The sequence below is a fragment of the Bradyrhizobium sp. MOS001 genome, from assembly GCF_004634465.1.
GTDB classification, from domain to species: Bacteria; Pseudomonadota; Alphaproteobacteria; order Rhizobiales; family Xanthobacteraceae; genus Bradyrhizobium; species Bradyrhizobium barranii.
On the sequence record NZ_SPVJ01000007.1, the window covers coordinates 170,166 to 225,078 of the forward strand.

The following is a 54,913-nucleotide window of genomic DNA, read 5'->3' on the forward strand; positions in this document are numbered from 1 at the left end:
CAGACCTCGATGTCGACGATGAAGCTCTTCTCGGTCTTGCGGACCGTGATGTGCCTGTTCAGCGCGTCGAGCGCCGCGAGCTGCACTTCCTTCGTCTCCGCGGCGGAGGGCGCGCGGGGCTGAAGGCCGATCAGGCCGAGCAGCGACGACAGCAGGCTCCTGGCATCACCGCCGCCGCCGAATTCGGGATCCTTGTCCAGATTGGCCTGCTGGATCACCTGGAGCAGCACGCTGTTCGAGGTAATCAGGCGCGCCTGGCTCTCCACCACCATGGCCATGCCGGAGACGTCCTGGGCACGCGGCGTGAGCTCGCGATCGACGAGCTGAAGCTCGCGCGGGTCGACATAGAGCTGGGCGGTGGCGGTGTAGCGGGGCGTCACGCTCTTGCCCGCGGTGACGGCAAGCGTCGCGCCGAGGAGCGCGGCAGCGGCAATCGCGATCTTCCGCCGCCAGAGCAGATTGACGAGCTCCAGCACGTTGAAGCCGGCTTGAGACCTCTGCTGCGGGGCCTCCGGTCCGGCCCGATCTATCGGCTGGTTGTAGTCAAGCATAGTCCCCAGCTTTCATTCCAACGACCGCGGGCTGAGGGGTTACTCTTCGCTTTACGCCACGCACCCGGGATATAGGTGCCCAATCAACGCAACAGGGAAAATTAACCATACTCATTGAGGGACTATTCACCGAAATGGCAAACAAAGCGTTTAAGCGCATGCCACTCTTCGACGCGTCGCGGTGACGCTGAGGTCCCCAAGGAATTAACGGTTCGTTACCGCGCGCAGCGAGGCCGCCAGGCTTCGCTCGTCCTGCGATGGACCGCGCGCGTGTCATGATTGTCAGCGCTTCCGTAGGATGACGTGGTAATCGCCGCGGCGAACGTCGATCCTGTCCGGCAGCACGGCGTTCATCACGGCGGCGCCGGCATCGACCAGAGCGGCGAACAGCGGCTTGCGCCGGCGCATCTCGGGATAGCGCGGACTCTCGACCTCGCGGCGGTAGATCGTCTCGAGGCCGTTGGCCGCGGCGAATGCTTCGAGCCGCGGCAGCGTCACCAGCGGATGGAAGAAGGTCGGGAACGGCGGCTCGCCGGGCAGGCCGGCATCCTTGATGCCGCGGATATTCCGGTAGAACCAGACATGAAACCAGTGCGGCGAGTATTTGGTGACGACGCCCGACAGCGAGCGCGGATTGGGTGCGCCGATCAGGATCATTCCGCCGGGCTTGAGCGCGTCGCGGAAATTCAGGAGCGCGGCATCGACATGGGGCAGATGCTCGATCACGTTGTAGCAGATCACCAGATCGAAGGTTTCGCGTCCAAAGCTGTAAGTCTGCACGTCGCCGAGGATCGCCTCGTCCGCGTAGGTGTTGTTGCGGACCTGGTCCTCGTCGATGTCGACGACGGTGACCTTGCTGCGGTTGAGCAGTTCCGGTGGCAGGACGCTGCACGAGCCGCCGCCGGCCTCGTAGGTGGCGAGCTGGCCCTGCGGCAGCTCGCGGCGTAGCACGTCGTGGACGGCGAGCAGGCTGTCGCGGGCTTCGCCGGGGACCAGATCGTGCAGCGCCTGGGTGCGTGCACCGGCCGCTGGGATTTGAATCGCCGTGGCTGTCGCGAAATCGATCGAGGCTGGCTTGTTCATTTTTTCTGACCGCGCTTGTTCGACTCAAATTTACAGGAAAAATCTCGCATGCCCGAAGAGCAAATCCGATGCCGCGCCGCTTCACCGGTCGCGGTGCTTACGGTCGGGTTAATGCGGGCAGGCGTTAACTACGGCATTGTCCATGTTGCGCTGTCGTGCGCGTGATGGACTGCGAATTGCACTATCACGTATGCGGGGACTTGCAGGAGAAACGCGCAAAAGCGGTTAAGCGTATGAAGGGCGGGAGATCCGCGGCGTTGCGCCGTCGCGAGCCTCGGGCCCGCCGTTCATTTTGGGACTGATCTGTCCCGCGGCGATGTGCCGTCGCAGGACAGCGCCGATTACTGCGTGATTGACGCAGGGCTTTTTCAATACATATCGGACATCTAGGATGCCATGACGCTGATCCCGACAGACCTTTCCGCCAGCCGGATCTCGGATGCCGTGCGCGATCCCAACCGGGAGATCGCGGCGAGCTCCCGCGTCATCGACCTGTCGGTCGGCATCGTCGTCTGCATTCCCTGCTTCCGCCGCCCGCACCATCTGCGGCTGACACTGGACTCGCTCGTGAGCCAGCGCACCCCGCGCTCCTTCGCGGTGGTCATGGTCGAGAACGACGCGGCGGGGCGCGAAAGCGCGCCGGTTGCCGCGGAGTATCTGGCCGACGGCCGGCTCCAGGGCGTTTGCCTGGTCGAGAAGCGGCAGGGCAATTGCCAGGCGATCAACGCCGCCTTCGAGACGGCGCAGGCGCTGTTTCCCGCCGCGACCCGCTTCCTGATGATCGACGACGACGAGATCGCTTCGCCCGACTGGCTCGAGCTGATGGTTCGCACCGCGGAGGCGACCGGCGCCGACGTGGTCGGCGGGCCGGTGCTGCCGGTCTTCGACGACGACAGCAAGCCCTGGCTCGCACATCATCCCGCCTTCTGCCCCGCCTATGATTACAGCGGCGCGGTGCCGCTGATCTATGGCTGTGGCAACTGCCTGATCACGCGTGCGGCGTTCGAGCGGTTCGATCGTCCCGCGTTCGACCTGCGCTTCAATTTCCTCGGCGGCGGCGATTGCGATTTCTTCGTGCGGTGCCGCGATGCCGGCATGATCTTCCACTGGACGGCTGAGGCGGTCATCACCGAGACCGTGCCGCAAAGCCGCACCAGCCTCGGCTGGATCGCCAAGCGCGGCCTGCGTATTGGCGCTATCAATTATCGCGTGCAGTACAAGGCCGCACAGGGCGCGGGCGCGCGGGCGCGAGTGTTCGCGCAGATGCTCGGACGGCTGCCGCTGTCGCTGGCGCGTTCCGCTCGTCTTCTCGCGACATCGAAGGCCGTCGTCGCCATGCATCCCGCGCTGGTCGCGCTTGGCTCCATGCTCGCAGCATTCGGCTTCGCACCGAAGCCCTACGAAGCGTCGAAAATCGTATCTTGACGCGGGTTAGATGCCCAAACGGGCGAGGGCGACCCTGACCGCGGCGCGGGGCAGCGATTTGAGCGAGCGCCGGCCGACCATCCCGAGATAAGCCAAGGCGTCGCGATATCTGCCGAAGCGGACGGCCTGCATCGCCGAATAGGTGACGAGATGGACCTCGGCGGCCTGGCGCAGCCCGGCCGCCGTACCCTCGGGCAGTCTCGCCAGGATCAGCCCATCGTCGAACACCCGCGCGATCGCAGGGAAGAAGTCCTTCGGCGTCCGCACGGCCGCATTCATGGTGTTGGCGGTGTGCAGGCGATAGTCGAGCAGAAGCTTTGGTGCGAACTCGAACTCGCCGATGGCGGCGAGGCGGCACCAGCAATGCCAGTCCTCGCAATATCTGAGGGAAGGGTCGAAGCCGCCGATGGCGCGGAAGGCCTCCGCACGTGCGAGCGCGATGCCGCCATTGACGATGAAATTGCCGGCCGCGAGCCGCGCCAGCACGTCGCCGGACGGCTTGCGGCGTCCCTTCAGCAGGCCCCGCCGGCCGATCTGCCGTCCCTCGCTGTCGATCGTGTTGTAGTCGCCGTAGACGAGAACCGCGCGCGGAGCATTGCGGGCCGCCGCCAGCAGCGCCGCGACCGCACCGGGGCGCAGGCGGTCGTCGGCATCGAGGAAGAGCAGCCATTCGCCGCTCGCATATCGTGCGCCGAGATTGCGCGCGGCGGATACGCCGGCGGATTCGTTGGTCATCAGGCGCAGCCGCGGGTCACGAATGGCGCGGACGATGGCCGTGGTGGTGTCGCTCGAGCCGTCGTCGACGACGATCACTTCGGTGATCTCGCCTTGCGCCAGCGCGCTGGTGAGGGTTTCGCCGATATAGGCCGCAACGTTCTTGGCGGGAATGACGACGGACACCGATGTGGTTGAGCCGGCCGGCAGCGGGAGACGCGGCGCCGGAACGACGCGCGAGGTAGCCGGTAAATCGAGAACATCTTCGGCGGTGATCAGAGCCACGGCTCGCCTTTAGGGGTCTGTTAACCAGGGCGCATCTGCCGACTGGCATTGCGATCAATCGCAACATTGGCCCGCCGCGAATGATACTCGCATTACGGCCAAATCGTTGTCGCGAAGGCCTGCGTGTTTCTGGTTTCGTAGATTAGCGTTAAGCCGCGGGCATTAAGCCTGTCGCAAATTTGGAAGAGTGCGACAGCCGGTCCCATGCGAGAATGCCGACCTGTTTGCCGCGGATGGATCTAGTGCCCGCAAAGACGTTCGAACACGACCCCGATGCCATCGTCCTCAACCTCTTCTACGAGGACAAGGACGATCGCTGGTTTCCCGGCGACCGGCATCTGCGGCGCATGGCGCGCCGGATGCTGCTCGGTGAGCCGCGCATGAGCGGGCAGCTTCGCGTGTTCCTCAATCTCTGCGCAGGGCTCGACCGGCTCGGTATCCGCTACCGCGTCAACGATTACGGTTACATCGCGCAGCATCCCGACGAACTCGCCTGCATCATCGGCCGCACCTTCCTGCTCGACAAGTTCGCGTGGAAGAATCCGATCCTGCTCGGCGTTGCCGCCCACAATCATCCGCTGGACGATCCTGATCTGTTCAAGCGGCTGCCGGTGAAGAAGGTCGTGGTGCCCGGCCCTTGGTACGTCGACATGTACCGGCCGTACTGGCCCGACACGGAGGCCTGGCCGATCGGCATCGACACGGATCTCTGGGCGCCATCGGCGCCGTCGCAAAAGACCGTCGACGTCCTGATCTACGACAAGGTCCATTGGGACCGCGAGCGCTACGCGCCGGAGCTGATCGAGCCCGTCCGCGCCCGCCTCCTCAAGGAGGGCCGCTCGTTCACGGAATTGCGCTACGGCAGCTACAAGGAAGAAGACTATCAGGCCGCGCTGGCGCGCTCGCGCGCGATGATCTTCCTGTGCCAGAACGAGAGCCAGGGCATCGCCTATCAGCAGGCTCTGTCCTGCGGCGTGCCGGTGTTCGCCTGGGACCCCGGCGGCCCGTGGCGCGACCCGGATTATTATCCGCACCGCGTCCAGTTCGCGCCGGTGTCGTCGGTGCCGTATTGGGATGACCGCTGCGGCGCCAAGTTCATCGACATCGCGGGGTTCGAGGCGGGCTGGGATTGTTTCTGGGCCGGGTGCACCGCTGATGCGTTCGATCCGCGCGGCTTCGTGCTCGACAATCTCACGCTGGAGCAGCGGGCGCTGCAATATTACGAGATCGCGCGCAGCATCGTGGGGCCGCAGACGGCGTCGCGGGCCTCGGGCGTGCTGGTTGACGGATGCTTAACAGGGACGGGCTAACACTTCGAGTTTCCCCGGCTTCACCATTTGCCTCGAGCCATGGATCGCAGCGTCGCTGACATGACCGACGTGGAGACCCGAACGCTGGGCCACGTCCTGCACGATGGGCTCGCGGGGCTGAATGCCGCGCAGGCGGCGCGCTGTCTCGTCGCGGTTGCGGCGCTGCTGCTGGTGCTGATCACGCTCGATCCGTTTCCTGACCTTCGCAACGAGGATGTGACCACGGTCGTCGGCGGGCGCATGGCGCTCACCTATATCTCCTGGGGTCTGCTGGCTGCGGTCGCGATGCTGTTCGTCGCCGGCACCGATGCGCCTGCGCTGAAGAGCCTGGTGACGCCACTGCATCTTTGCCTGGTCGGCTGGCTGTTGATCAACATCGTCTTCTCCGAGAGTCGCGGCGTTTCGATCCAGCGCTTCGTGCTGGCGGTCAGCGTGACGTCGCTCGCCATGCTGTTGCCATTGCTGCCGCCGACACAGCGGACTTTCAACCTGTGCCTAGGCGGCGCCGCGCTCGTGCTGCTGGTGCTGTGCTATCTCGGCGTCTTCCTCGCGCCGCAATATTCGATGCACACCGCGCTCGATCTCACCGAGCCGCAGCTTGCCGGCGACTGGCGCGGCAGCTTCGGCCACAAGAACATCGCTTCGCCGGTGATGACCATCCTGGTCTATGTCGGTATTTATCTCTGCGGCGTCGGCTCGTTCGTGATGGGGCCCGCGATCGCCGCGCTTGCCGGCATCTTCCTGATCTTCACCGGCGGCAAGACATCGACGGTGCTGTGCCTTGCGATCTACGCGCTCGCCTCGCTGGTCTATGTCACGCCAGGCCTGTGGCTGAAGCGGCTCATCTGCTTCGTGCCGCTGATCGTGATGAACCTGCTGACGGTCGGCAGCGTCTTGAGCCCGGCACTCGGGGCGCTGACGCGGCTGCTTCCGCTCGATCCCACCTTCACCGGCCGTTCCGCGATCTGGGAATTCGCGCTCGCGGCCGTCGCCGAGAAGCCGATCATCGGTCACGGCTATGCGGCGTTCTGGGACGACGTGACCGCGCGGCAGACTGCCCAGGGGTCCGAATGGGCGACGTCCGCCGCGCACAGCCACAACAGCTATCTCGACCTCGCGGTCACCATCGGCTTGCCGGGGCTGTTGCTGGTGATTCTCGTCTTCGTGCTCGCACCGCTCGGCAATTTCCAGTCGGCCCAGGCTCACAACCATAGTCGCGCGCTGGCAAAATTGTTCCTCACCGTATGGCTGTTTGGCCTGTATTACGGCGCCACCGAGACCTTCCTGCTCGAACGGCAGAATCCGATCTGGTTCATGTTCGCGCTTGCAGTGGCTGGCCTGCATTTCCTCGCCAGGTTCCAATGCGTTGAACAGACGGAACCGGAGCGCTGACAGCTTGTCGCAGCCGAAGCGATAGTGATGTTGGCTTAACGATAAGCCGTTACGTCACTTGTGGTCTGCGACAAACATAATCTATCTGGAAACATTCAGTAATCGCATGTCCCGCGGATGACGTTTCTCAGCGTCGAGCAATCAGATGGTCTTGCGTCCAGCACGTCGGGAATCGCTGTCGATTTCGTGCGTGACTGGCGGCAGGCCGCATCGCGCCTGAGCGCGGGGCAGCGCACCGCATTCCAGCACGGTTACTGGCTCGGCGCATGGTACGAGGCGTTTCACGACTTTGCACCGCTGATCGCATTGATCTCCGATGCCGCGACCGGCAAGGACATCGCGGTGGTGCCGATGATCAGCCACATCAGGCGCGGCATCCGCATCGTCGAATTCGCCGATCTCGGCGTCTCCGACAACAACGCGCCGATCCTGGCGCTCGATGCCGCGTTGGACGCTGCGGCGACGGATGCGATCGGCAAGGCGCTGATCGACGCGGTGCGCGCCTTGCCCGACCGCTTCGATCTGCTGCGGCTGAAGAAGATGCCGGCCCATGTCGGTGGCAAGCCGAACCCACTGGTGTCGCTCGGACGGATCGGATCCTGCTCGCTCAACGGCAATCTCGTGCTGACGGGCGACGACTATGAGGCCTACCGGGCCTCGATCAAGCGCATGCAGATGCCGCGCTGCTGGCGGGTCTTCAGCCGTCATGCCGGCGCGCGGCTCGAGATCGCGGCGGATGTCGCGCGTGCGCGCGAGCTGCTGGACGTGATGGATGTCCAGCAGCAGGCCCGCATGCGAAAGCTCGGCTCGCGCTTCGTCCTCAACGACGACGCTCATGCCCGATTCTATCGCGAGGTCGCCCGTCAGGGTATCGCGGAGGGCTATGCCGTCATCTCGGCGCTGGTCTGCGACGAGGCCGTCGTCGCCACCACGTTCGGCGTCAGGTCTGGTGCGAGCTATTTCCTCCTGCGCATCAGCCACGCCGGCGATTCATGGTCGAACTGCTCGCCGGGGCTGCTCGTCACCGAACGGACCATGGCGGCGCTGCATGCAGAGGGCGTGCGCCGTTTCGATCTCAGCATCGGCAACCAGGACTACAAGCGCCGCTTCGGCGCCGCGAAGGTCGCATTGACCGATGTCAGCATCGCACTGTCCTGGCGCGGCGCTCCCTATGCATGGCGCGACCATACCGCGCAGAACCTGCGTCGCTATCCCAGGCTCGCCGCCTTCGCCAGCCGGGCGATACGCAAGATGCGGTGACGGAGGCCGCCCGCACCCGCGTCATCTCGAAAGGCCGGCACTGAAGGCGTCCAGCAGCGCGCGACCCTGCGGCCAGTCGCCGAGCCCGCTCGACGCATTGATGTGGCCAAGGGCGCCCAGCACGATCAGACCGGACTTCCAGGCACGCGCCCGCTGCTGCGTCTTATCGAGCCTGCCAAAGGGATCGTCGGTGCTGGCGATGATGAGCGAGGGGAAGCGCAGCGTACGGTCCGGTACCGGCTTGAACGCAGCCGCCTCCGCGGGAAAATTGGCGCCATCGGGATCGGGCACCGCGACCAGAAAAGCACCCGCGATCGTGGATGGGAAGCGCGTGGCCCAGTGCGCCACCAGCAGGCAAGCGAGGCTGTGTGCGACCAGCACCGGCGGCTTCGCGCAGCGCCCGACCACCTGTTCCAGGGATTGCTCCCAATCGGCGAGCTCCGGCCGGTCCCAGCTCGCCGGCTGAAACCGCGTGAAACGTGTATCGTTGCGCTCCCGGAGTGTCTGCCAATGAGTCTCTGCGGAGCCGCCGAGGCCGGGCAAGGTGATGATGTCGTGCATGATCGTCCCGTGATATCTGAGATGCACGTGCAGTGTGGCCGGTCTTGGTGCTGCGTCACATGGCAAGTCATCGGCGAAGGAGATCATCTGCCGATGATCTCAAGGTGGAATGGAGAATTGTCTTGGATCGCTTCGGAAGCATTGACACCAAGGATCTGAAGATCCTGGAGGCATTGCAGGCCAATGCGCGCGTGCCGCTGTCCGAGCTCGGCCGTTCCGTCGGGCTGTCTCAGCCGGCCATCTCCGAGCGCGTGAAGCGGCTCGAGGAAGCCGGGATTATCGAAGGCTACGGCGCCCGCATCAATCCGCGCGCGCTAGGGCTCGGCCTGATGGCGCTGGTCCGCCTGCGCACCTCGCATGAGCACATCAAGACCTGCCTCAAACGGTTCAGCGAGATTCCGCACATCGTCGAAGTCCATCGCGTGACCGGCGATGATTGCTTCGTGCTCAAGGTGCTGGTTCCGGCGCCGGAAGATCTGGAGACGATCGTGGATCGTATCGCCGGCTTCGGCGCTGTGACGACCTCGCTCGTGCTGCGGAGCGAGCCGGCGCGACCGATCGGTAAAGACCTCATCAGGAAGAAGACCGAACGCGGTTGAGGCGTGGCCCGCGCGATCGACATGTCACCGGGCTGTCACAAAGCCTTCGATTGCGCCGAGCTTCGATGATCGCGCGCTTTGTGCTATCGTCGCCTCCGCTTTCCGGAGGCGACATGGAAGATCGTTCGGCAAAATATCGCGCATTCTATGCGCAGTTGATCTGCGCCGCAGCCAAGACGACGGATCCCCGTATCGAACAGGCCTTTCGCACGGTCAGGCGCGAACCCTTCGTTGGGCCCGGACCGTGGTCGATCTCCGTCGGTGGTCATCCCTATGTCGTGACGCCCGACGATGACCCCGCCTTCCTCTATCAAAACACGCTTCTGGCGCTGGATCCGGCGCGCGGCCTCAATATCGGAATGCCGGGCGCGCACGCCTATTGGCTCAGCGGCTGCGGCGTGCGGGAAGGCGAGACGGTGATCCAGATCGGTGCCGGCAGCGGCTACTACACGGCCATTCTGGCCGAGCTCACGGGACCTTCGGGCCGTGTCCATGCCTATGAGATCGACGAACGCCTGGCGGCACTCGCGCGCGAAAATCTGAAGCACATCCCGCATGTCGAGCTGGAAGATCGCTCGGGCATCGCGTCCGATTTACCGGGAGCGGATGTGATCTACGTCTGTGCGGGCGCGGCGCAGCCGGCCACGGAATGGCTCGATGCGCTGCGGCCCGGCGGCCGGCTGGTGTTTCCGTTGGCGCCGGAGGGCATGCTCGGTGGCATGTTGATGATCACGCGCCCGGACGAGGGCGCGGTCTGGCCGGCGAAATTCCTGAGTCGAGCCCAGTTCATCGGCTGCGCGGGACTGCAGGACGCAGATGCCGGCCGGCGATTGGCCGAGGCGTTCGCCAAAGGATGGGAGAGCGTGCAGTCGCTGCGCAGAGAGGGCGCTCCGGACGAGATGTGCTGGTTTGCCGGTGAGGGCTGGTGGCTTTCGACGGCTGCGGCACCCGTCCAGACGAATTCAATCAAGCCGCACGCCGACCTCACGCAGGCGTGACTGATCGCTCGCGCCTTACGATTTCGCGCACCCGGCGCAATGCAGCCGGCCGCGCGAGGCGCGGAACAGGCTGCGGCAATACCAGCGCCGCGCCAATGCTTGCGCAGGCCTGCGGATCATCTGCGCGATCAACAAGAGTTCGAAAGCCATTCGTATCGCTTTTGGTCAAATATCCCGACCACGTAGATGGGGCGGCATTCCCGAATGAGAACGCCGCCCCCGTCGCATCAGCCATGCGGTCGTTCGCCAAGCCTAACTGCGAGGCTCAGCCGTGAAGTTTCCTGGCGGTCTCCGCGATCTGGCGGCCCTGATAGCGCGCGCCGGCGAGCTCGTTGGCGCTGGGCTGGCGGCTGCCGTCGCCGCCGGTGATCGTGGTGGCGCCGTAGGGGGCGCCACCGGTGACCTCGTCGAGCTTCATCTGGCCGGCGAAGCCGTAGTTCAGACCGACCACGACCATGCCGAAATGCAGCAAATTGGTGATGATCGAGAACAGCGTCGTCTCCTGGCCGCCATGCTGGGTCGCGCTCGCGGTGAAGGCGCCGCCGACCTTGCCGTGCAGCGCGCCCTTGGCCCAGAGCCCGCCGGCCTGGTCCAAAAAGTTCGCCATCTGCGAGGCCATGCGGCCGAAGCGGGTGCCGGTGCCGACGATGATTGCGTCGTAATTGACGAGGTCCTCAATCTTGGCGACGGGTGCTGCCTGATCGACCTTGTAATAGGACGCCTTGGCGACTTCGGCCGGCACCAGCTCGGGCACGCGCTTGATGTCGACGGTGGCGCCGGCCTCGCGCGCGCCTTCGGCAACAGCGTTGGCCATCGCTTCGATGTGGCCATAGGCGGAATAATAGAGGACGAGAACTTTGGTCATGGTGGTCTCCGTTGGGATCGATGTTGACTGTTTGTGGGGGACGTCATGCCCGGGCAGAAGCGCGAAGCGCGTCTTCGCGCTAGATGTCCCGGGCATCCACGTTCTTGTGCGCCCATGGTGGGGCGTGGATGGCCGGGACAAGCCCGGCCATGACGAAGCGCGTTGTTAAGCCGCGTCGACGAGCACGAGCTCGGAGTCTTCGAGCGCCGTGATCTTCAGCTTGTCCTCGTCGCGGATCGCGGCGCCGTCGCGGGCGTTGACGCGCACGCCGTTGATTTCGACCGCGCCTGCCGCCGGCACGAGATAGAGATGCCGCGACCTCTCGGGCTCATACTCCGCGCTCTCGCCGGCCTTCAGCGTGGTGGCGAGCACCCGTGCATCGGCGCGGATCGGCAGCGCATCGGTGTCACCTTCGATCCCGCTGGCGATGGTGACGAGCTTGCCGGTGCGGTCCGCCTTCGGAAACGGCTTCGAGCCCCAGGTCGGCTGGCCGCCACGCGCGGTCGGTTCGATCCAGATCTGGAAGATCCGGGTCTTGGTCGGCTCGAGATTGTATTCGGAGTGGCGAACACCGCTGCCGGCGCTCATCACCTGCACGTCGCCCGCTTCGGTGCGGCCCTCGTTGCCGAGGCTGTCCTGATGGGTGATCGCGCCCTCGCGCACATAGGTGATGATTTCCATGTTGGCGTGAGGATGGGCGGGAAAGCCGGTGTTCGGCGCGATCTCGTCGTCGTTCCACACCCGCAAGGCGCCGTGGCCCATGTTGTTCGGATCGTAGTGGCTGGCGAAGGAGAAATGGTGCTTGGCCTTGAGCCAGCCGTGATCGGCGCCGCCGAGCTTTGCGAAAGGTCTGAGTTCGATCATCTGCGTAATTCCTTTGTGTGATCCTTTGGGTTGAACGGCTGCCGCCTTGATCAGGCGCCGAACCCGCCGTCGACGTTGAGCACCGTGCCGGTGACGAAGGAGGCTTCCGGGCTTGCGAGGAACACGACGCCGGCGGCGACTTCCTCGGGGCGGCCGAAGCGCTGCAGCGCGTGCTGCTTGCGCTGCGTCTCGGCGAACTCGCCGCCGTCCTTCGGGTTCATGTCGGTGTCGATCGAGCCGGGCTGCACCACGTTGACGGTGATGCCGCGCGGGCCGAGGTCGCGTGCCGCGCCCTTGGTGTAGCCGACGACGGCCGCCTTGGTGGCGACGTAGTCGGCAAGCCCCGGGAACGAGGCGCGGTCGGCGAGCATGGAGCCGACGGTGACGATGCGGCCGCCTTCGCCCATCAATTGCGAAGCAGCGCGGATCGCCGCGATCACGCCGTGTACGTTGATGGAATCCTGCCGTTCAAGCGCGGCCGTGTCAGCCTTCGCATCGTCGATCGCGCCGCCGGCGGCAACGCCGGCATTGTTGACGAGGATGTCGAGATGGCCGAATTCCCTGGCGACGTCATTGACGAGCTGCGTCACGTCCTTGGCCGAGGCCTGATCGGCCTTGAAAGCGCGGGCCTTGACGCCGCGGGCCTTGAGCTCGGTAACGACCGCCTCGGCCTTTTCGGGCGAGGCGACATAGCTGATGGCGACATCCGCACCTTCATCGGCGAGAGCGCGGGCCGAGGCCGCGCCGATGCCGCGCGAGCCGCCGGTGACGAGGGCAACCTTGCCTGAGAGCTTCTTGGTCATTGGATTTCTCCATTTCCTGAATGTCTGATGCCCCTTGGATAAGCCTCCGCCTGTGGTATAGAAATAGAAACTGTTGAAACGCATTGTTTCCCAGAATACCCCAATTGGACCGGCGCACATGGCAAAACTTCCCGATTTCGAGGCGCTCGCGATTTTCGCAAAAGTCGTGGAATTACGGTCGTTTGCAGGGGCCGCGAGCGAGCTCGCGATGTCCAAGGCAACGGTGTCCAAGGCGGTCACGCGACTGGAGGAACGGCTCGGTGCCCGGCTGTTCAACCGCACCTCGCGGCGGCTGGCGCTGACCGATGCCGGGCACAAGCTCGCCGAACGCGCCACGCGTCTGCTCGTCGACGGCGAGGCGGCCGAGAACGAGGCGCTGGCGCAATCGGTGGCGCCGCGCGGCCTGGTCCGGCTCGCCGTGCCCATGACGTTCGGGATCAAGGCGGTGGCGCCGCTGCTGCCGGAGTTCTTCGAAACCTATCCGGAGGTCTCGGTCGATCTGCATCTGAGCGATGCGACCATCGATCTGATCGGCGAGGGTTTTGACATGGCGGTGCGGATCGCGCGGCTGCCGGACTCCTCGCTGATCGCGCGGCGGCTTTTCACCATGCCGCGCTTCACGGTGGCCGCGCCGTCCTATCTGAAGCGCCATGGACGGCCCACGCATCCGATGCATCTCGCCGAACACAAATGCTTCAGCTACGCCTATCTCTCGACGCCCAATGTCTGGAACTACACCAATTCGGCAGGCGAGCAGGCGAGCGTCCGTCCGGGCGGACAGCTTCGCGTCAACAACGGTGAAGCCGTGATGCCGGCGCTGATCGCCGGTCTCGGCATCGCCGAGCTGCCCGAGTTCATCGTCGGCGAGGCGATTTCGTCCGGCGAGGTTGAGGTGATCCTGAAAGACTGGAAGCAGGCCGAAGGCGCCGTGCATCTGGTGACGCCACCCGGCGGCCCGCGCCCCGCACGCGTCGAGGCGCTCGGCGATTTTCTCGCGGCGAAGCTGCCAGGCACGTGCAAGCGGCGGCCGAAGAAGGGTGTCAACAAAGCGGGGTAGATCCCTTGGTGGGCACGGCGCGTTGCGCCTTTGCCCACCCTACGTGATCTCGCTAGTCTATCCTGCAAACGGCTATCGTAGGGTGGGCAAAGCGAAGCGTGCCCACGCCTTTGCCTGATGGGATCGCAGATGTCTCGATATCGGCGCACACAAGGCAGCACATTCTTCTTTACGGTCGTGCTCGCCGATCGTTCAAGCACTCTGCTCGCGGATCATGTTGATCGCCTAAGACGAATTTACCAAACCGTTCAGCAGCGCCGACCGTTCGAGACCGTCGCGATCTGTATCCTGCCCGACCATCTCCATGCCATTTGGTCGCTCCCGGAGAATGATTCCGACTTTTCGTCGCGTTGGAATTTGATCAAGGGCGGTTTCTCGCGAGGATTGGAAGCGCAGGAGCGCTCGGCAAGCAAGTCACTCAAGCGCGAGAAGGGAATTTGGCAGCGCCGCTACTGGGAGCACGCGATTCGAGACGACGCGGACTTGGAGCGCCACGTCGATTACATCCACTTCAATCCAGTGAAGCATGGCCTCGTCACGCGTGTGCGCGATTGGTCGCTCAGCAGCTTCCATCGCTACGTCGACCAAGGCACTCTCCCCGTGGATTGGGGAGGGGATATGCGGGATATCGCGGGGCAGTTCGGAGAATGATGGTGGGCACGGCGCGCGAAGAGCGCGCCTTTGCCCACCCTACGAGATCTCGCTCGTCGATCCTCCGCACAACTATCGTAGGGTGGGCAAAGCGAAGCGTGCCCACCATTTCAGATTACGACTTCCGATCACGACACCTTCACGCCGTCGATTGCGACAATGCGCAAGGCTGGCTTCAGCGTCCCTTCCAGCTGCGTCTTCAATTCGTGCACACGTGGGTCGTTCGAGCGTGCCGCGCAGGCGGCGTATTGATGGACCGATTGCGCCAGCGCGCGCCGCGCTTCCGGCGTTCGCGTCAATTCGGGCTTTGAAAGCCGCAAGACGATCGCTGCGAGATTCACCAGCATCTCGTCCAGGGCGACGTCGATGGTCGCAAGATTCCGCATCACCCACTCCCTCAAGAGGGCAACAGCGGGTTCAGGGAAGCGTTCCGGGCCGGGCCGAACATGGTCAATACTTCGTAAACGCCTTGTTCTTGCCGCTCGGCCGGTTAGGCTGCCAGCGAAACAAAGAAAATCGGGGGCGAGGGGACTATGATGGATCGACGCGATCTCTTGCGCGCGGCTGCGGCATTGCCGTTGTTGCGGGCTGCTTTACCTGACAAGGCCTTCGCGCAAGCCTATCCGGTGCGCAACATCACCATGATCGTGCCGTTTCCGGCGGGCGGTCAGGCCGATCTTGCCGCGCGTCCGGTCGCGATGGCGCTGGAGCGGGTCCTCGGCAAGCCCGTCATTGTCGACAACCGCGCCGGTGGCGGCGGCGGATCGGTCGGCAATGCTGCGGCGGCGCGCGCGGAGCCCGACGGCTACACGCTGCTGATGACGCTGTCCTCGCTCGCGGTGCTCCCCGAGGCCGATCGCCTGTTCGACCGACCCGTTGCGTACGAAGTCTCGCAGTTCATGCCGATCGCGCGCGTCCTCGCCGATCCCACGCTGCTCGCGGTGCCGGCCTCGGCGCCGTGGAAGACGGCGCAGGATTTTGTCGAGGATGCGAAGAAGCGGCCGGGCCAAATCACTTACGGCTCGTCCGGTCCTTACGGGACGCTGCATGTCGCGATGGAGATGTTCGCGAGCAGCGCCGAGATCAAGTTGCTGCATGTTCCGTTCCGCGGCGCGGGCCCGGCGCTGACCGCGCTGCTCAGCGGCACCGTGCAGGCGATAGCAGCCGCGCCCGGCACCCTGAAGCCGCAGGTCGACGACGGCAAGCTGCGCGTGCTCGGCAATTGCGGCGCACAGCGCATCGCGAGCTTCCCCGACGTTCCGACCTTTCAGGAGCTCGGCTACAAGGACGTCGAGATGTACATCTGGGCCGGGCTCTTTGCACAGAGCGCTCTTCCTGCGCCGGTCGCGAGCCGCCTGCGCGAAGCGATGGCGAAGGTGATGACGAGTCCGGATGTGCTCAGGAGCTTCGAGGCCTCGGGCAGTCTGGCCGCCTATCAGGACGCGCCGGCATTCTCGCAATTCGTGGCGACGGACAGCGCGCGGCTGATCGCGGCGGTGAAGAAGATCGGCAAGGTGGAATAGGTTCCCGCCGCATTTTCACATTTTTTTGTTGGTTCAGAACCTGACCGCGTCTCATTGATTGAAGACAAATCAAGGAAAGCGAGAAGGATCGGGACATGCGAACAGAGCGAATTGCGATGGGTCTGGCGCTTGCAGTCAGCGGCATCGTCGCGCAGGGCGCGGCATCAGCCCAGGACTATCGCGGCACAATGGAACAGCAGATGGCGTGCACGCCGGATGTCTGGCGCCTGTGCAGCGACCAGATTCCGGACACGAACCGCATTGTGACCTGCCTGCAGCAGAACACGCCGCAGCTTTCGAGCGCATGCCGGGCGGTGTTCCAGTCGAACAACCAGGCCCAGCCGCAGCAGCCGGTCCCGCGCGGCCGGGCTGTGCCGCCGCCGCGCTACAACAATGCGCCGCCGCCTGTCGCCGCGCCACCACGTCCCTATGATGATGACAACGACTAGAGCATGATCCGGAAAAGTGTGATGCGATTTTCCGAAAAGGTCATGCTCAAGTCATGACCTGAAGCGACCGCCTCACTCCCGACTCGTTTAGCGATCCCGCTTGCTGTTCGGCTCGGGTCGCTGCCGGAGTGCTGTCCGCAAGAGGGCACCGAAGAGCAATGCTGCGACCGGCCAATGGAACCAGATCTTGTGCATGCCGGTGAAAACGTTGATCAGAATCAGAAAGCCCGAAACCGTGAGGGCCACTGCAACCGGGCGGGGCAGCTTCGCCAGCCAATCCGAGACGAAGCCCATCCAGGTGGATGGCTCGTGCCTGCTGTCAATCCATCGCGCGCCAGTTTCCGAATCTGCAACAGCCCGCCCCTGGGGAGGGAGGCTTTCGTCAACCGGGAAGCTCCGTCGCCCAGCGCTTTGGCCGCTCATGGCCACGCGATAGCTGGTCATGGGAGCAACGTTCTTCATTGGTCGCTGGCCGAGACAGTCGAAGCCAACGGACAATTTGTTGTGCACCTGATCGTAGACGGAGCTTGAGATCACAACGCCGCCGGGTTCGGCGAGCTCTTGCAGCCGCGACGCGATATTGACTCCGTCGCCATAGATGTCGGACCCGTCCACCATCACATCGCCGAGGTTAATGCCGATGCGAAACCGCATCGGGTTCGCGTGAGGTGGGTCCGAATCCTGGTTGGAAATTTCCTGCTGAATTTCGACCGCACATTGCACGGCCTCGACGACGCTGGCGAACTCGGCGATCACAGCATCGCCCCAGGTATTCACGATCCGGCCGTCATGACGCTCCACCAGTCCCGCAAAGGCAGTGCGGTAGCGGCGCAGCGTCTCCAACGTTCCGGTCTCGTCTGCCTCCATGAGGCGAGAATAGCCCTGCACGTCAGCGCACAGGACGGTGGTCAATCGTCGTTTCACCTTGTCGTCGGTCATGGTCCATATGGTAGCCTCCCTGACCGGCAATTGCATCAGGCATCGCATCTGGCCCCATCGCGGCTCAACGACCGGTCGTCCAGTCCCGAAACCGTCATACTCGTGCAACGAATGCAGCCAGCCAGGTGCCAAAACCGACCTGGCGTGAGGTCGCCCTCCGCGCCGTGGTTCACGAGGACAGGCCGGAGCCGCCTTAAGGCCTGTGCTCGCAGACGTCGACCCATTCGGCCGCGGTGAGCTCCGCCATCCGCTCGGGCGTGATGCGCACGGCGCTGTGGGTCGAGCCTGCGGCCGGCACCACCACGTCGAACGCCTTCAGCGACACATCGCAATAAATCGGCAGCGGTGACTTCAGTCCGAACGGGCAGACGCCGCCGACCTCGTGGCCGGTGATCTCGGCAACCTCCTCCAGCCCCAGCATCTTCGGCTTGCCGCCGAACGCAGCCTTGACCTTCTTGTTGTCCATGCGCGAGGTGCCGGCGGCAACGATCAGGATCACACGCTCGCCGATGCGCAACGACAGGGTCTTGGCGATCCGGCCGGGCTCGACGCCATAGGCTTCGGCGGCCAGCGGCACCGTGGCCGAGCTGATCGGGGATTCGATGACGGAGATGTCGGGGGCTTTCTCGGCGAAGAAGGCGCGAACGGATTGAAGGCTCATTCCAAACAGCTCATTCCAGACTCATGGGCGGGCGGCGATGCTTAGGCGACCGTTGGCAGTTCCGAGAGCGCGCGGACACGATGATCCGGCGCGAACCCTAGCTCGTCCATCTGGGTCCGGATCGCCTTATACATCGTCAGCGGTGCCACGAGTTCGTTCTCGACGCAAGCCAGCGCCATCGCCTCGGGCGTCACACGTTCGATCCAGGCGACGTTCAGTCCGAACGACTTCGCGCCCGCGACATCCCAGGGATTGGACGAGACGAACAGAACCTCATCCGGCCTGGTGCCGAACACCTCGCCGATCAGCGTGTAGGCCTCTGGAGACGGCTTGAAGACCTTCTTCGCATCCACGCTGATGGTGGCATCGAGCAGACGGTCGAGCCCGGAATTGCGCACGAGCGCATTCAGCATGTCCGGACGGCCATTCGAGAGGATGGCGAGTTTTCGCGGCTTCAGCGCCGCAAGCGCGGCGGCTGCATCCGGATAGAGATCGAGATCCAGATATTTCTCGATCACCCGCTCGAACGCTTCGCCTTCATAGGCGAGGCCGAGCAGGCGCAGCGTATAGGCGAGCGAGTCGCGCGTGACGGCGGCAAAATCCTGGTAGCGCCGCATCAGCGAGCGCAACCAGGTGTATTCGAGCTGCTTGATCCGCCAGACCTGCGTGATGATCTCGCCATAGCCCGGAAAAGCATCCTCGGTGATCTCTGCGACGGACTGGATGTCGTAGAGCGTTCCGTAAGCGTCGAAGACGACGGCCTTGATGCTCATGGCTCGCTCCTTTGGGACTTTGCGGTGGCGCACGGACAATACCGAAACGGCCCGGTACTCGACAAGGTCGGAACCTTCTTCAAACAATCGTCACCCCGTCGACCTCGCGCAGCAGATTGACACTGCCGCCGGCAGGCGTTTAATTCAGGGTACGGGGATTTGCGATCTCCCCGCGAGGCGACATGCCCAAGTATCGCGTCCTGGTCACCAAGGACGCCGCATGTCTTCTTTCATCTCGATCTCATCAGAGAAATTGTCCCGTCAATTGGTGCCGCCAGCGCGCCGACCCTCGTCGATGTCCGTATCGACAAGGACCGCGCGGTCTATTTGCGCACTCGACAAGACGGCGAGCACCAAGAGCTAGCGAGCACACGGGGCAAGTCGGGGACGACGATGACGTGGAGGGCTCCATGACGACGAATACCGACCGCCGAGACTTCATCAGGTGCGTGGGGGCCGCCGCGGCATCGACCGCAATACTCGCGGGGACGCAAGCCCTTGCGCAAGCCAATCAGCCAACAGGAGCCAGGCCAATGACATACCAGCCCAAGCCGATGCCGTTCGATCCGAAATCCATTGCCGGCATCTCGGAGAAGGTGCTCGTCAGCCACTACGAGAACAACTATGTCGGTGCCGTAAAGCGACTCAACGCGATCGGAACGCAACTCGCCGAGCTCGACTTCGCGAAAGCTCCGAACTTCGTCATCAACGGCCTGAAGCGCGAGGAACTCGTCGCGTCAAACTCGATGATCCTCCACGAAATCTATTTCGACGGGCTCGGCGGTGCCGGCAAGCCGAGCACACCACTTGCCGACGCGATCGCGCGCGATTTCGGCAGCATGGAGCGGTGGCGCGCGGAGTTCTCCGCCATGGGCAAGGCCGAAGGCGGCGGCTCCGGCTGGGTGATTCTTTCTTACTCGCCGCGCGACAAGCGGCTGGTCAATCAGTGGGCCGCCGACCACACGACGACGCTGGCCGGCGGACGCCCAGTACTGGTGCTCGACATGTATGAGCACGCTTATCACATGGATTATGGCGCGGCGGCCGCGAAGTATGTCGACATATACATGGAAGCGATCAAATGGGACAACGCTGCAACACTGTACGATCAATACAGGCGGGAAGCTTAGACGTCGTGCAAAAAACGAGCGTAGCGCTCTTAGGGGCGGCGTTGTTCCTATTGTTGGTTGAAGGAAACGCGATGGCAGAAACTGTAAATTTTGACAACGCAGCAACCGGCGCAGCGCCCGAAGGCTGGACGCTGACGATGACGGGTCGTGGCCAGCCCAAATGGACGGTCGAGGTGGAGTCGACGGCGCCAAGCAAGCCGAACGTCCTGAAACAATCCGGTCAGGCGACGTTTCCAGTGGCGCTCAGGAGCGGCACCAGCATCCTGGACGGGTTCGTCGAGGTCAAGTTCAAGGCGATCGCAGGCTCCGAGGATCGTGCGGCCGGTATTGTCTGGCGCGCAAAGGATGCCGACAATTACTATGTCGTGCGGGCCAACGCGCTTGAAGACAATGTTGTGCTCTACAAGACGATCAAGGGTGTTCGCAGCGCGCTCGATATTGTCGGCCGGAAAGGCGGCTATGGCGTCAAGGTATCGGTGCCGTCAGGTCAATGGCATTCCCTACGTTGCGAATTCGCGGGAAAGCTATTCAAGGTGACGTATGACGGCAAGCCGATGTTCGAGGTCGAGGACGAATCGATCAGGGACGCCGGCATGATCGGCTTGTGGACCAAGGCCGACAGTGTCACCGTATTCGACGACCTGACATACGGTGCGCTGAACTAGGTTAACATCGGCGTCGACCCTCTCACGTCGGAGAAACCATGCTCGCTCGAACCCTGCTTGCGGCCACCGTCCTGTTGATGCTCGCGCACCCGGCAATGGCGCAGGAGCCGCTCGCGACCTACAAATCCCTGAGTCCCGAGCTGGCGCTTGATCTGGCCCGGGCATCGCTTGGTGATTGCCGATCACGCGGGTACCAGGTCGCCGTCGCGGTCGTCGATCGCTTCGGGGGGACACAGGTGATCCTTCGTGACAGGTTCGCAGGTGCTCACACCGTTTCAACGGCCTCGGGCAAGGCGTGGACCGCAGCAACATTCCGTACCAGCACCACCGAACTGAATGCCGTCAGCCAACCTGGCATGCTGCAGGCCGGTATCCGCAATCTCCCCGGCACGGTCATTATAGGTGGCGGATTGATTGTCGAAGCGGGCGGTTCACTGGTCGGAGCCGTCGGTGTGTCTGGGGCGCCCGGCGGTGATGCTGACGAAGCCTGCGCCAGGGCCGGAATCGACGCTATACGCGACAAGCTGGAGTTTTAGGGCCGCCTTGCCCGCCTCAGCGAGGCCTTGAGCGCCTGAGCGTGAGGGCTTCGGCAACCGGTCGAAGCCCTCAATGCGCCGTGGCGATGAGTACGCGGCTAGATCCCCAGCAGCCTGCGCGCGTTGGCCTTCAGTACCTTCGGCCGGATCTCGTCGCGGATCTCGATCTTGGCGAAGTCCGACAGCCAGCGGTCCGGCGTGATCACCGGCCAGTCCGAGCCGAACAGCATCTTGTCCTGAAGGATCGAGTTGATGTAGCGCACCAGGATCGGCGGGAAATACTTTGGCGACCAGCCCGAGAGGTCGATGTAGACGTTCGGCTTGTGGGTCGCGACCGACAGCGCTTCCTCCTGCCAGGGGAAGGAGGGATGGGCGAGGATGATCTTGAGGTCGGGGAAATCTGCCGCGACGTCGTCCATGTACATCGGGTTCGAATATTTCAGCCGCATGCCCATCCCGCCGGGCATGCCCGAGCCGACGCCGGTCTGGCCGGTGTGGAATAGCGCGATCGCGCCGCCATTGTTGATCTCTTCGTAGAGCGGATAGGCCATGCGGTCGTTGGCGTAGAAGCCCTGCATGGTCGGATGGAATTTGAAGCCGCGCACGCCGTATTCCTCGATCAGCTTGCGCGCCTCGCGCACACCGAGCTTGCCCTTGTGCGGGTCGATCGAGACGAAGGGAATGAGGACGTCGAGATGGTCGGAGGCGATCTCCAGCATCTCCTCATTTTTGTAGCGGCGGAAGCCGGTCTCGCGCTCGGCATCGACCGGAAAGATCACCGCGGCGATGTTCTTGGAGCGGTAGTAGGCCGCGGTCTCCGGCACGGTCGGCGGATGCTTGTGCGGCGACTTGAAGTAGTCCGCCATCTGCGCCTGGAAATCGTCATAGCCGTCGTCGGGATGGGTGCCGCAGGGCTCCTCGGCGTGGGTGTGGATGTCGATGGCGACGACATCGTCGATGTTGGGCAGCTTCAGCTTCGGCATTGGTTTCCTCCCGACGGGTTGACGAATTGATTATATGATATAACGAATTTGGCAAGGCACGTCGTCGAAGCGAAGCCCCAAGTCGACAAATGCGTAGATCGGGCCGATCCGGCCGTTTCTACTTTGCTTTCTACTTTGCATGGGGTTGTTTTCCAGAATTTGCTGGCCCGGAACCGGGCAGTTAACATTGACATCCGGTCCTCCCATGCCTTAAGAACCGCCCCGTCCCGGGCGGTCGGTCCGCCAGCGGGAAAGATCTCATTTTGCCACATTCGCGCGTGCCGAAACGGTAGTGCCGAACACGGCCTTTCGAACGTTCAGGATTCTGCCATGAAGGTCCGTAACTCGCTGAAATCGCTGCGCGGTCGCCATCGCGCCAACCGCCTGGTCCGCCGCAAGGGCCGAGTCTATGTGATCAACAAGGTGCAGCGCCGCTTCAAGGCTCGCCAGGGCTGATATTGCCCTCGCGGTCGCCTCCGCGCGCCCCGCAAGACCACGGCTCACACGAGTTTGACGCCGCCTTTGCTTTGCAAGGGCGGCTTTGCGCGTTTAGACTTTGCGCATGGCAGTGAGATTCCTGGCAGTGAGCTTCCCTTTCGCACGCACCCTGTGTCTGGCCCTTGTGCTGGGCGCCACTGGCCTTACGCCAGCCCTGGCGCAGAAAGAGCTGCCTGCCCCTCCCGGCAAGGAACAGAAGAAGCTGCCGGAGGCGCCGGCCAAGCTGCCCAAGGTCGACCGCAGCAAGAATCTCGATTTCCTGTTCGGCGCGCTCAAGGCCGCGCCCGACGAGGCCAGCGCCAAGCATGTCGAGGCGCGGATCTGGGCGATCTGGATCCAGACCCCGAGCGACACCGCATCGCTGTTGATGGCGCGGGCCAAGACCGCGGTCGACGCGCAGAAGATCGACATCGCGATCAAGCTGCTGGATTCGGTCATCAAGCTCAGGCCCGACTACATCGAGGCCTGGAACCGGCGCGCCACGCTCTACTACATGCAGAATGACTACGGCCGCTCGCTTGCCGACATCCGCGAGGTGTTGATCCGGGAGCCTCGCCATTTCGGCGCACTCGCAGGCCTCGGCATGATCATGCAGGAGGTCGGTGACGAGAAACGTGCGCTCGAGGCCTACCGCAAGGCGCTGGCCGTCAATCCGCACCTCGAGAAGATCCCCGAGCAGGTCAAGGCGCTGACCGAGAAGGTCGAAGGCCGCGACATCTAGCGGACAAGTTGATCATTTCCCGAGTGATTGCAGCGTGCGCGGATTAACCACGATCACACGTGCGGCGTTCTCAGGGGTATTGTTGAAGCGCGCGCAGGCCTACCTGCATGGCAGGAGCACGGCCATGAAGCGTTTGATCTTTGCAGGTGTATTGCTGCTCGCGTCGGGCTCGGTGAGCCTCGCCGACGGCTTGTTCTGGGTGGTCGGCAATCGCGCCACCGGCAAATGCAACATCGTAACCAGCAATCCCGTGATCATCGGCGACATCTGGTTCGGCGACGGTCCCTACAAATCCAGGGCCGATGCCAAGCTTGCCCGTTCGACGATCCGCGCCTGCCCTGCGGTCACACCCGACGAGGAAAAGGACGAGGACGGAACGAACTAGCCTGCACTTAGTGCAGGACGCTACCGGCGCGCTCGACAAGGCCGTGATCGGCGGCCGCGGCGTAAGCCTTTGCAAGCTCCGTCTCGAGATGCTCGTTGATCAGAAGCAGTGCCCGCACTGCACCGCGCAGGTCACCGTTGCAGCTCGCCACGATCTCGTCGATCGCAGTGTCTTTGGATCTGAAGCTCATCGACATTCTCCGGTTCAAATCAGGACAAATCCTGCCGGCCTTTCCCGCATCCCCTTGGAGTTTGCGAGGAGGATCGGCGCCCACCCGCGCCTAGATGGCGGAACCGACCGTGGCGATTATATGGAAGCCGCGATGACGACTGCATGAAGCTGGCCCGAGGCTTGCGCGCTGCGAGGAATTCCATTGATTTTATTGCGTTTTTTCCTGCTGGAATTATGCACATATCCACAGCCCCGGCATTTCAAGTGGAGCGCGGGATCTCACGGCGCGAAACTGCCGCCCGCTAGTCTCGTAACTGCCAGGTGCCCTGGATCGCCCGGATTCTCCCCATGATTGTGATGTCAGTCGTGACCGCGCTGGTTCTGCTGGCGCTGGCCACGCAGGCCGGCGTCCTCGCCGTGCAACGCGCCTTTCCGCCCCAGGGCCGGATGGTCGAGGTCGACGGCGCTGTGCTTCACGTCGTCGATATCGGTCCGCGCGGTTCAGGCATGCCGATCGTGATGCTGCACGGCGCGAGCTCCAATCTCGAAGCGATGCGGCGTCCGCTCGGCGACCTCCTTGCCAAAGACCATCGCGTCATCCTGATCGACCGTCCCGGTCACGGCTGGAGCACGCGGATGCGGCGGCAGGATTCGACGCCAGAGATCCAGGCCCGGATGATTGACGAGGCGCTTCGTAAGCTCGGGATCGATCGCGCGGTCTTCGTCGTGCATTCCTGGAGCGGTGCGCTCGGCGCGCGGATCGCGCTCGATCATCCCGGCCGCGTCGCCGGTCTCGTCATGCTGGCGCCGGTGACCCATCCCTGGCGCGGCGGCGTCGGCCGCTACAACGAGATCATCGCAACGCCGGTGATCGGCCGGCTGCTCGCCTATACCATCACGCTGCCGATGGGGTATTTCGTTGCCGAGGCCGGCGCGCGCAGCGTCTTCCTGCCGCAGACCATGCCGGATGGTTTCGTGCAGGACTCCGCGACGCCGCTGCTGCTGCGCCCGCGCGAGTTCATCGCCAATGCCTATGATTTGGTGACGCTGAAGGAAGCGGTGACGGCGCAGGCTGCGCGTTATGGCGAGATCAAGGCGCCGGTCACGATCATCGCCGGCGAGCCCGACAAGACGGTGAAGACCGCCATCCACGCGCGTCCCTTCGCCGCGATGGTGCCGGGTGCAAAGCTGATCGTGCTGCCCGATCTCGGCCACATGGTGCAGAACGCTGTGCCGGATCTGGTGAAGACGGAAATCGAGACGATGATCGGGAAAATCGTCCCTGCGCAGGCGGCCGCCGATTAAGGCGTTTTCGAGCGAAGTGGATACCGGTTCGCGTGAAGAAAACGCGTCGAAACAAGAAGCCCGAGCTTCGGTTCTGACTCAATCAGAACCGAAGCTCGGGCGGCCGCCGTTCACGCGCTTACTGCTTGATTTTCCCGTCCTTGTCGAACTGCGCGACGAAGGCCCAGAGATTGTTGATCTCGTTCTCGTTCTTGATGCCCGCGAACGCCATCTTGGTGCCGGGGATCTTGGCCTTGGGGTCCTTGATGTATTCCTTGAACGTGGCTTCATCCCAGGTGATGCCGGAATTCTTGTTCGCATCCGAATAATTGTAGTCCGGTGCGGTGCCTGACTTGCGGCCGTTGAGGCCGTTGAGCTCGGGGCCGACCTTGTTCTTGGCGCCTTCGCCGATGGCGTGGCAGGCCAGGCATTTGTTGAACGACGATTTGCCGGCCGCAACATCCTGCGCCATCGCGGCGGGTGCGGTGGCAGTCACGGTGAGGATCATCAGTGCGCCAAAAGTCAGTTTTGTCATCGGGTGCTCTTCGTCTCTTCCCTGGTGGGTCTAGGCTGGTCGGTCTTGCCTGGTCGGCAAACGACGGACCCGCCGGTTTTGGCAGGCCCGCCCGGCTTGGACAAGCCGCGAAACCATGACAGGTTTCATGCTGCCCTACTTGTCCCAGAGCGAACTCGCCGAAGATGGCCGCTCCGACTTTCGGATGGCCTACCCAAACAGGCGCGGACGTGGTTGATTTGCCGCGATAATTTGATCGTGGGCTACGAGTCGGAAGGATATGTTATGGCCATCATGATGCCCGCGAGCGACCAGGCCGTGCTGGCGCGCCGCGCTGAGATCGTGGCTGCATTGCGCGCAATCGTGCCCGGCGAGGGCGTGATCGACAGCGCCTCCGAGATGCGGGCCTACGAATCCGACGGGCTGACGGCCTATCGGCAGCCGCCGATGGTCGTGGTGCTGCCCGACACCACCGAGCAGGTCTCGCTCGTCCTGAAATATTGTGCCGGGCAGGGGATCAAGGTGGTTCCGCGCGGCTCCGGCACTTCGCTGTCCGGGGGCGCGCTGCCGCTGGAAGATGGCGTGCTGCTCGGGCTCGGCAAGTTCAAGCGGATCCGCGAGATCGATTTCGACAACCGCGTCGTCGTCACCGAGCCCGGCGTCACCAATCTCGCCATCAGCCAGGCGGTCGCGCATGCCGGCTTCTACTACGCCCCCGATCCGTCCTCGCAGATCGCCTGCTCGATCGGCGGCAATGTCGCGGAGAATTCCGGCGGCGTGCACTGCCTGAAATACGGCATGACCACCAACAACGTGCTCGGTTGCGAGATTGTCCTGATGAGCGGCGAGATCCTGCGCATCGGCGGCAAGTCGGCGGAGAACACCGGCTACGACCTGATGGGCGTCATCACCGGCTCGGAAGGTCTGCTCGGGGTCATCACCGAGATCACGGTGCGCATCCTGCAAAAGCCGGAGACGGCGCGGGCGCTGATGGTCGGCTTCGCGCAGGTTGAGGCGGCCGGCGAATGCGTGGCGCGCATCATCGGCGCCGGCATCATTCCCGGCGGCATGGAGATGATGGACAAGCCGGCGATCCACGCCGCCGAGGCCTTCGTTCATGCCGGCTATCCGCTCGACGTCGAAGCGCTGCTCATCATCGAGCTCGACGGTCCCAAGATCGAGGTCGACGAGCTGATCACGCGCGTCGAGACCATTGCGAATGCTTGCGGCTCGACCACCTGCCAGATCTCGACCTCCGAGGCCGAGCGCAATTTGTTCTGGGCCGGCCGCAAAGCGGCGTTTCCGGCCGTTGGCCGCATCTCGCCCGATTATCTCTGCATGGACGGCACGATCCCGCGCGGCGCGCTGCCGAAGGCGCTCGCCCGCATCCGCGAACTGTCGGAAAAGTACCAGCTCGGCTGCGCCAATGTGTTCCACGCCGGCGACGGCAATCTGCATCCGCTGATCCTCTACGATGCCAACAAGCCCGGCGAGATCGAGCGCGCCGAGGCCTTCGGCGCCGACATCCTGCGCGCCTGCGTCGAGTTCGGCGGCGTGCTCACCGGCGAGCACGGCGTCGGCATCGAGAAGCGCGACCTGATGCCGGAGATGTTCACCGAGATCGACCTCAACCAGCAGCAGCGCCTGAAATGCGCTTTTGACGCGCAGGGCCTGCTCAATCCCGGAAAGGTGTTTCCGACCCTGCATCGCTGCGCCGAGCTCGGCCGCATGCATGTGCACGCCGGGAAGGTGGCGTTTCCGGACATTCCGCGGTTCTGACGGTCGATACCCGGCATGGCGGCGACATGGCGGACGTTCGGATCAGTGTGACGAAAGAAGCGCCGGGCAGGCCGCTGGCGAAGTCGCGCCTGCTGTTCATCGACAACATCCGCTGGTCGATGATCATTCTCGTGCTGAGCATGCACGCAGCCGACACCTACAGTCCGTTCGGCAATTGGTACTATGTCGACCGGCGGGAGACCGGCTTCGGCACGGCCCTCTTCTTCGGCATCTATCAGAGCTTCCTCCAGGCCTTCTTCATGGCCGCGCTGTTCTTCATCGCCGGCTATTTCGCCGTCGGCGCCTTCGATCGGAAAGGACTTTCGAAATTTGCGCGTGATCGGCTGATCAGGCTCGGCTTGCCGACTTTGCTCTACATGTTGGTGATCGGCCCGCTGACGCAGTATTTTCTGTCATGGACTTGGGGCAAGGGCGGTTTCGGCCATCAATGGCTGACCCATCTGATGGACGGCGAATGGCTTTCCGAGACGGGACCGATGTGGTTTTGCGCGGTGCTGCTGCTGGTCTCGCTCCTCTATGGCCTGATCCGCCAGACCGGATGGCGGGAGCCCGAGGTTGCGCTGTGCGGCACGGGGATTGTTCTGTTCGTTGCGGCCATGGCGGCGTTCACCTTCGCCGTTCGCATCGCCATCCACGCCGATACCTCCGTGCTCAACGTTCACCCCGGCGATCTCCCGCAATACGCTCTCATGTTCGCAGCCGGCGCCGTCGGCTATCGCAGCAATTGGATGGTTGGGCTTGCCGAGCGCTCCTGTATCCGCTGGGGACTGCTCGCGCTGTCGCTCTCTGTGCCGCTGTTTGCAGCGCTCGTGCTGTTCGGGGGAGGCCTGCAGGGGGACACCGCGCTCTATGCAGGCGGCTTCAACGTCGTCAGTGCCGGGAAGTGCCTGTGGGAGGCGCTGGTCTGCGTCGGCATGGGTCTCTTGATGCTGGCCGTCTACCGCCGCTATTTCGACGCGCAAGGGCCGGTCGCCAAATGGCTCTCGGACAACGCCTTCGGCGTCTACCTGATCCATCCGCCGATCCTGGTCGGCTTTGCCCTGCTTCTGCACGCACTGCCGCTCTTCGCACTCACGAAGGCGCTCCTGCTGACCATGTTGGCCGCGATCGGCAGCTTGGCCGTCTCGGCACTGATCCTGCGCAGATCGCCGCTGCGCGCGATCATATAGTCGTATGCCGCGGTCCAGATCGAACCGCGGCATACGAGCTGGTGTTTACATGAGTGCGTATTGAGCCCGTTCGCGCTTCGCCAGCAGCGGCAGGGCTTCGCCGGCGATGCAGGTCTTGAAATGCGCGCTCTCCTGGTGCGCTTTGAACGCGGCCTCGTCGCGGAACAGCTCGTAGAACAGGAACTGGGCCGGATTGTCCCTGGCGCGCGAGATCAGGAACAGCTTGACGCCCTCCTCGCGCTGCGCCTCCGGCAGGAAGCGGTCGAGGATCGCGGCGACCTTGTCGGCCTCGCCGGGCTTGGCCTCCCATTGCGCGACGACGAGCAGGCCGCCGCCGTCGACGGCGTCGCTGAGGGATTTCTGCGTGGCATAGTGGTTCATGGTCCTTGCTCCTTGCTGCTGGGCTTGAGATGACGCCGCCGCCCATGGCGAGAGATAGATCGCCAGGACGGCTCCGAAGGCCCGGATCACCGACCTGCGGCTGAACGCTTCGTGGACGCGCGGCACCAGCCGCTGATGTGTCGATCGCATGCTTGTCTCCATCGGTTGGCCTCGATCGCGATCGGCGCAAGCTTGTAGCGAGGGCCTGCCGGCTTTGGTTCGCCGCTGGTCGAAGTGTCGATGTCGTGAACGCTTCGATCATGATCGAAGCGTCGTGGTCGCCCGTGCCGGATCCCCGACTGCACCGGCGCTGATCGCCGGCGTCACGCCGCATTTGATTTTGGCGGCGAATTTCGCTACCGCCTTTTCCCGTGGATACGCTCAGGGTCAGAGACGCCAAAGACGTCGAAGAGGTGGTGCGCGCGGCGATTGCCAACGAGCAGCCGCTCGAGATCATCGGTCATGGCAGCAAGCGCAGCATTGGCCACACAATGGCGACCAACGCCGTGCTCGACCTCTCCGCGCTGAATGCCGTCACCTCCTACGAACCCAACGAGCTGATCGTCACGCTCCAGGCCGGCGCCCCGCTGGCCGACGTGCTGTCGCTGATCGACGCCAAGAACCAGCAATTCGCCTTCGAGCCGATGAACACCGCGCCGCTGCTCGGCACGCCCGCGTTGGGTACCATCGGCGGCATGATCGCGGCCGGTCTCGCCGGTCCGCGGCGGATCAAGGCGGGCGGGGCGCGCGATCACCTGCTCGGGGCGCACGCCGTCTCCGGTTTCGGCGACAGCTTCAAGACCGGCGGCAAGGTGGTGAAGAACGTCACCGGCTACGACCTCTGCAAGCTGCTGGCGGGGTCCTGGGGCACGCTGTCGGTAATGACCGAGGTGACGCTCAAGGTGATGCCGAAGCCCGAAGCGGAGCGGACGCTGCTGCTGCGCGGGCTCGACGATGCCGTCGCCAACAAGGCGATGACCGCGGCGCTCGGCTCGCCCTTCGACGTCTCCGCCGCCGCGCATCTGCCGAAATCGGCCTTCCGGGCGAAGACCGACGGGCTGGGCGACATCGCCAGCCAGGGCGAAGCGCTAACCGTGCTGCGGCTCGAGGGCATCACGGCGTCCGCCGCGCACCGCGCCGGCTCGCTGCGCGAATTGCTGGCGCCGTTCGGAACCGCGACGCTGGTCGAGGATGTGGCCTCCGCCGCATTGTGGGCCACGATCCGCGACGTCCTGCCGTTCGCGGCCGGCGGTGCAGTTGGGGCCTGGCCGGTGTGGCGGATCGTTTGTCCGCCGGCTTCCGGCGCGGTGCTCGGGACCCAGCTGGCGCGCGAGACCGGCGGCGACATCATCTACGATTGGGGCGGCGGCCTGATCTGGGCCGCGCTGCCGCCGAAGGCTGACGCGCATGCCCCGGCCGTGCGCCAGCGTGCGGATGCTGTGGGCGGGCACGCCACGCTGATCCGGGCGGCCGAGGACGTCAGGCGCGGTGTCGACGTATTCCATCCGCAGGCGCCCGGCATTGCCGCGCTGAGCGATCGGGTCCGCGCCAGTTTCGATCCGAAAACCATTCTCAACCGGGGGCGGCTGACGCGGGGCGCTGCGGCATGAAGACCGAATTCTCACTGGCGCAGCTCGCCGACCCCGACATCGCGGAAGCCGACAAGATCCTGCGCGCCTGCGTCCATTGCGGCTTCTGCACTGCAACCTGTCCGACCTATGTGCTGCTCGGCGACGAGCTCGATAGCCCGCGCGGCCGCATCTACCTGATCAAGGAGATGCTGGAGAAGGACCAGACCCCGACGGCCGAGGTGGTCAAGCATGTCGACCGCTGCCTGTCGTGTCTGTCCTGCATGACGACCTGCCCCTCGGGGGTGAACTACATGCACCTCGTCGACCAGGCCCGGGTCAGGATCGAGCAGCGCTATCAGCGGCCGCTGACCGAGCGGCTGTTGCGCCAGGTGCTGGCCTTTGTCCTGCCGAATCCGCAGCTCTTCCGCACCAGCATGTGGCTGGCGCGCCTCGCCCGTCCGCTTGCCGTATTCCTGCCGACGCCGCGGCCGTCGGCGACGCCCGGCCTGATCCAGCGCCTCAAGGCGATGCTGGCGCTGGCGCCGAACCGTCTGCCGTCGCCCGGCCCGCTCCCCGGCAGCGTATTCGCGGCACTCGGCAAGAAGCGCGGCCGGGTCGCGCTGCTGCAAGGCTGTGCCCAGCAGGTGCTGGCGCCGCGCATCAACCAGGCCGCCATCAGCCTCCTCACCCGCCACGGCATCGAGGTTGTCCTGGTCCGGGACGAGCAGTGCTGCGGCGCGCTGCCCCACCATCTGGGCAACGACCAGGATGCGTTGGCGCGGGCCCGCGCCAACGTCGCGGCGTGGCGAAAGGAAGCGGCCGGCGAGGGGCTCGACGCCATCCTGGTGACGGCCTCCGGCTGCGGCACGGTGATCAAGGACTACGGCTATCTCCTGCGCGAGGACACGGCGTTTGCCGCCGATGCAGCGCAGGTGTCCACGCTCGCCAAGGACATCACCGAATTCGTTGCCGGCCTCGAGCTCGCGACCACTACGCGACAGGACAATATCGTCGTCGCCTATCACTCCGCGTGTTCGTTGCAGCACGGGCAGAAAATCACGGGCCTTCCGAAAGAATTGCTTTCCAAGAATGGATTCGTGGTGAAAGATGTGCCGGAGAGCCATTTGTGTTGCGGCTCGGCGGGGACCTACAACATTCTCCAGCCCGAGCTTGCGGGCCGGTTGCGCGACCGCAAGGTCGCCAACATCGCAAGCGTCAAGCCGGACATGATTGCCGCGGGCAATATCGGCTGCATGGTGCAGATTGCCAGTGGCACGTCAGTTCCGGTCGTACACACGATTGAGCTTCTCGATTGGGCTACGGGCGGGGCGCGGCCGGCATTGAATGCCTCGAGCTAGCCTTCGTCCGGAGGTGACGGCTGAAGACGCCCGATCGACCATTGTTCGGCGGCAACAGGAGGACCACGATGGCGAAAGCGAAGAAGAAAAAAAGCAAGAAGGCCAAAAAGGCCAAGAAGGCTGTAGCGGCGAAGAAGACCGCGAAGAGGGCAGCCAAGAAGTCCGCGAAAAAGTCTGCCAAGAAGTCTGCGAAGAAATCTGCCAGGAAGGCCGCCCCGAAGAAGGCCGCCAAGAAGGCTGCGAAGAAGTCGGCCAAGAAGGCTGCCAAGCCGGCTGCACCGAAGAAGGCCGCAAAGAAAGCGGCGCCGAAGAAGGCGAAGGCAGCTCCTGCGCCGAAGCCCTCAGCGCCGGTGGCGGCTCCGGCTCCGGAGCCCGCCGCCGAGACAAGCTGGGCGATGCCTTCGTCTTCTGCGGAGCCGACGCCGGCCGAAGGGCAGGGTTAGGCCCCGAGGGGCTCCCACGGTTAGGGTCCAAGTCAGGTCCAAGGTGAGGGCCAAGGCTGGGTCCATCCCGACGACAACGACCGACAACAGGAAGGCCGCGGCGGTGATGCTGCGGCCTTTTTGCATCGGCACAATGGTCGCCGCCCGGTTGTCGTTTCTCGCGTCAGTCCGATTCGTGGCACAGGCACCACTGCACCGGCGGCTCCCGTATTAATCCGGGCGGCTCTGTGCACTTTGGAATGAAAATAATGTGATCGAGAAGCAACACAGGCGGACAACCTTCTGTAGAATCGTCAGAACGCCTAAAAAGTCGGCAGATGCTCGTGATTTTTGCTTCACGGTTCGCATCCTCCCATCCAGATTGTCGCGGTAACGAAATTTTGCAGACACGTCGTACGCCCGGGGGGCTTCCGGGAAACCGACTGGGTAGAACTGGTGATGGGGATCGAAATGAAAAAAGTGGCTTTGTTGGCAACGGCGCTGGCAATGGTGACGGGTTCGGCTTTCGCGGCAGACATGCCGGTCAAGGCTCTGAAGGCCCCGCCGCCGCCCGCCTTTGACCCCTGGGATGTCGCCTTCGGCGCCGGCATCATGAGCGATTACATCTTCCGCGGCGTGACTCAGTCGAACCACAACCCGTCGGTCGCCGCCTATTTCGAGCCGCGCTACAACGTCAACAAGGACCTCCAGCTCTACGTCGGTGCGTCCGCGGAGAGCATCTCGTTCCCGAACCGCGCCGCGGCTGAAGTCGACATCTACGGCGGTATCCGCCCGACCTTCGGCATGTTCGCCTTCGACTTCGGTATCTGGGGCTACCTCTATCCGGGCGGAAGCTGCTTCGGTTCGCAGGGCACCCTCGCCCAGGGCAATTGCGGCACCGGCCTCGACAATTCGCAGGGCGCGATCGGCCTTCCGATCAACGGCAACTTCGCCAAGAAGGACGCAAGCTTCTACGAAGTCTATGCCAAGCTGAATCTCAACATCAACGACCAGTGGGTCGTTGGCTTCAACGAGTACTATTCGCCGAACTTCCTGAACCTCGGCGCCTGGGGTAACTACGCCTCGATCACCGCCAAGTGGACCGCGCCGAGCACCACGTTCGGTGCCAGCGGCGTCGGCATGTATGTGTCGGGTGAATTCGGCCGTCAGTGGCTCGGCACCTCCGACATCTTCTACGGCATTGCCGGCGACCCGCTGTACTCCAACGGCATCAAGGAGCCGAGCTACAACACCTGGAACGTCGGCGTCGGCTTCACCTACAAGGTGTTCACGCTCGATCTGCGCTACTACGACACCGACCTCTCGAAGGGTAACTGCAACGCCTTCACCAGCGACTTCTCGGCCACCAACTCCAGCCCCGGTTTCGTGACGCCGATCAATGGCGGCGCGAACGCGGCCACGGCGTTCGGCTCCAACTGGTGCAGCGCGGCCGGCGTCGCCAAGCTCTCGGTCGACCTGACGGCGATGACCAACCTGAAGTAAGTTTCTTCCCGAGACGACCTAACGAGGGCGGCAGAGCAATCTGCCGCCCTTTTGCTTTGGGCTTGGGCTCGTCTGTGAGAGCGCTCGGCCTGCATGGTTCGACACGCGCCGCCAGGCGGCGCTCCTCGCCATGAGGGTCGAGGATCTTGCCGCGATTACAGACCTCATCCTGAAGAGCCCGCCGGAGGCGGCGTCTCGAAGGGTGGCTGCAACGAAGGTCCTACCGAGGCTAGCCTCAGGCTTGGTTGTGTCACCTCAGCTCGCCGCGGTCGGCTCCGCCTGGGCCGGCTCGCCGTCCTTGCCGAGAACGTGGATCTCGCCGTCCTTCACCAACGCCACCTTGCGGGTGTGGAAGGCGTCGAGCGTCGAGCGGTGGCCGATCGAGACGATGGTGGCCTGCGGCAGCTTCTCCGCCAGCAGCCGGTACAGCCGGGCTTCCGATGGTTCGTCCAGCGACGCCGTGGCCTCGTCGAGGAACAGATAATCCGGCACGTGCAGGAGGGCGCGCGCGAGCCCCAGGCGCTGCTGCTCGCCGAGCGAGAGCGTCCTGTTCCAATGACCGTCCTCGTCGAGTCGCTCGGCCAGCTTCGGCATGCCGACCGCAATGAGTGCGTCCCGGATTTTCTCCGGTGCGACGGCGCCATGTTCTGCCGGGTAGATGACCGCGTCGCCTAGCGGGCCGATCGGGAAGTAGGGGCGCTGCGGTAGCATCATCAGCTTCGATTTCCCGGGTATGGCGATGGTGCCGGTGCCGAACGGCCAGACGCCGGCGATGGCCCGGAAAAGCGTCGACTTGCCGGAGCCCGACGGCCCGGTCACCAAGACCCGCTCCGCCGGTTGGATCGTGAAGGCATCGGCTGCGACCAGAGGCGCACCGTTCGGTAGCTTCACGAGCAGCTGCTTGAGCGCGATCGCCGTCGTGCTGCCGGATGGTGCAAGGCCGATGGTCGGCTCATGCGTCGGCGGGTGTGCGGCCGAGGCCACCGACATCTCGAAGCCGTCGAGACGGGCGACGATCGCGCGCCATTCCGCCAGCGCCCGGTAGGCCACCACGAAGAACGACAGCGCACCCTGGACGCTCGAGAAGGCCGATGCCGTCTGCATCATGTCGCCGAGCTGGATCTTCTTGGCGAAGAAGGCTGGCGCCACCAGCACGTAGGGAAAGATCACGGCAGCCTGCTGATAGCTCGCCGTGAACGCGGTGAGGCGCTTGGTCCGGCTCATGATGGCGTACCAGTTGCCGATCACGAAGCCGAAGCGACGGAAGAGACCGCCGCGTTCGGCGCCCTCGCCCTTGAGCAGCGCGATCTGCTCGGAATTCTCGCGGACGCGGACGAGGTTGAAGCGAAAGTCGGCCTCATAGCGCTGTTGCTCGAAATTGAGATTGACCAGCGGCGCTCCGATCCAGTGCGTCAGCGCGGTGCCGAAGATCGCGTAGATCAACGCGCCCCAGCACAAATAGCCGGGGATCATGAGATCGGTGCCGAACAGGTGCAGCGGCGCGGCGTTGGACAGGCCCCAGAGGATGATCACGAAGGAGAACAGCGTCACGATCGCCGAGAGCAGGCCCAGTCCGATCGTCAGGGTCTGCTCGACGAAGTTCTTGACGTCGTCGGTGATGCGCTGGTCAGGGTTGTCGGCCGCATCGCCCTTGAGCTGCATGCGGTAATGCGTGGAGCCGTCGAGCCATTCGCGGAGATAGTGTTGGGTGAGCCACTGCCGCCAGCGGATCTGGAGCCACTGGTTCAGGTACAGCTTGTAGACCGCCAGCGCGATCGCGGTGAAGGCGAGGCCGATGAAGATCCAGATCTGCGTGACGAAGGCGTCCCAGTCGCTGTTCTGGAGCGCGCTGTAGAACCGGTTCTGCCACTGGTTCACCAGCACGTCGATCGCGACCAGCGCCAGCTCGATTGCGATCACGGCGGCGAGCAGGCCGCAGCCTGCCCACTTGTCCTCCGAGCGGAAATAGGGGACGGCGATTCGCCAGACGATCGCGAGCGTGGCGCTGATGTTCTTCACAGAGCTCTGTCTCCTGAGGGGATGTGCACAACGGCCATAGGCCAAATGGCTGTGGCAACGGCAGAAAGCGCTTAGACTAAAGTCGCAAGTTCATCAATTTGCGTTGGCTTGTCGCAGCTTGCAACCCTAGCATGGGTACAACGGCGCGGGGTGGGGGCCTCCGGGACTTCGCGGGCTTGTGAGCGGACGGGAACCGCCGCACTCGCGAGGAATTCGCGTCCAGCTCGGGGGTTATCGCTTCCAGCGTCAAGCAGGTTCGGCTGTCCACGCGGGCCGCCTGCCGCAACAGGCGTGGGGGAGGAAGACCATGTGGAATCAAGTCTATGACCCGCTGCACAGCCCGGTGCTGTCGACGATCGCGGCGGCAATACCCGTCGTCACGCTGCTGATCCTGATCGCGAGCGGTCGCGTCCAGGCCCATATTGCTGCAATCATCGCCGTGATCGTGGCCAACCTGATCACGATCTTCGTGTTCACCATGCCGGCGAACATGTCGATCCGCGCCTCGATCCTCGGCATCGTGACCGGCTTCTTCCCGATCGGCTGGATCGTTCTCAACGTCATCTTCCTCTACCAGGTGACGGTCACCACCGGGCGCTTCGAGCTGCTCAAGCGCGCGGTCGGCGGCGTCACCGAGGACCGGCGGCTGCAATTGCTGCTGATCGCGTTCTCCTTCGGCGCGTTCTTCGAGGGAGCCTCGGGCTTCGGCACGCCGGTCGCCATCACGGGCGCCGTGCTGATCGGGCTCGGCTTCTCGCCGCTCGCGGCCTCCGGCCTGTCGCTGATCGCCAATACCGCGCCGGTCGCTTTTGGCGCGCTGGGCACGCCGATCCAGGGTCTTGCCTCGGTCACCGGGCTTGATCCCTACATCCTCGGCGCGATGGTCGGACGGCAGTTGCCGATCTTCTCTCTGATCGTGCCGTTCTGGGTGGTGTGGGCGTTTGCGGGTTGGAAGGGCATGAAGGACGTCTGGCCGGCGATCCTCGTCACCGGCGTGTCGTTCGCGGTCCCGCAATTCGTGATCTCGAACTTCATCAATCCCTGGATCGTCGACATCGGGGCGTCGCTGATCTCGATGGGCGCGCTGATCCTGTTCCTGAAGGTGTGGCAACCCAGGCAGCTCTGGTTGTCGCCGGCGCTGCGCGGGAACGATGAATCGGCCTCCACCATGGCTGCGGCCAAGCCGCTCGACAAGACGCCGCTGACGCAGAGCGAGCTGTTCAGCGCGCTGCTGCCGTGGATCATCGTCTGCATCGTGATGCTGGTCTGGGGCAATGGCGGCTTCAAGACCTGGGCGAACTCGATCTTCACCTGGAACTATCCCGTTCCCGAGCTGCATCAGATGATCAACAAGATGCCGCCGGTCGCGCCAGGGCCGACCAAAGAGAGCGCGGTGTTCGGCTTCACCTACCTGTCCTTCACCGGCACGGGCATGCTGATTGCCGCGATCATCTCCGGCTTCCTGATGGGTGTCGGTCCCGGCAGGCTGCTGATCCAATACGGCCGCACCATCCGGCTCTGCGCGATCTCGCTGATCACGATCTCGGCGATGCTCGCGATCGGTACGCTCACGCGGCTCTCCGGCGTCGACGCAACGCTCGGCCTCGCCTTTGCCGCAACCGGCGTGCTCTATCCCTTCTTCGGCACGCTGCTCGGCTGGTTGGGCGTGGCGCTGACGGGATCGGACACCGCTTCCAACGTGCTGTTCGGCAATCTGCAGAAGATTACGTCCGAGCAGCTCGGCCTGTCGCCGATCCTGATGGCTGCGGCGAACTCGTCCGGCGGCGTGATGGGCAAGATGATCGACGCGCAATCGATCGTCGTCGCCTCCACTGCCACCAACTGGTACGGCCATGAGGGCACGATCCTGCGCTTCGTGTTCTGGCACTCGATCGTGCTGGCCTCCCTGGTCGGCCTGTTCGTGACGTTGCAGGCCTATGTCTGGCCGTTCACGGCGATGGTGCTGAAGTAGCAGGTCACGCCTCGCTTCAACGCAAATCCCCGCAGGGCTTCGCTGCCTTGCGGGGATTTTTGCATCTAAAGCATGATCCGGAAAAGTGCGAAGCGGTTTTCCGAAAAGATCACGCTCAAACAACAACCTGAAGCGCGATGACGATTCGTCCCAATCTCATCGCGCTTTAGCCTCCGCGAACCTTCTCAACAGCGCCGCCGTCTTATAGAACGTGCCGCAAATCAGGTCGGTCGAGAGGTCTCATGGTTTCGCTCAAGCAGATGGCGTGTTTGGCGGTTGCAATGCTCGCGATGTCCACGCTCGCGCGTGCCGAGGACGGTTTTCCGTTCGGTACCGAGATGACGCTGGAGGCCCTGCCGCAGCCGGGCTCGAAGCGGATTCCGAACATCGAGATCGGCGACAATGGCGAAGTCGTGCTGGAGCTCTGGTGCAAGGGTGGCAAGGGCCAGTTCTCGGTCGCCGGCAACACGGTGATCTTCGTCCCCGGCCAGATCCAGGACCGTTCCTGTCCGCCGGCCAGGGCGCAGGCCGACGACGAACTCGTCGCGTCGCTCAGCAGCGTCGAGACCTGGAAGCGTCAGGGCGACGTACTGACACTGATCGGTCCCAAGCCGCTGCGCTTTCGCACGACGGGGAATTGAGGCGCGATCGCTGTCGTGCCCCGGCTTGACCGGGGCACCCAGTACGCCGCGGCCTCTCGATTCAACCACAACTGTCTCGGAGTACTGGATCGCCCGGTCAAGCCGGGCGATGACGGCGAGAGTGGGTGTCTACGCCTACTTCCACACCGACTTGTCGGCGTCCCAGCGCTGGCCTTTCAGCTCTTTCGCGAGCGCTTCGATCGAGCCGTTGTCGTCGGGCTGATCGCCTTCCTCGTCGGCCGAAGCGTCGTCCGAGAGATTGAGCTTGGCGCCGCTGCTCTCATCGGCGGTCGTGGTCGAGGGGCTGCCGATCCAAAGCATCAGTTTGTCGGTCGTGCCGGGCTTGTCGGGCGAGATGAGGCCTGCAACCTCGATCGTGTCGGTGAGCTCGAGTGCCGGAAAATCCTGGTTCGGCCGCTTGAAGACGAGCTTGAGCTTGCCGGTGGCCGGGTTGAAGCTGTGCGAGACCTGCTTTGCCGCAAGCGTCCGGCTCATCACGCCGGCGACGGCTGAGGCGAGCTTGTCCCGGCTGATCTTGTCGCCGTCGCGCCAGTCGGCCGCGGGAAAGCGGATGGTGCGGTCCATCTCGGTCATGCCCGCGGTCCAGCCCGCCGCGGTGACGCCGGGCATCGCCTTGAACTTCGCCAGCAGCGCGCCGGCGCGTTCCGGATCGACCGACATGTTGATGGTCTGCTCGCCGGCACGCAGCGCGTCGCAGCCGACGGTCAGGCTCGCCAGCGTCACCTCGACGTCCTGGCCCTTCAGGCTCTTCAGGAACTCGGTCGCCGCATCCAGCTTGACCTTGACCGCGATCGCTTCCGGAGAGACGTCGGTGAAATCCTTCGGCTGCGGCGTGATGCCGTCGTCGGAGGTCTGGTTGTCCTGAAATTCCTTCTCGCTGAGATCGGAATTGTCGGGCGAGGTGACCTCGGTCACGGCCTGGCCGATCGCGATCTGGCCGCGGAACTCGAACGTGTCGCCGGACTGTTTGCGCAGCAGCTTGACGGTGACGGGCGCCTTCTCGCCGAGGCTCTGGGTCGTGCCCGTCAGGTTCTGGCCCGCGACCTGGAGATTGACGACGAAGCGGTCCTTGCGGTCGGAATTCTTTGCGACGGGATAGCAGACGTCGAGCACGGCCGCCGTCACCGTCTTGCCCTGCCGCGTCTCCTTCAGGATCACGTCGGCATTGCCGTCCATCAGGCCGTCAATCGAGGTGAAATAGCGGGTCTCCGTCCCGCCCGGCGCCGTGGCCTTCGGCGACAGCTTCATCTGGGCCGATGCGACATCGGGCGAGACGGCAAGCAGGGCCGCCAAAAGGGCTGTCGAACAAACCAGAAGCGCACGCATCGATGAATCCTCGCGCAATCGAATCGGCGCGCCACCGTAGTGGGTTTTGGCCGCCGGTTGAATTGGAAAGCAGAAGGGGCAGGGTCGGCAAAAAAGAAGGCCGCCCGGAGGCGGCCTTCGCAACATTGTAACGGAACGGAGGCTTAGAAGCCGCCCATGCCGCCGCCGCCCGGCATGGCGGGCGGAGCTTCCTTCTTCGGCGTTTCGGCGACCATGGCCTCGGTGGTCACCAGCAGGCCGGCCACGGACGAGGCGTCCTGCAGCGCGGTGCGGACCACCTTGGCGGGATCGATGATGCCCTTCTCGACCATGTCGACATAGTCCTCGTTCTGGGCGTCGAAGCCGAAGGTCTCGGACTTGTTCTCCAGGATCTTGCCGACCACGATCGAGCCTTCCACGCCCGCGTTCTCGGAGATCTGGCGGATCGGGGCTTCCAGCGCCTTCAGCACGATGTTGATGCCGGCCTGGACGTCGGCATTGGCGTTGGTGAGACGGCCCACCGCCTTCTTGGCCCGCAGCAGCGCGACGCCGCCGCCGGGGACGATGCCTTCCTGCACCGCGGCGCGGGTGGCGTTGAGCGCGTCCTCGACGCGGTCCTTCTTCTCCTTGACCTCGATCTCGGTCGCGCCGCCGACGCGGATCACCGCGACGCCGCCGGCGAGCTTGGCGAGACGCTCCTGGAGCTTCTCACGGTCGTAGTCCGAGGTGGTCTCCTCGATCTGGGCCTTGATCTGGCCGACGCGGGCCTCGATCTCCGGCTTCTTGCCGGCGCCCTTGACGATCGTGGTGTTCTCCTTGTCGATCACGACCTTGCCGGCACGACCGAGCATCTTCACCGTGACGTTCTCGAGCTTCATGCCGAGGTCCTCGGAGATGAGCTGGCCGCCGGTGAGGATCGCGAGGTCCTCGAGCATGGCCTTGCGGCGGTCGCCGAAGCCCGGCGCCTTGACGGCGGCGACCTTGAGGCCGCCACGGAGGCGGTTGACGACCAGGGTGGCCAGCGCCTCGCCCTCGACGTCCTCGGCGATGATGACGAGCGGCTTGCCCGACTGCACCACGGCTTCCAGCACCGGCAGCATGGCCTGCAGGCCGGACAGCTTCTTCTCGTGCAGGAGGATGTAGGCGTCCTCGAACTCGGCGGTCATCTTCTCGGGGTTGGTGACGAAGTAGGGCGACAGATAGCCGCGGTCGAACTTCATGCCCTCGACGATGTCGACCTCGGTGTCGAGCGACTTGTTCTCCTCGACGGTGATGACGCCCTCGTTGCCGACCTTCTGCATCGCCTGGGCGATCATCTTGCCGATGGCGGCATCGCCGTTGGCCGAGATGGTGCCGACCTGGGCGACCTCGGAGGAGGCGGCGACCGGCTTGGCGCGCTTCTCGATGTCCTTGATGACAGCCGTAACCGCGGTGTCGATGCCGCGCTTGAGGTCCATCGGGTTCATGCCGGCGGCAACAGCCTTGGCGCCTTCGCGCACGATGGCCTGGGCCAGCACGGTCGCGGTGGTGGTGCCGTCACCCGCGGTGTCGTTGGTTTTGGAGGCGACTTCGCGCAGCATCTGCGCGCCCATGTTCTCGAACTTGTCCTCGAGCTCGATCTCCTTGGCGACGGTGACGCCGTCCTTGGTGATGCGGGGTGCGCCGAAGCTCTTCTCGATGACGACGTTGCGGCCCTTCGGACCGAGCGTCACCTTGACGGCGTTGGCGAGAATGTCGACGCCGCGCAGCATGCGTTCGCGCGCGTCTCCGGAAAACTTGACGTCTTTGGCAGCCATTTCTTCAATCCCTCGTGTTTCGTGATGTGTCTGCCGCTTGCGGAATGACCGAATGCCCGGATCGCGCGATCCGGGCATGACATTCAGCGGCTGTTCAGGCTGGCGGCTTTAGGCCATGACGCCCATGATGTCCGACTCCTTCATGATCAGGAGCTCTTCGTTGTCGATCTTGACCTCGGTGCCCGACCACTTGCCGAACAGCACGCGGTCGCCGACCTTGAGGTCGATCGGGATCAGCTTGCCGGCCTCGTCGCGGCCGCCGGGGCCGACGGCGACGACCTCGCCCTGGGACGGCTTTTCCTTGGCGGTGTCCGGAATGATGATGCCGCCCTTGGTCTTTTCCTCGGCGTCGATACGTTTGACCACGACACGGTCATGCAGCGGACGAAATTTGGATTTAGCCATGACGTTTCCCTTTGGAGGCTCGCTTCGGAAGGAATGGAAGTGGGTAGGGGCGGCGTCCGTCCACCCTCTTGCCGAGGATCGAACGGCGCGCTTAGCAATCGGGCTTTCCGAGTGCTAATAGTGCGCCCGGAAATATGGCTTGGCCGCGATCCTGTCAAGCAAGGGTGGTTAAGCGATTGGTGAGGCGGATATAGGATCGTGTCTATAGAAACATATTGGTCGCGCTGGCGTATAAAGGACGTCATTGCTCCGACAGCGGTTTTGCGCTTGGCTGCAGGAGGGATGCGGTCGGGGTCTCATTTGGGGGACGGTTTGCTCGGGGGAATGTCATGATCAGGTCAGCTCACGCACGCACGGTTGCCAATCTGGCGGCCGCCTCCTGCCTGGCGCTGCTGCTTGGCGCCTGTGGCGGCGGTATGAGCCTGCCGTCGTTCTCGTCGTCTTCGCCGCCGCCCGAGGCCGAGCCCGGCACCGGCCCGGAAATGCCGGCGAGCATCCGCGCCGACGAGATCGTCGGCCGCTGGGGTCTCGCCTCGTTCCAGAACCCGGCCGACCGTGCCCGCACCGAGGCCGCGGCCCGGGCGCAGTGCAAGAATCCCTACGTGATCACCGCCGGTTCCTCCGGCGGCGTGATCATGCATCTCGCCGACCAGGCGACGCCGCAGGAGCTGCGGCTGAAGGGCTCGCCCAGCGGCAAGAACTACATCGGCCCGGCGGGGCCCACCCCCGGCGAGCAGGACCGCGAGATCGTCTCCTTCGACGGCCGCGTCCTGATCACCCGCTTCATCGACAAGGACGCCGCCACCCGCTACGGCAACATGGTCTACGTCCGCTGCGCGCCAAGGGCGTAGTCTCTCTACTTCGTCATGCCCCGCGAAGGCGGGGCATCCAGTACGCCGCGGCTTTTCGGTTCTAGCCTCGCAGTTTCTGGAATACTGGATCGCCCGGTCATGTCCCGGGCTGAACATCAAGCCGGGCGATGACAGTGGAGGGGATGCTCCAAAAACAAAAAACGCCGGCTCTCGCCGGCGTTTTGTTTTTCCGTAATGCCGCGCCCGATCAGTCGAACAGCGCGTCGATGTCGTCCTGCGAGGCGTGGCCGACGTCGCCGGCGAGCTTGGGGCCGTTGAGGAGCTTTTCGTCCTCGCTGCGGGTGTCGGCCGGCGCGGGCACATGGGCCTTGATCGCGTCGACGCCGCCCCAGATCTCCATCATCGCATTGATGTGCTGCTCGATGAACTTCATCGTGGTCATGACCTTGCTGATGCGCTGGCCGGTCAGGTCCTGGAAGTTGCAGGCTTCGAAGATCGAGATGACGCGTTCCTGGATGTCGTCGGCGAGCCGCTTCTGCTGATCGGCCGATTGCACCTTGGACATCGCGCTGGCCGCCTGGTCGATCGATTCGGCGGCTTCGAGGATCTGCTGGGTCGCCTGCTCGGTGCCGCCGACGACCGCGCCGAGCTCGCCATTGACCTTGGCCATTTCGCCGCCGTCGAAGCTCTTGCCGTGCAGCGTCGCGATCTCGCGCTTGGTGCGATCGATGGCGTCGTGGATGAGGTCGAGCTCGACCTTCAGCTTCTCGCACTGCTCGATCTGCGCCCGGTAGGTATCGAGCATGGTACGAGCTTCAGAGAGCTCGTGGGCGGTGGAGGCGTCGATCGCCGCCATGGCCGCGCTGCCGGACAAGGGCACGGTGCCCTTCGCCATCTGTGCGCGGATCGCACGCAGCTCCGCCATGATCTCGTTATGCATCGGCGCAGCCTCCTCAATCATTTCGGGGCTGGGCATCTCGCCGACAATAGCCTCCTCGACACGAAAACGTTTGCGGTGAATAGCCATCAGGAACTCCCCCCACCTCACTCACGCGTCTTTGTAGACAGAAGCAATTTAACACGAGGTTCACAGCGGGAACTGTTGCGCGGCCGCACGCGACGGCGCGAAAGGAAGCGATTAACCATGGGCCTGCGGCGTTCATCGAAAATAAACGCTGATCGCCAAATTGCACCCTCGCTCGCGACGTGGTGAATCGAAACGGCTGATACGTTTACCAAACAAAACGGCTTTTGCTCTTTATTGACCACGTCGCGGTCGCCGGTCAGCCATCGGCTCTGCACGACGCATGGGATCTAGACGAAACAGTACAGAGTACGTCGATGTTCAAGAAAATGTCTGTCGCGCTGCTCGGCAGCGCTTGCACCTTCATTGCCGGCGCGAACAGCGCCAGCGCCTTCGACAATAGTGTGCCGAACGATCCGCCCGCGGTGCTCTACCAGCCGCAGGTGCAGCCGGCGCCGGTGCGTGTCGCCTCCAATGCGAATATGGGCGGCGGCTTCATCGAGTTCCTGTTCGGTGACGGTCCCGGCCGCGGCCCGGCCTACGCGCCGCAACAGCCGGTCTATCAGCAGCAGCCCGGCTATTACGACCAGCGCCGCCTGCCACCGATGGGCGAGCCGCAGATGCAGGGTGGATATCAGCAAGGCGCAGGTCTCCAGCAGGAGGCGGTCGATCCGCGCCAGCGTCCGTTCGATCCGAGATTCGAGAAGCAATCCGTCGACTATAGCGGCAAGGAAACTGCCGGCACCATCGTGGTCGATACGCCGAACAAGTTCCTCTATCTGGTCGAGGGCAACGGCCGGGCGATGCGCTACGGAATCGGCGTCGGCCGTCCCGGCTTCACCTGGTCCGGCGTGAAGTCGATCACGGCCAAGCGCGAATGGCCGGACTGGACGCCGCCGGCGGAAATGATCGCGCGCCGGCCCGACCTGCCGCGGCACATGGAAGGCGGCCCGGAAAATCCGCTCGGCGCGCGCGCGATGTATCTGGGCTCGACGCTCTATCGTATCCACGGCTCCAACGAGCCCTGGACCATCGGCACCAACGTCTCCTCAGGCTGCATCCGCATGCGTAACGAGGACGTCATCGACCTCTACGGCCGCGTCAATGTCGGCACCAAGGTCGTGGTGATGTGAGCGTCTGACGCTCGACATGAAAACGGCCGCCTCCCGGGCGGCCGTTTTTGTTTGTCGCGCTGATCGGGCAGCCTCACGCGTAGTCGCTGCCGCCATCGTCTCCGCCGCCGAAATCGCTGTCGTCGTCGGCTATGTCCATATTGCCGTTGTCGTGGTCGTTGTCGTCGTAGTTCTGATCGTTGTTGTTGTCCCGGTCGTTCGACGCCTGGTCGGTGAGGCCCTGGCGGGAACCGTCGTCGCGGTCGCGGTTGGAGCCAATGTCGTTGAGACCGGCATCGCGCGAGAGCGAGCCGCCGGACTGGTCGCTGCCGCCCCAGGGACTTCCACCAGCGCTGCGGTCGCCGAGCGCGTTGGTGTCGCCGAAGGCCTGCTGGTGCGATCCGCCCATCATGCCGCGGATGCTGGAGAGCAGCAGCGAACCGCCGACGACGCCGGCCGCGGCCGCCGCCGCCGTGCCGAGGAACGAGCCGCCGCCACCGCCCATCGGCGGAGCGCCATAGCCCTGACCCGGAGCTTGACCTGGACCTTGGCCGTAGGCCTGTCCATAAGGAGGCGGCGCGCCGTAACCGGGCTGTGCCTGCGGCATCGCCTGACCGGTGTTCCAGACCGGCCGCGCGTCACGCGGCGGCACGTTCGGAACCGAGCCGCGCGAGGGGCCTCCGCCGAACAGCGAGTCGCGCATGGTATCGAGGAAGCCGCCGGACTGCGCCTGCTCGGGCGCATGGGCCGCTTCCAGCTCCTGGATGCGGTCATGAGCACGCTTCAGCGCTTCGTCCTGCAATAGCGTGGTCTGCACCAGTGCGTAGACCGCGCCGGGGGCCTTGCGCAGCCCGTCGGAGATCGCGGCGATCGCGTCGGGATCCCGCGGTGCATTTTCCAGTTTCGAAAGCCGGTCGAAAAGCTCGTCGACGAGCTGGCGTTCCTGCGGCGTCATGATCAGTCTCCCTCGCTCAAACCAAGCGCGAGGCAGATGTAGGGTTCCATTGTGGCCCCAACAGTGCCGGCCGGATTAAATTTCGGTATGCGACAAGCTGCCCAGCGGCTTGCTTTCCGCCGGTTTCACCCCAGCGTGACGCCGCTGTCGGCCAGCAGGCGCGCAAACCCATCGCCTGAAAGATAAGCATGCTCGCGTTCGCGGACGTCGGTCATCGGATCGAGGCCGGTGAGGACATCGTCGACGAAGCCGGGGTGGCACATCACGAGGCCGCCATCGGGGAGGCCTTCCAGAAACTGCCGCATCAGCGCGCCGAAATCGGCCTCGCGCGCAAAATCATAGGCGCCGGCAAAGCCGGGATTGAAGCTGAGGCCGGCGCTGGCGGCGCGGCGGCGGAATTGCGCGCTCAGGATATCGAGCACCATGGCTTTTGGTGAGGCCAGCCGCTGCACGAGCGGCAGGTCGCGCCCGCCCTGGCGGACCCAGGCTTTCGGCGCGGCTTCGCTGACCGCATCGACAAAGCCGTCGCGCACCTGCGGATAGAGCTGCACATGCTGATGGCCGTCGACGAAGTCAGGCGCGCGCCCGAACGCTTCCGCGAACGCCGCCAGCTGCGCCCTGACCTCATTGCGAAAGAATTCGCGGTCGAGCCGGCGTGCAAGGCCGGCGCGCAGCAGTTTCGGGAACGGCATGAACATGTCGCCGTCCAGCGGTCGGAAATGCATGGTGAGCGGCCGGAACGGCGCCGACAAGGTCACGTGCAAGCCGATCGCGCAGCGCGGGCTCGCTTTCGCCGCCGTCTGGAGCGCCTCGATCTCGCCGCGCTCGATCGCCGGTCCCACCATCATCACCGAGGTGGCATTGAGACGGCCGCGTTCGATCAGGTCGCGGATGGCGCGATTGACGCCCGGGCTGATGCCGTAATCGTCGGCGCAGAGCCAGATCCGCCGCAGGCCCGCGGCCGCGCTCATTCGGCGGCCGTCCTCTTCGAGGCGTCGTCGGCCTTCCCGGTCTCGAAATGCTTTTCGCTGTGCTCGGCGACGAAGTAGATCGGGCGCGCCTTCAGCTCGGACAGGATCTTGCCGATATATTCGCCGACGATGCCGATCATGATGAGCTGCACGCCGCCGATGGTCATCAGGCCGATCACGAGCGAGGGATAGCCGGGCACCTGCTTGCCCGTGGTCCAGACTTCCCAGAGGATCGAGAGGCCGAACAGGAAGGCGCCGCCGGCGAGGATGACGCCGAGCAGGCTGGCGAAGCGCAGCGGTGCCACCGAGAACGAGGTCACCCCTTCGATCGAAAGACCGAGCAGGCGCGCGGCGCTGAAGGTCGTCACACCATGGGTGCGCGGCGCGGGCTCGTAATCGACGCGGATTTGGCGGAAGCCGATCCAGCTCGCGAGGCCTTTGAAGAAGCGGTTACGCTCCGGCAGCTGCCTGAGCGCTGCGACCGCGCGCGGCGACAGCAGGCGGAAGTCGCCGGCGTCTTCAGGAATCTTTTGGCGCGCGCCCCAATTGATCAGCGAATAGAACCCGCGCACGGCGACGCGGCGCAGGAAGGGCTCGTTGTCGCGATGCGCCTTGGCGGTATAGACGACGTCATAGCCGTCCTCGATCCAGTGCCGCACCAGCTGCTCGACCAGGGCCGGCGGATGCTGGCCGTCGCCGTCCATGAACATCACGGCGCCGAGCCGGGCATGGTCGAGGCCGGCCATCAGCGCGGCTTCCTTGCCGAAATTGCGCGACAGCGACACCACCTGAACGTCGACCGCGTCGGCCGGCAGCGACCGGGCGATCGAGAGCGTCGCGTCCGCGCTGCCGTCGTCGACATAGACGACTTCGCAACGCAAGCGATAGCGCTGCTGCAAGGTCTTGGCGAGATCGCAGATGCGCTGGTGCAGGGCGGCGAGGCCCGCCGCCTCGTTGTAGACGGGGACGACAATCGACAACCCCTTCGCGGCGGCACTGGCCGCGGTGGTCGTCATGCCGGAAACGTCAGAGCCCAGCGTCATTGATCAAGGTTCCAGAGGCGTCCATGGTTCTCAACAGCATATGGTAGCTGCCGTTTGCTGTCGCTACGCTGAACGGACCTGAGGCTCACTGCCGCAGGAATGCCTCGAGCTTGGCGAACAGCGGGTTCTCCCGGTCGAACACATAGTCGAGCGAAACCACCGAGACGGTCTCGGCGCCATGCTCGCGCAGGAAGCTCGCCAGCGCATAGAGCTGACCCGGCGGACAGTGCAGCGTCAGCATGCCCGACGAGGTCGGCCCTCCGAACGGGGCCTCGACGCCGAAGCGCTCGTGGGCTTCGCCGAGCAGGGCGGCGTCGCATTGCTGGAAGCGGGTGCGGACCTCGCGGTATTTGTTGGCCCGCGCCCTTGCTGCGATGTGATCGAGGATGACGCGCGCGGTCTCCCGCGCCTGCGGCGACCAGTCGGCATCCCTAGAGGCGACCAGATTGGCCTGGCTGCGCAGGATCACGCCGTCGTCGAGCACCCGCAAGCCGTTGGCGGCGAGCGTCGCACCGGTCGTGGTGATGTCGACGATCAGCTCGGCGCTGCCGGCCGCGGGCGCGCCTTCGGTCGCGCCCGCGCTTTCGACGATGCGGTAGTCGGTGATGCCGTGGCTCTGGAAGAAGGTGCGGGTGAGGTTGATGAACTTGGTCGCGACCCGCATCCGCATGTGATGCTGCTCGCGGAAGCCGGTGGTGACGTCGTCGAGGTCGGCCATGGTGCGGACGTCGATCCACGCCTGCGGCACCGCGACGACGACGTCGGCATAGCCGAAGCCGAGCCCGTCGATCAGGGACACGCGCTTGTCGGCATCCGCGATGTTCTCGCGCACCAGGTCTTCGCCGGTGACGCCGAGATGCGCAAAGCCGCGCGACAGTTGCGAAGCAATCTCGCTCGCCGAGAGATAGGCGACCTCGACATTGTCGAGGCCTGCGAGCGTGCCGCGATAGTCGCGCGCACCGCCGGCCTTCGACAGCTTGAGCCCGGCGCGGGCGAAGAACGCCTCGGTGTTTTCCTGCAGGCGGCCCTTGGAGGGAACGGCTAGGACGAATGGCGCGCTCATGACTTAAGCTCCCACCTTGCGGCCGATCCGGGTCAGCGCGTCGACCCAGACCGAGAAGCCGACCGCGGGGATCGGCTCGGCCGATCCGAGCTGGGTCATCAGCCCGTCATAGCGGCCGCCGGCCACCAGCGGCTCGGCGCCGTTGCCCCTGTGATGCAGCTCGAATTCGAAGCCGGTGTAATAGTCGAGGCCGCGTCCGAACGCGGTCGAAAAGCGCGTCTGCTTCACGTCGATGCCGCGCGCGGCCATGAAGCCGACCCGGCTTTCGAACTGGTCGACGGCAGCGCTGAGGTCGAGCTTCGCGTCCGTGGTGAGCGCGCGGAGTTCGGCGACGGCATCGTCGGGATTGCCCGCGATCGACAGGAAGCGCTTGAGCACGGCGATCGCCTCGCGCGGCAGCGCGCCGCCCTTCAGCGTCGACTGCTCCAGGAAACGGTCGGCGATCTCGGCCGTGGTGCGGCCCCCGACATTGGTGGTGCCGGCGATCGACATCAGATCGGTGACGAAGGCGAGCGCAGCCTTGCGGTCGGAGCCGGCGAGCGCGGCCAGCACACCCTCATATTCGCTGCGGGTCGCGGTGGTCGCGGCCGCCAGCTTCTCCAGATCTTTTTCCAGGCTGATCTTGCGGTTGAAATCCTTGACCAGGCGGCGGCGCCACACCGGATAGAGGTCGAGCGCATCGAGCAGGGCGTTGAACAGCGCCACGTCGCCGGTGCGAATCTCGACATCGCGGACACCGAAGGCCGCGGTCGCTTCCAGCGCCAGCGCCAGCATCTCGGCATCGGCCGCAGCGCGGTCCTGGCGGCCGAACGATTCGATGCCGGCCTGAAGAAACTCGCTGGCCTGGCCGCTGCGGTAGCGGAACACCGGGCCGAGATAGCTGAACCCGGCCGGCTGGCCGGCGCGGCTCGAGGTGAGGTAGTCGCGGGCGACGGGAATGGTCAGGTCCGGGCGCAGGCAAAGCTCCTCGCCGGACAGGTCCGTCGTCAGGTACAGGCTCTTGCGGATGTCCTCGCCGGAGAGGTCCAGGAACGGCTCGGCCGGTTGCAGAATCGCGGGCTCGGCCCTGACATAGCCGGCCTGCGCGAACGACAAGAGCAGCGTATCCGCCCAGGCGGCGGAGCCGGCAGCATTTGAGGTGGCAGTCGCGGTCATAACAGGGGTCCATCGTCCCGGTGGAACCGGGCAGGGCGAAAGAAGGGAGGCGAATTGGCGCAGGCCTTAGCATGGCGCGAAAGCGGTTTCGACCTCCAAAGGATCAATCGCTTAACGGCTTTGGAGGCGGGACGCAGCGATCTGTCAGAAGGTATTTTGGGTATTTTAATACCTAGGGCGGGAAGGGCTTGGTTTTCACTCAGTCTGGCCAGGGAGATCTCTGGGCGCATCGCCAAGCGATGCATCGGTCGAGGCGAAGGCAAGCCCTGCGGTTTCGGACGCGGCGTGATCTGCGAGCTCCTCGGCAAGCTCGAGAATTCTCTGCCTCCTGCTCGGGTCCCTTATGCCGAGAAATGCCTTGATGAGCCCGAGCTCCTCGCGTCGCCGCCTGTCCGATGCAACATCGTCGTCCATGGCCATGTCGTCCTGCGCGACAGCCTCATTGCCCGTCGCTGATTTTTGTCCGCGCATGCGACTCAATGCAGCAACCGCAAGCTCAACGTCACATTGAGAAATTGAGGAGGACAGGCAAGTCGTCGCATACTCATATTGGGTATGGCGGATGACCCGTTCGCTGCTGCCTTCGCTTACAATGTGAATGTTGGTTTCGATTCATGCGCAATGCATCAGACGCTATCCGGACGGTCTCGCGGCACACGCTGGCCTATATGCTGTTTTCGATCAGCGAGCTGTTCCGGCACTACGACGAATTCGATCCGCTGGACCTACTGATCGTTCATGCGATTCTCAACGCGAACGTCATCAATGTGATGAACGATCCGTCGCTGGACGAGAGATTCTCCAGCATTCACGCGGTCGAGCCGGATGCGATCAAGCAAGGGGTGTCCCGCGCGGCGCTCTCTCGCTTCCTCAGCCTGCCGCTCGAGACGGTTCGCCGTCGCGTGACGGGACTTAAGAGACGAAAGATTCTCGCCGAAACCAAGGCCGGGCTCATCGTGACCGAGCAGAACGCATTCAGGTTTGGAAACAATCACGAACTGCAGAAGACTAATATGCTGCTGCTCACAAAACTGCTTCGCGATCTCAAGCGCGCCGGCATCAACGGGCCGGATGATCTGCGTGCCCCCAAGGGCGCTGCATCGACAAGGAAGGCGAAGTAAGCGGCAGGATATGGATCAAAGCCTTCTCGATACTGCTCGCGATGGAACGCAAAGAACAGCATTAGACGGCTTGCTGTCGTTCCAGGGTCTCAAGCCATCCGCGGCTCTCGAGCTCCGATCGTACGACATCGATCATTTCGGAGAGAGTGAGAGATATGTCGGCGCATCCAGCATGCCGCTGTCGGCCGGGGCGACTGCAATCAAGCGTGCCCAGCTCAGCCTGCCGGTCCTGACGCTGTCTCTGGTGAAGACCTTCCCGCGGATCATCCGCGGTTATGATCTGGCGCACGCCATCGCGGTGGCGGTGCCGATGGACCATGTGACCTCCACCCGCATCAACGGGCAATCAATTGGCAGCTCCATACTCGTTCTCAAGGGGAGATCCGATTGCCTGGTCTATGAGCCGGCGGGGCGTTTGTGGGCTGTCGCCTATTTCAGCCCGCCCGAGCGCGAGCCCTGGTCTCAGCTGGATGACGGCTATCATTTGCTGAGTCCGGCATCGGAAGTACTTGCCTCCCTGCATGGCTCGATTTCCACGACGCTTGAAACCGCGGCACATGATCCAGACTTCCTGAACGAGCCGACGTCGCGAACGGCGGTCGAACAATCCCTGTTCGCCGCAATGGATGCTGCCATTCGGTCCAACGTGAAGCGCGGGCCCATGCACTCCACGACGGACAGCTATCAGCGGATCGTCGCAGAGATGGAACGATTGATCCGCCACGATCTCGCGATCTGGCACAAAACGACCGAACTGGCAGAGCGGGTGGGCGTGTCCGTTCGGACCCTCCAGAGTGCGACGCAGGCCATCTGCGGCATGAGCCCTCATCGCTACAGCCGGGTCTTGCGCCTCTGGTCGGTACGAAAGCAGCTGCGCACCGGCCCGGCTCGTCGCAGTGTGAAGGCCTGCGCAATCGGCCATGGCTTCTGGCATCTGAGCGAGTTCGCAGCGAGCTACAGGGCGGCTTTCGGAGAGCTGCCGTCCGAGACCCTGCATCGGTCGAAGCGAGAGGTCATCTGAAGCGCGAACCTGTAGAGCCGCCGCGCGCGAATCGACGTTAGGTTCGCTTGGTTAGGTGCCGTCCCAATCGCCCAGCACTGCCTGCACCAGCGCCAGCGCCGCCACCGCGGCCGTGTCGGCCCGCATGATCCGGGGTCCCAGCGCCAGCCGCAGGATTTTCGGCTGCCGCAGCAGCAGGGCGCGCTCTTCTTCGGCAAAGCCGCCTTCGGGGCCGATCAGCGCGTCGATGCCAATTCTGCCTTGGTCATGTCCGGCTTCGCGCGCGTCTTGCAGGCTCTGAATGGGGTTTTGGACCTCCGCCGCCTCATCGCAGAAGATGAGCAGCCGGTCGGCAGGGCGCTGACTGAGATACCGGTCCAGCGGCACCGGCTCGGCGACCGTGGCGATGCTGAGGATGCCGCATTGCTCGGCGGCCTCGACGACATTGGCGCGCATCCGCTCGGTGTTGACCCGCGAGGCCTGGGTGAAGCGGGTCAGGACCGGCTGAAGCGTGGCAGCGCCCATTTCGACGGCCTTCTGGACCATGTAGTCCAGCCGGGCATGCTTGAGCGGGGCAAAGACGTAGGTGAGGTCGGCGAGCCGGTCCTGCGGCCGGGCCTGCTGGAGGATGACGAGGCCGTCCGGCCGCTTGCGGCCTTCGATCGCGGCCTGCCACTCGCCGTCGCGGCCATTGAACGCCAAAACCTCGGCCCCGGCGGCCAGCCGCAGCACATTGCCGAGATAATTGCTCTGGTCGCGGTCGAGCGGAACCCTGGCGTCCTGGGCAAGGGGGACATCGACAAACAGGCGGGGGGCGCGAAAATCGTGGGAGGGCATCGTTCAAAGGTCCAATTTGCCGCCGTTATTAACCGAAAGCCGCCATTTCGGGGGTAAATATTGCCGAATCGGTGCGTCGGCGCGCCGCGCTCTTGCCCTATTCGACGGGTTGTTAAGGGCCGGCGGGAATCGTAAAATCGCGAGCACGCTGGTTGCGCTTCAATTGGGAAGACGCCAAGCCCCGTAAGCTCCTGCCGGAGAGACTGCCTTGATGATCCGTCATTTGATGGTTCCGATCACTGCCGCCATGGTCACCTTGGGCGCCGCGGGTGCCCACGCGCAGGGCTTCCCTGCGCCGCTGCCTGGCCAAGCCCCAACCAGTTCCGCGTTTCCGCCCGTGAACGGCTCGGCGCCGAGCGCTTCGGTCGGTGCAGCGCCCCAAGGATCGTTTCCCGTCAACGGCGCCGCGCCCGTCGGTGGCGCAGGTGCCTTCAGCGCCGCCCCGCCGACGCAAGGCGGTCCCGGCGAGGACTGCATGAAAACCTTCATGCCGCTGCGCGAGGAAGCCGAGAAGCGCGGCAAGCTGATCAAGGCCGCGAGTGATCGTCACGCCGCGCCGGAAGAAGCCTGCAAGCTGATCCGCAATTTCAGCCAGGCTGAGACCAAGATGATCAAGTACATCGAGGCCAACGCCTCGAAGTGCGGGATTCCGGCGCAGGTCAGCGCGCAGATGAAGGACGGCCACAAGAACACCGAGGCCATGGCGACGAAGGTCTGCAACGTCGCGCAGCAGATGCAGAACCAGCCGCGCGGTCCGGCCGGTCCGTCGCTGAGCGAGGTGTTGGGTTCTGGCTCGGCGCCTGAGGCCAATGCCGGCAAGAAGGGTGGCAGCACCTTCGACACGCTCAACGGCAACGTCCTCACCCGATGAGTGACACATCCGCCCGCGTTGCCGATTCCACCGGCAACTGGGTCGATACGCTCGCGCCGCAATGGGCGCGGCCTTATTTGCGCCTGTCGCGCTTCGATCGTCCGATCGGCTCCTGGCTCCTGTTGATGCCGTGCTGGTGGTCGGCGGCGCTCGCGGCGGGCATGGCGCATGATGTCCGCGGCCTGCCGCTCACCATCGTGCTGTTCTTCATCGGCGCCTTCGTCATGCGCGGAGCAGGCTGCACCTGGAACGACATCACCGACCGCGATCTCGACGACAAGGTCGAGCGCACCCGCTCGCGGCCGCTGCCGTCGGGCCAGGTGACCACGAAGCAGGCGCTGGCCTTCATGGTCGCGCAGGCACTGACCGGTCTCGTGGTGCTGCTGCAATTCAACCGCTTCGCGGTCCTAACCGGCATTGCCTCGCTTTTGATCGTCGCGATCTATCCCTTCATGAAGCGCATCACCTGGTGGCCGCAGATCGTGCTCGGCCTCGCCTTCTCCTGGGGCGCGCTGATGGGATTTGCCGTCACCTTTGGTCGCATCGAATTGACCGCGCTGGTGCTCTATGCGGGATCGATTTCGTGGGTGATCGGCTATGACACGATCTATGCGCACCAGGACGCCGAGGACGACGCGCTGATCGGCATCAAGTCCACCGCGCGGCTGTTCGGCGCGCACACGCACCAGGCGCTGATCCTGTTCTACGGGCTTGCGGTGATGCTGATCGGCGTCGCGCTGGCCTCAGGCGATGCGCGCTGGCCGGCCTGGCTCGGGCTTGCGGCGTTCGCCGTGCATCTGGCCTCGCAGATCGTGCGGCTGGATATCAGCGACCCCTTGCTCTGCAAGCGCCTGTTCTTCTCGAACAAGTATGCGGGCTTCCTGCTGTTTGCGGGATTGCTGGTCGACGCGGTGATGCGGGCGGCGTAGCCCGTAG

General features: G+C 64.3%; 58 protein-coding genes (1 of these 58 running past the window's edge). 31 read left to right on the forward strand and 27 right to left on the reverse strand.

From position 1 onward, the window contains the following. On the reverse strand, positions 1-551 hold the beginning of the coding sequence (locus CT676_RS13395) for an exopolysaccharide transport family protein (protein ID WP_085403399.1). It extends 1,828 nt beyond the left edge of the window; only the first 551 of its 2,379 coding nucleotides appear in the window; it begins with the start codon at positions 549-551; its stop codon lies off the left edge, out of view. A gap of 282 nt (positions 552-833) precedes the next feature. Next, positions 834-1,634 (reverse strand): class I SAM-dependent methyltransferase, encoded by an 801-nt coding sequence (locus CT676_RS13400; RefSeq protein ID WP_085403398.1) that lies wholly within the window; start codon positions 1,632-1,634, stop codon positions 834-836. A 396-nt stretch (positions 1,635-2,030) separates the two neighbouring features. Between CT676_RS13400 and CT676_RS13405 the strand changes: the two genes are divergently transcribed. Next, complete coding sequence (locus CT676_RS13405) at positions 2,031-3,059, forward strand: glycosyltransferase family 2 protein (RefSeq protein WP_085403397.1); 1,029 nt, start codon at positions 2,031-2,033, stop codon at positions 3,057-3,059. 6 nt (positions 3,060-3,065) lie between these two features. Here CT676_RS13405 and CT676_RS13410 read toward each other — a convergent pair whose 3' ends face one another. After that, positions 3,066-4,052, reverse strand: coding sequence for a glycosyltransferase (locus tag CT676_RS13410; protein WP_085403441.1), 987 nt, complete (start codon positions 4,050-4,052; stop codon positions 3,066-3,068). A gap of 248 nt (positions 4,053-4,300) precedes the next feature. On the opposite strand from CT676_RS13410, the gene CT676_RS13415 reads away from it, so the two are divergent. The 3 genes from CT676_RS13415 to CT676_RS43990 all read left to right on the forward strand — a co-directional run bounded on the left by CT676_RS13415 (position 4,301) and on the right by CT676_RS43990 (position 8,020). Beyond that, positions 4,301-5,368 carry a glycosyltransferase gene (locus CT676_RS13415; RefSeq protein WP_085403440.1) on the forward strand — a complete coding sequence of 356 codons (1,068 nt, stop codon included), beginning with the start codon at positions 4,301-4,303 and terminating at the stop codon, positions 5,366-5,368. Between the two features lie 39 nt (positions 5,369-5,407). Beyond that, positions 5,408-6,760 (forward strand): O-antigen ligase, encoded by a 1,353-nt coding sequence (locus CT676_RS13420; RefSeq protein ID WP_085403396.1) that lies wholly within the window; start codon positions 5,408-5,410, stop codon positions 6,758-6,760. 117 nt (positions 6,761-6,877) lie between these two features. Beyond that, complete coding sequence (locus tag CT676_RS43990) at positions 6,878-8,020, forward strand: GNAT family N-acetyltransferase (RefSeq protein ID WP_085403395.1); 1,143 nt, start codon at positions 6,878-6,880, stop codon at positions 8,018-8,020. Positions 8,021-8,041: 21 nt separating this feature from the next. Here CT676_RS43990 and CT676_RS13430 read toward each other — a convergent pair whose 3' ends face one another. After that, positions 8,042-8,581, reverse strand: a complete 540-nt coding sequence (locus CT676_RS13430) for an alpha/beta fold hydrolase (RefSeq protein ID WP_085403394.1) — start codon at positions 8,579-8,581, stop codon at positions 8,042-8,044. A gap of 122 nt (positions 8,582-8,703) precedes the next feature. On the opposite strand from CT676_RS13430, the gene CT676_RS13435 reads away from it, so the two are divergent. Beyond that, entirely contained in the window at positions 8,704-9,180 is a 477-nt protein-coding gene (locus tag CT676_RS13435; protein WP_014491880.1) for an Lrp/AsnC family transcriptional regulator, read from the forward strand. Between the two features lie 113 nt (positions 9,181-9,293). Next, complete coding sequence (locus tag CT676_RS13440) at positions 9,294-10,178, forward strand: rRNA adenine N-6-methyltransferase family protein (RefSeq protein ID WP_085403439.1); 885 nt, start codon at positions 9,294-9,296, stop codon at positions 10,176-10,178. Between the two features lie 265 nt (positions 10,179-10,443). Here the strand turns inward: CT676_RS13440 and wrbA are convergent, their stop codons facing one another. From wrbA to CT676_RS13455, 3 genes are all read right to left on the reverse strand, one after another. After that, positions 10,444-11,043, reverse strand: a complete 600-nt coding sequence (gene wrbA / locus CT676_RS13445) for an NAD(P)H:quinone oxidoreductase (protein ID WP_071909485.1) — start codon at positions 11,041-11,043, stop codon at positions 10,444-10,446. 165 nt (positions 11,044-11,208) lie between these two features. After that, positions 11,209-11,907, reverse strand: coding sequence for a pirin family protein (locus tag CT676_RS13450; RefSeq protein ID WP_085403393.1), 699 nt, complete (start codon positions 11,905-11,907; stop codon positions 11,209-11,211). A 50-nt stretch (positions 11,908-11,957) separates the two neighbouring features. Beyond that, positions 11,958-12,710 (reverse strand): SDR family oxidoreductase, encoded by a 753-nt coding sequence (locus CT676_RS13455; protein ID WP_028147961.1) that lies wholly within the window; start codon positions 12,708-12,710, stop codon positions 11,958-11,960. A 118-nt stretch (positions 12,711-12,828) separates the two neighbouring features. Between CT676_RS13455 and CT676_RS13460 the strand changes: the two genes are divergently transcribed. Beyond that, positions 12,829-13,767: a LysR family transcriptional regulator gene (locus CT676_RS13460; protein WP_085403392.1), complete on the forward strand. Its 939-nt coding sequence runs from the start codon at positions 12,829-12,831 to the stop codon at positions 13,765-13,767. Between the two features lie 129 nt (positions 13,768-13,896). After that, positions 13,897-14,418 (forward strand): transposase, encoded by a 522-nt coding sequence (locus tag CT676_RS13465; protein ID WP_085403391.1) that lies wholly within the window; start codon positions 13,897-13,899, stop codon positions 14,416-14,418. A gap of 128 nt (positions 14,419-14,546) precedes the next feature. Here the strand turns inward: CT676_RS13465 and CT676_RS13470 are convergent, their stop codons facing one another. After that, positions 14,547-14,804 carry a hypothetical protein gene (locus CT676_RS13470; RefSeq protein WP_085403390.1) on the reverse strand — a complete coding sequence of 86 codons (258 nt, stop codon included), beginning with the start codon at positions 14,802-14,804 and terminating at the stop codon, positions 14,547-14,549. Between the two features lie 150 nt (positions 14,805-14,954). On the opposite strand from CT676_RS13470, the gene CT676_RS13475 reads away from it, so the two are divergent. Together CT676_RS13475 and CT676_RS13480 are read left to right on the forward strand one after the other, a co-directional pair. Beyond that, on the forward strand, positions 14,955-15,941 hold the full coding sequence (locus CT676_RS13475; protein WP_085403438.1) for a tripartite tricarboxylate transporter substrate binding protein: 987 nt from the start codon (positions 14,955-14,957) through the stop codon (positions 15,939-15,941). 95 nt (positions 15,942-16,036) lie between these two features. Then, a complete protein-coding gene (locus tag CT676_RS13480) occupies positions 16,037-16,390 on the forward strand; it encodes a hypothetical protein (protein ID WP_085403389.1) in 354 nt (117 codons plus the stop codon). A gap of 87 nt (positions 16,391-16,477) precedes the next feature. Here the strand turns inward: CT676_RS13480 and CT676_RS13485 are convergent, their stop codons facing one another. The 3 genes from CT676_RS13485 to CT676_RS13495 all read right to left on the reverse strand — a co-directional run bounded on the left by CT676_RS13485 (position 16,478) and on the right by CT676_RS13495 (position 18,763). Further along, positions 16,478-17,329, reverse strand: coding sequence for an adenylate/guanylate cyclase domain-containing protein (locus tag CT676_RS13485; RefSeq protein ID WP_085403388.1), 852 nt, complete (start codon positions 17,327-17,329; stop codon positions 16,478-16,480). Between the two features lie 193 nt (positions 17,330-17,522). After that, on the reverse strand, positions 17,523-17,990 hold the full coding sequence (locus CT676_RS13490) for a YbaK/EbsC family protein (protein WP_014491890.1): 468 nt from the start codon (positions 17,988-17,990) through the stop codon (positions 17,523-17,525). Between the two features lie 41 nt (positions 17,991-18,031). Further along, complete coding sequence (locus tag CT676_RS13495) at positions 18,032-18,763, reverse strand: haloacid dehalogenase type II (protein WP_135214803.1); 732 nt, start codon at positions 18,761-18,763, stop codon at positions 18,032-18,034. Positions 18,764-19,296: 533 nt separating this feature from the next. On the opposite strand from CT676_RS13495, the gene CT676_RS13500 reads away from it, so the two are divergent. The 3 genes from CT676_RS13500 to CT676_RS13510 all read left to right on the forward strand — a co-directional run bounded on the left by CT676_RS13500 (position 19,297) and on the right by CT676_RS13510 (position 21,094). After that, positions 19,297-19,893 carry a Fe-Mn family superoxide dismutase gene (locus CT676_RS13500; RefSeq protein WP_028147969.1) on the forward strand — a complete coding sequence of 199 codons (597 nt, stop codon included), beginning with the start codon at positions 19,297-19,299 and terminating at the stop codon, positions 19,891-19,893. Positions 19,894-19,964: 71 nt separating this feature from the next. Beyond that, on the forward strand, positions 19,965-20,558 hold the full coding sequence (locus CT676_RS13505) for a hypothetical protein (RefSeq protein WP_085403386.1): 594 nt from the start codon (positions 19,965-19,967) through the stop codon (positions 20,556-20,558). A gap of 38 nt (positions 20,559-20,596) precedes the next feature. Then, positions 20,597-21,094, forward strand: a complete 498-nt coding sequence (locus CT676_RS13510) for a heme-binding protein (RefSeq protein WP_085403385.1) — start codon at positions 20,597-20,599, stop codon at positions 21,092-21,094. Between the two features lie 98 nt (positions 21,095-21,192). Here CT676_RS13510 and CT676_RS13515 read toward each other — a convergent pair whose 3' ends face one another. Next, positions 21,193-22,077, reverse strand: coding sequence for an amidohydrolase family protein (locus CT676_RS13515; RefSeq protein WP_028147972.1), 885 nt, complete (start codon positions 22,075-22,077; stop codon positions 21,193-21,195). A 330-nt stretch (positions 22,078-22,407) separates the two neighbouring features. On the opposite strand from CT676_RS13515, the gene ykgO reads away from it, so the two are divergent. From ykgO to CT676_RS13530, 3 genes are all read left to right on the forward strand, one after another. Further along, positions 22,408-22,533, forward strand: a complete 126-nt coding sequence (ykgO, locus tag CT676_RS13520) for a type B 50S ribosomal protein L36 (RefSeq protein ID WP_006611362.1) — start codon at positions 22,408-22,410, stop codon at positions 22,531-22,533. A 106-nt stretch (positions 22,534-22,639) separates the two neighbouring features. Continuing rightward, positions 22,640-23,296, forward strand: coding sequence for a tetratricopeptide repeat protein (locus CT676_RS13525; RefSeq protein ID WP_094184308.1), 657 nt, complete (start codon positions 22,640-22,642; stop codon positions 23,294-23,296). A 124-nt stretch (positions 23,297-23,420) separates the two neighbouring features. Beyond that, positions 23,421-23,681 (forward strand): hypothetical protein, encoded by a 261-nt coding sequence (locus tag CT676_RS13530; RefSeq protein ID WP_028147974.1) that lies wholly within the window; start codon positions 23,421-23,423, stop codon positions 23,679-23,681. Between the two features lie 7 nt (positions 23,682-23,688). On the opposite strand, the gene CT676_RS13535 is transcribed toward CT676_RS13530, so the two are convergent. Further along, complete coding sequence (locus CT676_RS13535; protein WP_063986707.1) at positions 23,689-23,871, reverse strand: hypothetical protein; 183 nt, start codon at positions 23,869-23,871, stop codon at positions 23,689-23,691. A 329-nt stretch (positions 23,872-24,200) separates the two neighbouring features. On the opposite strand from CT676_RS13535, the gene CT676_RS13540 reads away from it, so the two are divergent. Beyond that, on the forward strand, positions 24,201-25,157 hold the full coding sequence (locus tag CT676_RS13540) for an alpha/beta hydrolase (RefSeq protein ID WP_085403384.1): 957 nt from the start codon (positions 24,201-24,203) through the stop codon (positions 25,155-25,157). Positions 25,158-25,275: 118 nt separating this feature from the next. Here the strand turns inward: CT676_RS13540 and cycA are convergent, their stop codons facing one another. Next, the gene (gene cycA, locus CT676_RS13545; RefSeq protein ID WP_014491900.1) at positions 25,276-25,671 is read right to left on the reverse strand and encodes a cytochrome c-550 CycA; all 396 of its coding nucleotides are present in this window, start codon (positions 25,669-25,671) and stop codon (positions 25,276-25,278) included. Positions 25,672-25,935: 264 nt separating this feature from the next. Here cycA and CT676_RS13550 point away from each other — a divergent pair, with 264 nt between their 5' ends. Beyond that, a complete protein-coding gene (locus CT676_RS13550; protein ID WP_085403383.1) occupies positions 25,936-27,429 on the forward strand; it encodes an FAD-linked oxidase C-terminal domain-containing protein in 1,494 nt (497 codons plus the stop codon). Positions 27,430-27,455: 26 nt separating this feature from the next. Beyond that, on the forward strand, positions 27,456-28,619 hold the full coding sequence (locus CT676_RS13555; protein WP_085403382.1) for an acyltransferase family protein: 1,164 nt from the start codon (positions 27,456-27,458) through the stop codon (positions 28,617-28,619). 45 nt (positions 28,620-28,664) lie between these two features. On the opposite strand, the gene CT676_RS13560 is transcribed toward CT676_RS13555, so the two are convergent. Further along, entirely contained in the window at positions 28,665-29,150 is a 486-nt protein-coding gene (locus CT676_RS13560) for a putative quinol monooxygenase (protein ID WP_094184315.1), read from the reverse strand. A 221-nt stretch (positions 29,151-29,371) separates the two neighbouring features. On the opposite strand from CT676_RS13560, the gene CT676_RS13565 reads away from it, so the two are divergent. From CT676_RS13565 to CT676_RS13580, 4 genes are all read left to right on the forward strand, one after another. Further along, entirely contained in the window at positions 29,372-30,610 is a 1,239-nt protein-coding gene (locus CT676_RS13565; RefSeq protein ID WP_085403381.1) for an FAD-binding protein, read from the forward strand. Continuing rightward, positions 30,607-31,929: a glycolate oxidase subunit GlcF gene (gene glcF / locus CT676_RS13570; protein ID WP_135214804.1), complete on the forward strand. Its 1,323-nt coding sequence runs from the start codon at positions 30,607-30,609 to the stop codon at positions 31,927-31,929. Before CT676_RS13565 ends, glcF begins: the two co-directional genes overlap by 4 nt. A gap of 68 nt (positions 31,930-31,997) precedes the next feature. Next, entirely contained in the window at positions 31,998-32,372 is a 375-nt protein-coding gene (locus CT676_RS13575) for a histone (RefSeq protein ID WP_071909499.1), read from the forward strand. Positions 32,373-32,822: 450 nt separating this feature from the next. After that, entirely contained in the window at positions 32,823-33,854 is a 1,032-nt protein-coding gene (locus CT676_RS13580; protein ID WP_071909500.1) for a TorF family putative porin, read from the forward strand. A gap of 255 nt (positions 33,855-34,109) precedes the next feature. Here CT676_RS13580 and CT676_RS13585 read toward each other — a convergent pair whose 3' ends face one another. Then, complete coding sequence (locus CT676_RS13585) at positions 34,110-35,873, reverse strand: ABC transporter ATP-binding protein/permease (protein ID WP_085403379.1); 1,764 nt, start codon at positions 35,871-35,873, stop codon at positions 34,110-34,112. 307 nt (positions 35,874-36,180) lie between these two features. Here CT676_RS13585 and CT676_RS13590 point away from each other — a divergent pair, with 307 nt between their 5' ends. Both CT676_RS13590 and CT676_RS13595 read left to right on the forward strand, forming a co-directional pair. Further along, on the forward strand, positions 36,181-37,845 hold the full coding sequence (locus CT676_RS13590) for an L-lactate permease (RefSeq protein ID WP_135214805.1): 1,665 nt from the start codon (positions 36,181-36,183) through the stop codon (positions 37,843-37,845). 242 nt (positions 37,846-38,087) lie between these two features. Continuing rightward, the gene (locus tag CT676_RS13595) at positions 38,088-38,486 is read left to right on the forward strand and encodes an META domain-containing protein (RefSeq protein ID WP_063985629.1); all 399 of its coding nucleotides are present in this window, start codon (positions 38,088-38,090) and stop codon (positions 38,484-38,486) included. A 135-nt stretch (positions 38,487-38,621) separates the two neighbouring features. Here CT676_RS13595 and CT676_RS13600 read toward each other — a convergent pair whose 3' ends face one another. The 3 genes from CT676_RS13600 to CT676_RS13610 form a co-directional block, all read right to left on the reverse strand. Beyond that, a complete protein-coding gene (locus tag CT676_RS13600) occupies positions 38,622-39,833 on the reverse strand; it encodes a hypothetical protein (protein WP_135214806.1) in 1,212 nt (403 codons plus the stop codon). Positions 39,834-39,976: 143 nt separating this feature from the next. Beyond that, positions 39,977-41,608 (reverse strand): chaperonin GroEL, encoded by a 1,632-nt coding sequence (gene groL / locus CT676_RS13605; protein ID WP_071909505.1) that lies wholly within the window; start codon positions 41,606-41,608, stop codon positions 39,977-39,979. A gap of 108 nt (positions 41,609-41,716) precedes the next feature. Beyond that, positions 41,717-42,013, reverse strand: coding sequence for a co-chaperone GroES (locus CT676_RS13610; RefSeq protein ID WP_014491914.1), 297 nt, complete (start codon positions 42,011-42,013; stop codon positions 41,717-41,719). A 329-nt stretch (positions 42,014-42,342) separates the two neighbouring features. On the opposite strand from CT676_RS13610, the gene CT676_RS13615 reads away from it, so the two are divergent. After that, positions 42,343-42,864, forward strand: coding sequence for a hypothetical protein (locus tag CT676_RS13615; protein WP_063985626.1), 522 nt, complete (start codon positions 42,343-42,345; stop codon positions 42,862-42,864). 208 nt (positions 42,865-43,072) lie between these two features. On the opposite strand, the gene CT676_RS13620 is transcribed toward CT676_RS13615, so the two are convergent. Beyond that, positions 43,073-43,852: a protein phosphatase CheZ gene (locus CT676_RS13620; protein WP_028157918.1), complete on the reverse strand. Its 780-nt coding sequence runs from the start codon at positions 43,850-43,852 to the stop codon at positions 43,073-43,075. A 314-nt stretch (positions 43,853-44,166) separates the two neighbouring features. On the opposite strand from CT676_RS13620, the gene CT676_RS13625 reads away from it, so the two are divergent. After that, entirely contained in the window at positions 44,167-44,982 is an 816-nt protein-coding gene (locus CT676_RS13625) for a L,D-transpeptidase (RefSeq protein WP_085403376.1), read from the forward strand. Positions 44,983-45,055: 73 nt separating this feature from the next. On the opposite strand, the gene CT676_RS13630 is transcribed toward CT676_RS13625, so the two are convergent. The 6 genes from CT676_RS13630 to CT676_RS13655 form a co-directional block, all read right to left on the reverse strand. Then, positions 45,056-45,916, reverse strand: coding sequence for a DUF2076 domain-containing protein (locus tag CT676_RS13630; protein WP_135214807.1), 861 nt, complete (start codon positions 45,914-45,916; stop codon positions 45,056-45,058). Positions 45,917-46,041: 125 nt separating this feature from the next. Beyond that, the gene (locus CT676_RS13635; RefSeq protein ID WP_085403374.1) at positions 46,042-46,887 is read right to left on the reverse strand and encodes a ChbG/HpnK family deacetylase; all 846 of its coding nucleotides are present in this window, start codon (positions 46,885-46,887) and stop codon (positions 46,042-46,044) included. After that, positions 46,884-47,930, reverse strand: a complete 1,047-nt coding sequence (locus tag CT676_RS13640) for a glycosyltransferase family 2 protein (RefSeq protein WP_063985621.1) — start codon at positions 47,928-47,930, stop codon at positions 46,884-46,886. Before CT676_RS13640 ends, CT676_RS13635 begins: the two co-directional genes overlap by 4 nt. 85 nt (positions 47,931-48,015) lie before the next feature. After that, positions 48,016-48,993 (reverse strand): ATP phosphoribosyltransferase, encoded by a 978-nt coding sequence (gene hisG, locus CT676_RS13645; protein ID WP_028153072.1) that lies wholly within the window; start codon positions 48,991-48,993, stop codon positions 48,016-48,018. Between the two features lie 3 nt (positions 48,994-48,996). Then, positions 48,997-50,148, reverse strand: a complete 1,152-nt coding sequence (locus CT676_RS13650; RefSeq protein ID WP_028157923.1) for an ATP phosphoribosyltransferase regulatory subunit — start codon at positions 50,146-50,148, stop codon at positions 48,997-48,999. A gap of 195 nt (positions 50,149-50,343) precedes the next feature. Further along, complete coding sequence (locus CT676_RS13655; protein WP_225048619.1) at positions 50,344-50,562, reverse strand: hypothetical protein; 219 nt, start codon at positions 50,560-50,562, stop codon at positions 50,344-50,346. 200 nt (positions 50,563-50,762) lie between these two features. Here CT676_RS13655 and CT676_RS13660 point away from each other — a divergent pair, with 200 nt between their 5' ends. Next, positions 50,763-51,269, forward strand: a complete 507-nt coding sequence (locus tag CT676_RS13660) for a hypothetical protein (RefSeq protein WP_063985619.1) — start codon at positions 50,763-50,765, stop codon at positions 51,267-51,269. Positions 51,270-51,279: 10 nt separating this feature from the next. Beyond that, positions 51,280-52,290: a helix-turn-helix domain-containing protein gene (locus CT676_RS13665; RefSeq protein ID WP_135214808.1), complete on the forward strand. Its 1,011-nt coding sequence runs from the start codon at positions 51,280-51,282 to the stop codon at positions 52,288-52,290. Between the two features lie 51 nt (positions 52,291-52,341). Here CT676_RS13665 and CT676_RS13670 read toward each other — a convergent pair whose 3' ends face one another. Beyond that, positions 52,342-53,106, reverse strand: coding sequence for a 16S rRNA (uracil(1498)-N(3))-methyltransferase (locus CT676_RS13670; protein ID WP_085403371.1), 765 nt, complete (start codon positions 53,104-53,106; stop codon positions 52,342-52,344). Between the two features lie 211 nt (positions 53,107-53,317). Here CT676_RS13670 and CT676_RS13675 point away from each other — a divergent pair, with 211 nt between their 5' ends. Beyond that, a complete protein-coding gene (locus CT676_RS13675) occupies positions 53,318-53,977 on the forward strand; it encodes a hypothetical protein (protein ID WP_085403370.1) in 660 nt (219 codons plus the stop codon). Continuing rightward, positions 53,974-54,906 (forward strand): 4-hydroxybenzoate octaprenyltransferase, encoded by a 933-nt coding sequence (ubiA, locus tag CT676_RS13680; RefSeq protein ID WP_063985616.1) that lies wholly within the window; start codon positions 53,974-53,976, stop codon positions 54,904-54,906. The genes CT676_RS13675 and ubiA overlap by 4 nt, the downstream gene beginning before the upstream one ends. Positions 54,907-54,913 lie beyond the last annotated feature (7 nt).

Excerpts from the sequence above, each read along its gene's own strand:
- CT676_RS13400 (WP_085403398.1), bottom strand. The coding sequence starts at position 1,634 with ATGAACAAGCCAGCCTCGATCGATTTCGCGACAGCCACGGCGATTCAA.
- CT676_RS13405 (WP_085403397.1), top strand. The coding sequence starts at position 2,031 with ATGACGCTGATCCCGACAGACCTTTCCGCCAGCCGGATCTCGGATGCC.
- CT676_RS13420 (WP_085403396.1), top strand. The coding sequence starts at position 5,408 with ATGGATCGCAGCGTCGCTGACATGACCGACGTGGAGACCCGAACGCTG.
- CT676_RS43990 (WP_085403395.1), top strand. The coding sequence starts at position 6,878 with ATGACGTTTCTCAGCGTCGAGCAATCAGATGGTCTTGCGTCCAGCACG.
- CT676_RS13430 (WP_085403394.1), bottom strand. The coding sequence starts at position 8,581 with ATGCACGACATCATCACCTTGCCCGGCCTCGGCGGCTCCGCAGAGACT.
- CT676_RS13440 (WP_085403439.1), top strand. The coding sequence starts at position 9,294 with ATGGAAGATCGTTCGGCAAAATATCGCGCATTCTATGCGCAGTTGATC.
- wrbA (WP_071909485.1), bottom strand. The coding sequence starts at position 11,043 with ATGACCAAAGTTCTCGTCCTCTATTATTCCGCCTATGGCCACATCGAA.
- CT676_RS13450 (WP_085403393.1), bottom strand. The coding sequence starts at position 11,907 with ATGATCGAACTCAGACCTTTCGCAAAGCTCGGCGGCGCCGATCACGGC.
- CT676_RS13455 (WP_028147961.1), bottom strand. The coding sequence starts at position 12,710 with ATGACCAAGAAGCTCTCAGGCAAGGTTGCCCTCGTCACCGGCGGCTCG.
- CT676_RS13460 (WP_085403392.1), top strand. The coding sequence starts at position 12,829 with ATGGCAAAACTTCCCGATTTCGAGGCGCTCGCGATTTTCGCAAAAGTC.
- CT676_RS13465 (WP_085403391.1), top strand. The coding sequence starts at position 13,897 with ATGTCTCGATATCGGCGCACACAAGGCAGCACATTCTTCTTTACGGTC.
- CT676_RS13470 (WP_085403390.1), bottom strand. The coding sequence starts at position 14,804 with ATGCGGAATCTTGCGACCATCGACGTCGCCCTGGACGAGATGCTGGTG.
- CT676_RS13475 (WP_085403438.1), top strand. The coding sequence starts at position 14,955 with ATGGATCGACGCGATCTCTTGCGCGCGGCTGCGGCATTGCCGTTGTTG.
- CT676_RS13480 (WP_085403389.1), top strand. The coding sequence starts at position 16,037 with ATGCGAACAGAGCGAATTGCGATGGGTCTGGCGCTTGCAGTCAGCGGC.
- CT676_RS13485 (WP_085403388.1), bottom strand. The coding sequence starts at position 17,329 with ATGACCGACGACAAGGTGAAACGACGATTGACCACCGTCCTGTGCGCT.
- CT676_RS13490 (WP_014491890.1), bottom strand. The coding sequence starts at position 17,990 with ATGAGCCTTCAATCCGTTCGCGCCTTCTTCGCCGAGAAAGCCCCCGAC.
- CT676_RS13495 (WP_135214803.1), bottom strand. The coding sequence starts at position 18,763 with ATGAGCATCAAGGCCGTCGTCTTCGACGCTTACGGAACGCTCTACGAC.
- CT676_RS13500 (WP_028147969.1), top strand. The coding sequence starts at position 19,297 with ATGACATACCAGCCCAAGCCGATGCCGTTCGATCCGAAATCCATTGCC.
- CT676_RS13505 (WP_085403386.1), top strand. The coding sequence starts at position 19,965 with ATGGCAGAAACTGTAAATTTTGACAACGCAGCAACCGGCGCAGCGCCC.
- CT676_RS13510 (WP_085403385.1), top strand. The coding sequence starts at position 20,597 with ATGCTCGCTCGAACCCTGCTTGCGGCCACCGTCCTGTTGATGCTCGCG.
- CT676_RS13515 (WP_028147972.1), bottom strand. The coding sequence starts at position 22,077 with ATGCCGAAGCTGAAGCTGCCCAACATCGACGATGTCGTCGCCATCGAC.
- ykgO (WP_006611362.1), top strand. The coding sequence starts at position 22,408 with ATGAAGGTCCGTAACTCGCTGAAATCGCTGCGCGGTCGCCATCGCGCC.
- CT676_RS13525 (WP_094184308.1), top strand. The coding sequence starts at position 22,640 with ATGGCAGTGAGATTCCTGGCAGTGAGCTTCCCTTTCGCACGCACCCTG.
- CT676_RS13530 (WP_028147974.1), top strand. The coding sequence starts at position 23,421 with ATGAAGCGTTTGATCTTTGCAGGTGTATTGCTGCTCGCGTCGGGCTCG.
- CT676_RS13535 (WP_063986707.1), bottom strand. The coding sequence starts at position 23,871 with ATGAGCTTCAGATCCAAAGACACTGCGATCGACGAGATCGTGGCGAGC.
- CT676_RS13540 (WP_085403384.1), top strand. The coding sequence starts at position 24,201 with ATGATTGTGATGTCAGTCGTGACCGCGCTGGTTCTGCTGGCGCTGGCC.
- cycA (WP_014491900.1), bottom strand. The coding sequence starts at position 25,671 with ATGACAAAACTGACTTTTGGCGCACTGATGATCCTCACCGTGACTGCC.
- CT676_RS13550 (WP_085403383.1), top strand. The coding sequence starts at position 25,936 with ATGGCCATCATGATGCCCGCGAGCGACCAGGCCGTGCTGGCGCGCCGC.
- CT676_RS13555 (WP_085403382.1), top strand. The coding sequence starts at position 27,456 with ATGGCGGACGTTCGGATCAGTGTGACGAAAGAAGCGCCGGGCAGGCCG.
- CT676_RS13560 (WP_094184315.1), bottom strand. The coding sequence starts at position 29,150 with ATGCGATCGACACATCAGCGGCTGGTGCCGCGCGTCCACGAAGCGTTC.
- glcF (WP_135214804.1), top strand. The coding sequence starts at position 30,607 with ATGAAGACCGAATTCTCACTGGCGCAGCTCGCCGACCCCGACATCGCG.
- CT676_RS13575 (WP_071909499.1), top strand. The coding sequence starts at position 31,998 with ATGGCGAAAGCGAAGAAGAAAAAAAGCAAGAAGGCCAAAAAGGCCAAG.
- CT676_RS13580 (WP_071909500.1), top strand. The coding sequence starts at position 32,823 with ATGAAAAAAGTGGCTTTGTTGGCAACGGCGCTGGCAATGGTGACGGGT.
- CT676_RS13590 (WP_135214805.1), top strand. The coding sequence starts at position 36,181 with ATGTGGAATCAAGTCTATGACCCGCTGCACAGCCCGGTGCTGTCGACG.
- CT676_RS13595 (WP_063985629.1), top strand. The coding sequence starts at position 38,088 with ATGGTTTCGCTCAAGCAGATGGCGTGTTTGGCGGTTGCAATGCTCGCG.
- CT676_RS13600 (WP_135214806.1), bottom strand. The coding sequence starts at position 39,833 with ATGCGTGCGCTTCTGGTTTGTTCGACAGCCCTTTTGGCGGCCCTGCTT.
- groL (WP_071909505.1), bottom strand. The coding sequence starts at position 41,608 with ATGGCTGCCAAAGACGTCAAGTTTTCCGGAGACGCGCGCGAACGCATG.
- CT676_RS13610 (WP_014491914.1), bottom strand. The coding sequence starts at position 42,013 with ATGGCTAAATCCAAATTTCGTCCGCTGCATGACCGTGTCGTGGTCAAA.
- CT676_RS13615 (WP_063985626.1), top strand. The coding sequence starts at position 42,343 with ATGATCAGGTCAGCTCACGCACGCACGGTTGCCAATCTGGCGGCCGCC.
- CT676_RS13620 (WP_028157918.1), bottom strand. The coding sequence starts at position 43,852 with ATGGCTATTCACCGCAAACGTTTTCGTGTCGAGGAGGCTATTGTCGGC.
- CT676_RS13625 (WP_085403376.1), top strand. The coding sequence starts at position 44,167 with ATGTTCAAGAAAATGTCTGTCGCGCTGCTCGGCAGCGCTTGCACCTTC.
- CT676_RS13630 (WP_135214807.1), bottom strand. The coding sequence starts at position 45,916 with ATGACGCCGCAGGAACGCCAGCTCGTCGACGAGCTTTTCGACCGGCTT.
- CT676_RS13635 (WP_085403374.1), bottom strand. The coding sequence starts at position 46,887 with ATGAGCGCGGCCGCGGGCCTGCGGCGGATCTGGCTCTGCGCCGACGAT.
- CT676_RS13640 (WP_063985621.1), bottom strand. The coding sequence starts at position 47,930 with ATGACGCTGGGCTCTGACGTTTCCGGCATGACGACCACCGCGGCCAGT.
- hisG (WP_028153072.1), bottom strand. The coding sequence starts at position 48,993 with ATGAGCGCGCCATTCGTCCTAGCCGTTCCCTCCAAGGGCCGCCTGCAG.
- CT676_RS13650 (WP_028157923.1), bottom strand. The coding sequence starts at position 50,148 with ATGACCGCGACTGCCACCTCAAATGCTGCCGGCTCCGCCGCCTGGGCG.
- CT676_RS13655 (WP_225048619.1), bottom strand. The coding sequence starts at position 50,562 with ATGGACGACGATGTTGCATCGGACAGGCGGCGACGCGAGGAGCTCGGG.
- CT676_RS13660 (WP_063985619.1), top strand. The coding sequence starts at position 50,763 with ATGCGCAATGCATCAGACGCTATCCGGACGGTCTCGCGGCACACGCTG.
- CT676_RS13665 (WP_135214808.1), top strand. The coding sequence starts at position 51,280 with ATGGATCAAAGCCTTCTCGATACTGCTCGCGATGGAACGCAAAGAACA.
- CT676_RS13670 (WP_085403371.1), bottom strand. The coding sequence starts at position 53,106 with ATGCCCTCCCACGATTTTCGCGCCCCCCGCCTGTTTGTCGATGTCCCC.
- CT676_RS13675 (WP_085403370.1), top strand. The coding sequence starts at position 53,318 with ATGATCCGTCATTTGATGGTTCCGATCACTGCCGCCATGGTCACCTTG.
- ubiA (WP_063985616.1), top strand. The coding sequence starts at position 53,974 with ATGAGTGACACATCCGCCCGCGTTGCCGATTCCACCGGCAACTGGGTC.